Annotated in this window: 46 protein-coding genes and 1 pseudogene (2 of these 47 running past the window's edge); 16 read left to right on the top strand and 31 right to left on the bottom strand. The window is 70.1% G+C overall.

Annotation, left to right across the window (positions count from 1 at the left end):
• Positions 1 to 2,109, top strand: partial view of a S8 family serine peptidase gene (locus tag AC5YDA_RS05900; protein WP_496192887.1) — the 3' portion only. It extends 102 nt beyond the left edge of the window; 2,109 of the gene's 2,211 nt are visible here — the last part of the coding sequence; the start codon falls outside the window, past its left edge; its stop codon occupies positions 2,107 to 2,109.
• Between the two features lie 96 nt (positions 2,110 to 2,205).
• Entirely contained in the window at positions 2,206 to 2,619 is a 414-nt protein-coding gene (locus AC5YDA_RS05895) for an SRPBCC family protein (protein WP_496192886.1), read from the top strand.
• Between the two features lie 157 nt (positions 2,620 to 2,776).
• Here the strand turns inward: AC5YDA_RS05895 and dnaB are convergent, their stop codons facing one another.
• Positions 2,777 to 4,063 carry a replicative DNA helicase gene (gene dnaB / locus AC5YDA_RS05890; RefSeq protein ID WP_496192909.1) on the bottom strand — a complete coding sequence of 429 codons (1,287 nt, stop codon included), beginning with the start codon at positions 4,061 to 4,063 and terminating at the stop codon, positions 2,777 to 2,779.
• Positions 4,064 to 4,597: 534 nt separating this feature from the next.
• On the opposite strand from dnaB, the gene AC5YDA_RS05885 reads away from it, so the two are divergent.
• From AC5YDA_RS05885 to AC5YDA_RS05875, 3 genes are all read left to right on the top strand, one after another.
• Complete coding sequence (locus AC5YDA_RS05885; RefSeq protein ID WP_496192885.1) at positions 4,598 to 4,984, top strand: metal-sensitive transcriptional regulator; 387 nt, start codon at positions 4,598 to 4,600, stop codon at positions 4,982 to 4,984.
• Positions 4,985 to 5,011: 27 nt separating this feature from the next.
• Complete coding sequence (locus tag AC5YDA_RS05880) at positions 5,012 to 5,344, top strand: heavy-metal-associated domain-containing protein (protein WP_496192884.1); 333 nt, start codon at positions 5,012 to 5,014, stop codon at positions 5,342 to 5,344.
• A gap of 169 nt (positions 5,345 to 5,513) precedes the next feature.
• Complete coding sequence (locus tag AC5YDA_RS05875) at positions 5,514 to 7,718, top strand: heavy metal translocating P-type ATPase (protein ID WP_496192883.1); 2,205 nt, start codon at positions 5,514 to 5,516, stop codon at positions 7,716 to 7,718.
• A gap of 66 nt (positions 7,719 to 7,784) precedes the next feature.
• Here AC5YDA_RS05875 and AC5YDA_RS05870 read toward each other — a convergent pair whose 3' ends face one another.
• From AC5YDA_RS05870 to AC5YDA_RS05835, 8 genes and pseudogenes are all read right to left on the bottom strand, one after another.
• Positions 7,785 to 8,468, bottom strand: coding sequence for a hypothetical protein (locus AC5YDA_RS05870; RefSeq protein ID WP_496192882.1), 684 nt, complete (start codon positions 8,466 to 8,468; stop codon positions 7,785 to 7,787).
• 102 nt (positions 8,469 to 8,570) lie between these two features.
• Positions 8,571 to 8,957 (bottom strand): YchJ family protein, encoded by a 387-nt coding sequence (locus tag AC5YDA_RS05865; RefSeq protein WP_496192881.1) that lies wholly within the window; start codon positions 8,955 to 8,957, stop codon positions 8,571 to 8,573.
• Positions 8,950 to 10,317 carry a glycosyltransferase gene (locus AC5YDA_RS05860; RefSeq protein ID WP_496192880.1) on the bottom strand — a complete coding sequence of 456 codons (1,368 nt, stop codon included), beginning with the start codon at positions 10,315 to 10,317 and terminating at the stop codon, positions 8,950 to 8,952. Before AC5YDA_RS05860 ends, AC5YDA_RS05865 begins: the two co-directional genes overlap by 8 nt.
• Before the next feature lie 35 nt (positions 10,318 to 10,352).
• On the bottom strand, positions 10,353 to 11,363 hold the full coding sequence (locus tag AC5YDA_RS05855; RefSeq protein WP_496192879.1) for a dihydroorotate dehydrogenase-like protein: 1,011 nt from the start codon (positions 11,361 to 11,363) through the stop codon (positions 10,353 to 10,355).
• A 5-nt stretch (positions 11,364 to 11,368) separates the two neighbouring features.
• Positions 11,369 to 14,935, bottom strand: coding sequence for a pyruvate:ferredoxin (flavodoxin) oxidoreductase (gene nifJ / locus AC5YDA_RS05850; RefSeq protein WP_496192878.1), 3,567 nt, complete (start codon positions 14,933 to 14,935; stop codon positions 11,369 to 11,371).
• A gap of 32 nt (positions 14,936 to 14,967) precedes the next feature.
• Positions 14,968 to 16,663: pseudogene (locus AC5YDA_RS05845) on the bottom strand (NAD(P)-binding protein).
• Positions 16,664 to 16,710: 47 nt separating this feature from the next.
• Positions 16,711 to 17,256, bottom strand: a complete 546-nt coding sequence (locus AC5YDA_RS05840; protein ID WP_496192877.1) for a GNAT family N-acetyltransferase — start codon at positions 17,254 to 17,256, stop codon at positions 16,711 to 16,713.
• Positions 17,257 to 17,267: 11 nt separating this feature from the next.
• Positions 17,268 to 17,561, bottom strand: a complete 294-nt coding sequence (locus tag AC5YDA_RS05835) for a thiamine-binding protein (RefSeq protein WP_496192876.1) — start codon at positions 17,559 to 17,561, stop codon at positions 17,268 to 17,270.
• A gap of 248 nt (positions 17,562 to 17,809) precedes the next feature.
• Here AC5YDA_RS05835 and AC5YDA_RS05830 point away from each other — a divergent pair, with 248 nt between their 5' ends.
• Positions 17,810 to 19,279 carry an MFS transporter gene (locus tag AC5YDA_RS05830; protein ID WP_496192875.1) on the top strand — a complete coding sequence of 490 codons (1,470 nt, stop codon included), beginning with the start codon at positions 17,810 to 17,812 and terminating at the stop codon, positions 19,277 to 19,279.
• 57 nt (positions 19,280 to 19,336) lie between these two features.
• On the opposite strand, the gene AC5YDA_RS05825 is transcribed toward AC5YDA_RS05830, so the two are convergent.
• The 5 genes from AC5YDA_RS05825 to AC5YDA_RS05805 form a co-directional block, all read right to left on the bottom strand.
• Positions 19,337 to 19,849 carry a DUF4112 domain-containing protein gene (locus AC5YDA_RS05825; protein ID WP_496192874.1) on the bottom strand — a complete coding sequence of 171 codons (513 nt, stop codon included), beginning with the start codon at positions 19,847 to 19,849 and terminating at the stop codon, positions 19,337 to 19,339.
• 201 nt (positions 19,850 to 20,050) lie between these two features.
• The gene (gene cydC / locus AC5YDA_RS05820; protein WP_496192873.1) at positions 20,051 to 21,628 is read right to left on the bottom strand and encodes a thiol reductant ABC exporter subunit CydC; all 1,578 of its coding nucleotides are present in this window, start codon (positions 21,626 to 21,628) and stop codon (positions 20,051 to 20,053) included.
• Positions 21,625 to 23,238, bottom strand: coding sequence for a thiol reductant ABC exporter subunit CydD (gene cydD / locus AC5YDA_RS05815; RefSeq protein WP_496192908.1), 1,614 nt, complete (start codon positions 23,236 to 23,238; stop codon positions 21,625 to 21,627). Before cydD ends, cydC begins: the two co-directional genes overlap by 4 nt.
• Before the next feature lie 222 nt (positions 23,239 to 23,460).
• Positions 23,461 to 24,522, bottom strand: a complete 1,062-nt coding sequence (gene cydB, locus AC5YDA_RS05810) for a cytochrome d ubiquinol oxidase subunit II (protein WP_496192907.1) — start codon at positions 24,520 to 24,522, stop codon at positions 23,461 to 23,463.
• Between the two features lie 20 nt (positions 24,523 to 24,542).
• Positions 24,543 to 26,063 carry a cytochrome ubiquinol oxidase subunit I gene (locus AC5YDA_RS05805; protein WP_496192872.1) on the bottom strand — a complete coding sequence of 507 codons (1,521 nt, stop codon included), beginning with the start codon at positions 26,061 to 26,063 and terminating at the stop codon, positions 24,543 to 24,545.
• A gap of 57 nt (positions 26,064 to 26,120) precedes the next feature.
• Between AC5YDA_RS05805 and AC5YDA_RS05800 the strand changes: the two genes are divergently transcribed.
• Genes AC5YDA_RS05800 through AC5YDA_RS05790 form a run of 3 tightly spaced genes read left to right on the top strand, consistent with a single transcriptional unit; the run spans position 26,121 to position 29,485 of the window.
• Positions 26,121 to 26,450 (top strand): BlaI/MecI/CopY family transcriptional regulator, encoded by a 330-nt coding sequence (locus AC5YDA_RS05800; RefSeq protein ID WP_496192871.1) that lies wholly within the window; start codon positions 26,121 to 26,123, stop codon positions 26,448 to 26,450.
• 51 nt (positions 26,451 to 26,501) lie between these two features.
• Complete coding sequence (locus AC5YDA_RS05795; protein WP_496192870.1) at positions 26,502 to 27,233, top strand: VIT1/CCC1 transporter family protein; 732 nt, start codon at positions 26,502 to 26,504, stop codon at positions 27,231 to 27,233.
• A gap of 38 nt (positions 27,234 to 27,271) precedes the next feature.
• Positions 27,272 to 29,485, top strand: coding sequence for a glycoside hydrolase family 3 C-terminal domain-containing protein (locus AC5YDA_RS05790; protein WP_496192869.1), 2,214 nt, complete (start codon positions 27,272 to 27,274; stop codon positions 29,483 to 29,485).
• Positions 29,486 to 29,516: 31 nt separating this feature from the next.
• On the opposite strand, the gene AC5YDA_RS05785 is transcribed toward AC5YDA_RS05790, so the two are convergent.
• The 4 genes from AC5YDA_RS05785 to AC5YDA_RS05770 form a co-directional block, all read right to left on the bottom strand.
• Positions 29,517 to 31,532: an ABC transporter ATP-binding protein gene (locus AC5YDA_RS05785; RefSeq protein ID WP_496192868.1), complete on the bottom strand. Its 2,016-nt coding sequence runs from the start codon at positions 31,530 to 31,532 to the stop codon at positions 29,517 to 29,519.
• Positions 31,529 to 33,262, bottom strand: coding sequence for an ABC transporter ATP-binding protein (locus AC5YDA_RS05780; protein ID WP_496192867.1), 1,734 nt, complete (start codon positions 33,260 to 33,262; stop codon positions 31,529 to 31,531). Before AC5YDA_RS05780 ends, AC5YDA_RS05785 begins: the two co-directional genes overlap by 4 nt.
• On the bottom strand, positions 33,262 to 33,900 hold the full coding sequence (locus tag AC5YDA_RS05775; RefSeq protein WP_496192866.1) for a TetR/AcrR family transcriptional regulator: 639 nt from the start codon (positions 33,898 to 33,900) through the stop codon (positions 33,262 to 33,264). Before AC5YDA_RS05775 ends, AC5YDA_RS05780 begins: the two co-directional genes overlap by 1 nt.
• A gap of 89 nt (positions 33,901 to 33,989) precedes the next feature.
• A complete protein-coding gene (locus tag AC5YDA_RS05770) occupies positions 33,990 to 34,979 on the bottom strand; it encodes an AEC family transporter (RefSeq protein WP_496192865.1) in 990 nt (329 codons plus the stop codon).
• A 118-nt stretch (positions 34,980 to 35,097) separates the two neighbouring features.
• Between AC5YDA_RS05770 and AC5YDA_RS05765 the strand changes: the two genes are divergently transcribed.
• From AC5YDA_RS05765 to AC5YDA_RS05755, 3 genes are read left to right on the top strand one after another with little or no spacing between them, the layout of a single operon-like run.
• Positions 35,098 to 36,042 carry a diacylglycerol/lipid kinase family protein gene (locus AC5YDA_RS05765; RefSeq protein ID WP_496192864.1) on the top strand — a complete coding sequence of 315 codons (945 nt, stop codon included), beginning with the start codon at positions 35,098 to 35,100 and terminating at the stop codon, positions 36,040 to 36,042.
• A gap of 60 nt (positions 36,043 to 36,102) precedes the next feature.
• Positions 36,103 to 37,587, top strand: a complete 1,485-nt coding sequence (locus tag AC5YDA_RS05760; RefSeq protein ID WP_496192863.1) for an AlkA N-terminal domain-containing protein — start codon at positions 36,103 to 36,105, stop codon at positions 37,585 to 37,587.
• Positions 37,584 to 38,087: a methylated-DNA--[protein]-cysteine S-methyltransferase gene (locus AC5YDA_RS05755; protein WP_496192862.1), complete on the top strand. Its 504-nt coding sequence runs from the start codon at positions 37,584 to 37,586 to the stop codon at positions 38,085 to 38,087. The genes AC5YDA_RS05760 and AC5YDA_RS05755 overlap by 4 nt, the downstream gene beginning before the upstream one ends.
• On the opposite strand, the gene AC5YDA_RS05750 is transcribed toward AC5YDA_RS05755, so the two are convergent.
• Positions 38,053 to 39,048, bottom strand: coding sequence for a LacI family DNA-binding transcriptional regulator (locus AC5YDA_RS05750; RefSeq protein ID WP_496192861.1), 996 nt, complete (start codon positions 39,046 to 39,048; stop codon positions 38,053 to 38,055). The two genes, AC5YDA_RS05755 and AC5YDA_RS05750, sit on opposite strands and share 35 nt — an antisense overlap.
• A 255-nt stretch (positions 39,049 to 39,303) precedes the next feature.
• Here AC5YDA_RS05750 and AC5YDA_RS05745 point away from each other — a divergent pair, with 255 nt between their 5' ends.
• The 3 genes from AC5YDA_RS05745 to AC5YDA_RS05735 all read left to right on the top strand — a co-directional run bounded on the left by AC5YDA_RS05745 (position 39,304) and on the right by AC5YDA_RS05735 (position 43,189).
• Entirely contained in the window at positions 39,304 to 40,545 is a 1,242-nt protein-coding gene (locus AC5YDA_RS05745) for a sugar ABC transporter substrate-binding protein (RefSeq protein ID WP_496192860.1), read from the top strand.
• A 137-nt stretch (positions 40,546 to 40,682) separates the two neighbouring features.
• Entirely contained in the window at positions 40,683 to 42,290 is a 1,608-nt protein-coding gene (locus AC5YDA_RS05740; RefSeq protein WP_496190056.1) for an ABC transporter permease subunit, read from the top strand.
• Positions 42,290 to 43,189, top strand: coding sequence for a sugar ABC transporter permease (locus tag AC5YDA_RS05735; RefSeq protein ID WP_496190055.1), 900 nt, complete (start codon positions 42,290 to 42,292; stop codon positions 43,187 to 43,189). The genes AC5YDA_RS05740 and AC5YDA_RS05735 overlap by 1 nt, the downstream gene beginning before the upstream one ends.
• Before the next feature lie 22 nt (positions 43,190 to 43,211).
• Here AC5YDA_RS05735 and AC5YDA_RS05730 read toward each other — a convergent pair whose 3' ends face one another.
• Both AC5YDA_RS05730 and AC5YDA_RS05725 read right to left on the bottom strand, forming a co-directional pair.
• Positions 43,212 to 44,588, bottom strand: coding sequence for a glucose-6-phosphate dehydrogenase (locus AC5YDA_RS05730; RefSeq protein WP_496190054.1), 1,377 nt, complete (start codon positions 44,586 to 44,588; stop codon positions 43,212 to 43,214).
• An 89-nt stretch (positions 44,589 to 44,677) separates the two neighbouring features.
• On the bottom strand, positions 44,678 to 45,670 hold the full coding sequence (locus AC5YDA_RS05725; RefSeq protein ID WP_496190053.1) for an LCP family protein: 993 nt from the start codon (positions 45,668 to 45,670) through the stop codon (positions 44,678 to 44,680).
• Between the two features lie 166 nt (positions 45,671 to 45,836).
• Between AC5YDA_RS05725 and lysS the strand changes: the two genes are divergently transcribed.
• A complete protein-coding gene (gene lysS, locus AC5YDA_RS05720; protein WP_496190058.1) occupies positions 45,837 to 47,303 on the top strand; it encodes a lysine--tRNA ligase in 1,467 nt (488 codons plus the stop codon).
• Between the two features lie 190 nt (positions 47,304 to 47,493).
• Here the strand turns inward: lysS and AC5YDA_RS05715 are convergent, their stop codons facing one another.
• The 10 genes from AC5YDA_RS05715 to treZ all read right to left on the bottom strand — a co-directional run.
• Positions 47,494 to 48,141: an aminodeoxychorismate/anthranilate synthase component II gene (locus AC5YDA_RS05715; protein WP_496190052.1), complete on the bottom strand. Its 648-nt coding sequence runs from the start codon at positions 48,139 to 48,141 to the stop codon at positions 47,494 to 47,496.
• A 96-nt stretch (positions 48,142 to 48,237) separates the two neighbouring features.
• On the bottom strand, positions 48,238 to 48,996 hold the full coding sequence (locus AC5YDA_RS05710; RefSeq protein ID WP_496190051.1) for a DUF881 domain-containing protein: 759 nt from the start codon (positions 48,994 to 48,996) through the stop codon (positions 48,238 to 48,240).
• 26 nt (positions 48,997 to 49,022) lie between these two features.
• Positions 49,023 to 49,328, bottom strand: coding sequence for a cell division protein CrgA (locus tag AC5YDA_RS05705; protein ID WP_496190050.1), 306 nt, complete (start codon positions 49,326 to 49,328; stop codon positions 49,023 to 49,025).
• A gap of 70 nt (positions 49,329 to 49,398) precedes the next feature.
• Complete coding sequence (gene pknB / locus AC5YDA_RS05700; protein WP_496190049.1) at positions 49,399 to 51,252, bottom strand: Stk1 family PASTA domain-containing Ser/Thr kinase; 1,854 nt, start codon at positions 51,250 to 51,252, stop codon at positions 49,399 to 49,401.
• Positions 51,253 to 51,349: 97 nt separating this feature from the next.
• Complete coding sequence (locus AC5YDA_RS05695; protein ID WP_496190048.1) at positions 51,350 to 52,786, bottom strand: peptidoglycan D,D-transpeptidase FtsI family protein; 1,437 nt, start codon at positions 52,784 to 52,786, stop codon at positions 51,350 to 51,352.
• Positions 52,783 to 54,318, bottom strand: coding sequence for an FtsW/RodA/SpoVE family cell cycle protein (locus tag AC5YDA_RS05690; RefSeq protein WP_496190047.1), 1,536 nt, complete (start codon positions 54,316 to 54,318; stop codon positions 52,783 to 52,785). Before AC5YDA_RS05690 ends, AC5YDA_RS05695 begins: the two co-directional genes overlap by 4 nt.
• Position 54,319: 1 nt before the next feature.
• Entirely contained in the window at positions 54,320 to 55,786 is a 1,467-nt protein-coding gene (locus tag AC5YDA_RS05685; protein ID WP_496190046.1) for a PP2C family protein-serine/threonine phosphatase, read from the bottom strand.
• A gap of 4 nt (positions 55,787 to 55,790) precedes the next feature.
• Positions 55,791 to 56,252: an FHA domain-containing protein FhaB/FipA gene (locus AC5YDA_RS05680; RefSeq protein ID WP_496190045.1), complete on the bottom strand. Its 462-nt coding sequence runs from the start codon at positions 56,250 to 56,252 to the stop codon at positions 55,791 to 55,793.
• Entirely contained in the window at positions 56,245 to 56,952 is a 708-nt protein-coding gene (locus AC5YDA_RS05675) for an FHA domain-containing protein (protein WP_496190044.1), read from the bottom strand. The genes AC5YDA_RS05680 and AC5YDA_RS05675 overlap by 8 nt, the downstream gene beginning before the upstream one ends.
• A gap of 119 nt (positions 56,953 to 57,071) precedes the next feature.
• Positions 57,072 to 57,671, bottom strand: partial view of a malto-oligosyltrehalose trehalohydrolase gene (gene treZ, locus AC5YDA_RS05670; protein WP_496190043.1) — the final stretch only. It continues 1,209 nt past the right edge of the window; 600 of the gene's 1,809 nt are visible here — the last part of the coding sequence; its start codon lies off the right edge, out of view; it ends in the stop codon at positions 57,072 to 57,074.

Below are 57,671 nucleotides of genomic sequence, written 5' to 3'. Positions count from 1 at the left end.
CCCTCGACGGATGCTGCGGCGTCCGTCGGAGTGGACAACAGCAGCGCCATCGTCCGGCTCTCGGCCGAACCCCTCGCCACCTCGACCAAGGCCGTCCGCAAGAACGGCAAGGTCGACCTGACGGACCCGGCGACGCGCAGCGCCAAGGCCGACCTCGCGCAGCAGCGCAACGCCCTGCGGGCCTGGCTGCGACGGAACGCGCCCCAGGCCAAGATCACGGGTGAGTACGACTTCGCCCTCAACGCGGTCGCCATCCGTCTGAACGGCACCAGCCTCGAGACGCTGCGCAGGGCACCGGGCGTCGTGTCTGCCTCCTACCAGGGCACCTACACGCCCACCGCCGCCGATCCCGACCTGGCCCTCATCAACGGCCTCCAGGGCTGGGCGGCGTCCGGGGCCACCAGCGTGCAGGGGGCTCCGTCCACGTGGGCCGGGTACGGCATCAAGGTCGGCATCGTCGACACCGGCATCGATGCCCAGCACCCGTGCTTCTCCGACGCCCTGTACCCGAAGGCGGACCAGTCGGGAGACACCCGCTTCACCAACAACAAGGTGATCGTCGCGAGGGTCTTCAACAACAAGATCCAGCAGGGCAAGTACACCGCCGAGGCGCTGCAGGACCACGGCACGCACGTCGCGGGCACGGTCGCCTGCAACCTGGAGACGCCGGCCACCGTGGGTGGCGCGGAGATCCCCTACGCGCCGAGCGGGGTCGCCCCGGGGGCGTTGCTGGGCAACTACAACGTGTTCCCCGGCACTGTGCAGAGCGCGCGGTCCGAGGACATCGCCAACGCCCTCGAGGCTGCGGCGGAGGACGGCATGGACGTCATCAACATGTCGCTGGGCGGCGGCGCCAGCGGCATCCAGGACCTGCTGACGATGGCGGTCGACAACCTCGACCGCGCGGGCATCGTCGTCGCGGTCTCGGCCGGCAACGAGGGCCCCGGCCCCCGGACCGGTGGTTCGCCCGGCACGGCCGAGCGAGCCCTGACCGCGGGCGCCTCCTCGGTGGGTCACTACGTCGGCATCCCGATCTCCAGCGGCGGTACGCAGGTCTCCGTCGGCGCCATCGGCGACTTCGCGACCCCCACCACCGACATCACGGCTCCTCTGGGCGTCGTGCTCGACGGGACGAACCTGTCGACCGCCTGCGCGGCACTCCCGGCAGGATCGCTGGTCGACCAGATCGCGCTGATCTCGCGCGGCGGGTGCACCTTCGGTCAGAAGATCCTGGCGGCCGAAAAGGCGGGCGCGATCGCCGTCGTCGTGGTGAACATTGCCCCTGGTGACCCCTCGGCCATGGGCGGTGATGGGGTGAACAACCCGACCATCCCCGCCGTGATGGCGCCGCTGGCCGATCGCGCTGCGCTGATGTCGCTGGACGGAGCGACCGTGACGCTCGGTGCGCAGAAGGCGTACACGCGGACGGACAACGACAACGTCCTGATGTCCTTCTCGTCGTGGGGGCCCACCGACGTCGACTTCCGGGTGAAGCCCGACGTGGTCGCCCCGGGCGGGAACGTCCTGTCGTCGATTCCGATGGCAAACTGTGATGCCACGGTCGACACGCATGGGTGCTGGGCGTTCTTCTCCGGCACGTCGATGGCCGCCCCGCACCTCGCGGGCATGGCGGCCGTCGTCCAGGCCGCGCACCCGATGTGGGACGCCTGGCAGGTCCGCTCGGCCATCATCAACACGGCGGACGTGGACGGTGTGAAGACCTTCACCAAGGAGGGGGAGAAAGTCGTGTTGCTGGACGTGCAGCGGGTCGGCAACGGCCTCGCGCAGCTGGACGACGCCGTCGGCGCAACCCTTCTCCTGGACCGGCCCAGCATCTCCTTCGGCGCGGTGCCGACGGGAGCGGGCAAGACGCTCACCCAGTCGTTCCAGGTGACGAACGTCTCGGACGGGACCGTCGCGCTGGACCTGACGGTGAAGGGTGACACCGCGTTCACGGCATCTGCCACCGACACCGACCTCGCCCCTGACGAGTCCACGACGGTGACCGTGACGCTCACCCTGCCGCGCGGCTCCAAGGCCGGGAACGTCCAGGCCCACCTGGTCCTCGACGCGAACACCCACCTGGTCCTGTACGCCTTCGCCAAGTGACCGCCTGACGCACGAAGTTCGGCCCCCGACCGCGTTCACCGGACGGGGGCCGTTCGGCGTCGCTAGGCTCGGCCGGACAGGACGAGAGGGAACGCCATGTGGAGCAGCCGCCACCACGAGGAGTCCTCCGCGACGCCGGCCGAGGTGTGGGACCTCCTCGCCGCCGTGCACGCGGGGGAGCGCACGGTCGAGGGTCATGAGGCCTACCGGGCCGAGGGCCCGCTGGGCGTGGGCTCGGTGGTCCGGGCCGTACAGGGCTCCTTCATCGGGCCTGAGATGGCCGTCATCGAGTTCGACCCCGGTCGCCGGTACGCGCACGAGTTCACGCTGCGCCGCTACACCGTGCAGCTGGGGTACACGGTCGAGGCGCTCGAGGAGGGCGGGACCCGCCTCGTCCGGACGATCGGCATCACCGGTCCCTACGCAGACCTGGCCACGGCGGGCCTGGGACGGGAACTGGCGGCGGTCTACTCGCCGCAGGTGAAGGCGCTGCTGGCCGCCTTGGGGTGAGCCCCCTGTCGGTCGCGGCCTGAGAGAACGTGGGCATGGGCGTGGCCGGAAGGTTGCGGAGGCGGATGCCCCCACGGGGGTGCCGGCTGTGCGGTGGCTCGAGTTCCCTTTTCATATCCTGGCCAGCAGCGCGTGACGGAAACGGGGGCGAAGGGCGTCAGCGCTGCATGTCGACGAACCGGCTCAGCGCTCCCTGGAACGCCACCGGCAGGGTGTCGGTGGCGCCGTTGCGGTGCTTGGCGACGATGAAGTCGGCCTCACCGGCGCGCGGGGACTGCTTGTCGTAGGCGTCTTCCCGATGCAGCAGGATGACCATGTCGGCGTCCTGCTCCAGCGAACCCGACTCACGCAGGTCGGACAGCATCGGCTTCTTGTCCTGTCGCGTCTCGGGCCCACGGTTGAGCTGCGACAGCGCGACGACGGGAACCTCGAGCTCCTTGGCGAGCAGCTTGATCTGCCGGGAGAACTCCGACACCTCCAGCTGACGGGATTCGACCTTCTTGCCCGACGTCATCAGCTGCATGTAGTCGATGATGATCAGCTTCAGGTCGTTGCGCTGCTTCAGGCGGCGCGCCTTGGCGCGGATCTCCATCATCGTCAGGTTGGGGGAGTCGTCGATGAACAGCGGCGCCCGCGACACCTGGGCCGTCTTGTTCGAGATGCGCTGCCAGTACTCCTCGGTCATGTCGCCCTTGCGGATCGCGTTGAGCGGCACGCCGGACTCGGCGGACATGAGGCGCATCACGATCTCGGACTTGGTCATCTCCAGGCTGAAGAAGACCGAGCACAGGCCGTGGCGGATGGACGCCGCTCGCGCGAAGTCCAGCCCCAGCGTGGACTTACCCATACCCGGACGGGCGGCGATGATGATCATCTGGCCCGGGTGGAGGCCGTTGGTCAGGTGGTCCAGGTCGATGAAGCCGGTCGGGACGCCGGCCATCTGCCCGTGCTGGGTGAGCGCCTCGATCTCGTCGAGGGTGAGCTCCACCAGCTCCGACAGCGGCTGGTAATCCTCCTTCGTCCGGTTCTCGGCGACCTCGTAGATGGTCTGCTGGGCCCGGTCGACGATGGCCGTGACATCACCCTCGGCCTGATAGCCCATCTGGGAGATCTTCATCGAGGCGTCGACGAGCCGGCGCAGGACCGCCTTGTCGCGCACGATCTCGGCGTAGTACGTGGCGTTCGCCGTGACCGACACGGAGCTGAGCAGCTCGTGCAGGTAGATGTGGCCACCGACCTGGGCGATCTGGCCCTTCTTGCTCAGGCTGTCGGCGACGGTGATGGCGTCGACGGGCTCACCGGCACCGTACAGATCCATGATCGCGTCGTAGATGTACTCGTGCGCCGGACGGTAGAAGTCGCGCCCCTTGAGCACCTCCGTGACCTCGCCGATCGCATCCTTGCTCAGCAGCATCGCGCCCAGCACGCTCTGCTCGGCGGCCAGATCCTGCGGCGGGGTGCGATCGGCGTAGCCGTTCTGACGTTCGAAGGGAACGACGTTGTCCGACCACTGGCCCCGCTGCTCTGACACCGCGCCTCCTCTTCGTCCCGGACGACCTGAACACCACTCAAGCACCGGCGTCCGACACTTTCCTGGCTCCGGCGGTTCTAGGGACGGTAGACCCCTGGTGCTCCGTCCCACAAACGAGTCCTCGGCCCCGTCTGTGGACAAGATGTGGACGACTGTGGACGCACGGCGCCCGGCCTGTGCACGACACGCCGTAGGGGATGGGGATGCGCAAGAACTTCTGGCTCCAACACTGTTCCTACTAGGGGGGACGGTCGAATTTCCTGGGGATGGACAAAAATTTTCGCCTGGTGGGACGAGGGGGCCGCGGCCTTGGCCCGAGCTCCTTCCTGAGGAGTGGGGGGTTCGGCCATGCACCGGTTGTCCACAGGTTAGGCTTGCAGTTCGAGAGGCTCGTATCCGGTTGGGAATCGTACCCCCGGGGGGTATCATGCTGACTGTAGGAGGAACATGAGCGAGCACAAGACGCACGTCGTGCCGATCGACATGAAGGTCGTCGCCGAGGCGCCGGGCGGGAGTTGTGGCTGCCACGGCGACGTCGTCGACGGTGACCACCTGCACGGCTACATCACGGCGAAGGACAACTACCAGCGCCGCCTGCGCCGTATCGAGGGCCAGGCCCGCGGGCTCCAGCGCATGGTCGACGAGGAGAAGTACTGCATCGACATCCTGACGCAGATCTCCGCGATGACGAAGGCCCTGCAGTCGGTCGCTCTCGAACTCCTCGAGGACCACATGGCCCACTGCGTGGTCGCCGCCGCCCGCGAGGGCGGTCCGGCCGCCGAAGAGAAGATCCAGGAGGCGTCCGAGGCCATCGCACGTCTCGTCCGCAGCTGAAACACATCAGGTACAAGGAGAAACACCATGGTTGACCTCTCGATCAAGGACGCCAGCGCCGTCGCCTCCGGCGGGGGTTGTGGCTGCGGCGGTTGTGGCTGCGGCGGCGGCGCCCAGGCCACCCCGGCCCAGCAGCCCCAGGCGGACGCCGGCGCCACCGTCGCCGAGTACACGGTCTCGGGCATGACCTGCGGCCACTGCGTCTCGGCCGTCACTGCGGAGGTCTCCGCGATCCCCGGCGTCACCGACGTCGAGGTCGACCTGGAGTCCGGTTCCCTGAAGGTCGCCTCCGACGCGCCGGTCGACTTCGACCGCATCGTCGAGGCCGTTGCCGAGGCCGGGGACTACACCGTCGCCTGACGCCTCACCGGCTCGTGTGTGGCATCTCCGGGTGTCGGCTCCCACGCCAGACGTGGAACGCCGCATCCGGGGATGTCCCACCAACAACCTGAAACTCTTCCGCCAGGACCGGTCCGTCCTCGGGTCCGCCCGACCACACACCGGTCCTCCGCACCAAGGAGACAAACCCGTGGCCACGACCACACCCGTCCTCGGCGACCGCCGGGAATCCCTCGAGCTCGACATCGACGGCATGACCTGCGCGAGTTGCGCTGCCCGCATCGAGAAGAAGCTCAACAAGGTCGACGGCGTCATCGCGTCCGTCAACTACGCCACCGAGAGGGCCAAGATTCTCGCCCCGACGGGCGTCACCGTCGCCGACCTGATCAAGGTCGTCGAGAACACCGGCTACGGAGCCAGGGAACCGGACCCGGCCGCCCCCGAGGTGGATCGCGCCACCGGGCTGCGCCGCGACCTCGTCATCGCCGCCGTGCTGTCGGTTCCCGTGGTCGCGATCGCGACGATCCCGGCCCTGCAGTTCCCGGGCTGGACGTGGGCCTCGCTCCTCCTGACGATCCCGATCTACTTCTGGGCCGGGCGCCGCTTCCATCGCTCCGCGTGGGTCAACCTCAAGCACGGCGCCACCACCATGGACACCCTCATCTCGATGGGGACCTCCGCCGCCTTCTGGTACTCCGTGTGGGCGCTGTTCAACACCCACGCCGGAAACCTGGACTACACGCACGCCTTCGAGTTCACGATCGGGCGCAGCGACGGGGCAGCCGTCTACTTCGAGGCCGCCGCCGCGATCACGACCTTCCTGCTGGCCGGGCGCTACTTCGAGGCGACCGCCAAGACCCAGAGCTCCGAAGCCCTGCGTGCGCTGCTCACCATGGGGGCGTCCGAGGCGACCCGGCTCAAGGACGGCCGCGAGGAGCGCGTCCCGATCGACTTCCTGAAGCTGGACGACGAGTTCGTCGTCCGCCCCGGCGAGAAGATCGCCACGGACGGCGTCATCGTCTCCGGCACGTCGGCCATCGACGAGTCCATGGTCACGGGGGAGTCCGTCCCGGTGGACAAGGTCCCCGGCGACAAGGTGCTCGGCGCCACCGTGAACGCGAACGGGCGCCTCGTCGTCCGAGCGACCGCGCTCGGCGGGGACACCGAACTGGCCCGCATGGCCCGCATGGTCGAGGAGGCCCAGACCCGCAAGGCGCCCGTCCAAGCGCTGGCGGACAAGATCTCGGGCATCTTCGTCCCGATCGTCCTGATGATCGCGCTGCTGACCTTCGTCGGCTGGCTGCTCGCCGGTGAGCCGGTTCTGTTCGCGGCGACCGCCGCGGTGGCCGTGCTCATCATCGCGTGCCCCTGCGCGCTGGGTCTGGCCACCCCGACGGCCCTGCTCGTCGGCACCGGACGCGGGGCGAGGATGGGGGCCATCATCGCCGGCCCCGACGTCCTGGAGCGCGCCCGCAAGGTGACGTCCATCGCCCTGGACAAGACCGGCACCATCACCCGGGGGGACCTGCGCGTCGTCGGGGTCCACCCCGGGGCCGGGATCGACGAGGCCGAACTGCTGCGCCTCGCGGGCACGGCCGAGTCCGGCTCCGAGCACCCGCTGGCGAAGGCGATCGTCGCCGCGGGCACCGTCGGGCCGCTCGAGCACTTCGAGAACATCCCGGGTGAGGGCGTCCGGGCGGTCGTGAACGGCGTTGCCGTGGCGGTCAGCCGTCCGGACGCCGTGGCCGACGTGCCAGGGGACCTGTCCGCGGTGGTCGACGAGGCCCAGCGCCGCGGGGAGACCCCGGTGGTCGTCCTGCGTGAGGGGACCGCGCTGGGCGTCATCTCCCTGGCCGACACCATCAAGGACAGTTCCGCCCGGGCGATCGACCGCTTCAAGGCACTGGGGCTCACCCCGGTGCTCCTGACCGGCGACAACGTGCGTGCTGCCCGTTCCGTGGCCGACCAGGTGGGGATCGATGAGGTGCGCGCGGACGTCCGGCCGGAGGGCAAGGTCGAGGTCATCGGTGAGCTGCAGGCCCACGGGCAGACCGCCATGGTCGGCGACGGCGTCAACGACGCGGCCGCGCTCGCGGCGTCTGACCTGGGCATTGCGATGGGGTCCGGCACGGACGCGGCCAAGGAGGCCGCCGGCATCACCCTCATGCGCAGCGACCTGATGCTGGCCGTCGACGCGATCCGCCTGTCGCGCGCCACCCTCCGGACGATCCGGATCAACCTGTTCTGGGCCTTCGCCTACAACGTGGCCGCGATCCCGCTGGCCGCCCTGGGCATGCTGACCCCGATGATCGCAGGCGCCGCGATGGCGTTCAGTTCGGTCTTCGTGGTCGCGAACTCGCTGCTCCTGGGAAGGTTCAAGGCCGAGTCGGCCTGAGCACACGCGAGTCGGCACATGATGGAGTGAACCCAGCACCCGACTGCGGGTAACAAGTTCACTCTGTCAGTGCCGGCCCTGCCGTGTCGGGGATGCGTCCCGGGCTGGCGCGTCATCAGGGCGCCCGAGCACGAACTGACGTGCCGGGTGGATCGAGTAGTCGGCCATGTGGTCGAACACACCGCGCAGTGCGATGCGTTCGGGGTCGCGGTAGTACGCGTGTTGAGCCCGGGGAAAGTCCTCCCAGGTGCCGGCGAAGTCGAACGCCCAGGAGAACAGGTCGGCGGGCTCGTCGGAGACGGCGAACAGGCACCGGAACCCGTACGCCTCCCGCACCGCCACGACGCGCCGCCAGATCGCCAGGAACGCCGGCCACCCGCCGACGATCGAGTAGCGTCGCATGATCGCGATGCGTCCCTCGATGGACGTCGGTGTCGCATGGGTCAGTACTTCGACGCGGACCGGCCGGGTGAGCACGTTGCGGAACACGTGCGGCACCGCCTCGTCCGACACCGCCGGCACGGCGGCCAACGCCGTGGCCGCGGAGTCCGGGTGCGACGCCAGGAGCGTGACCTTGGGCTCGGCGTCGGTCTCGACGAACAAGCGATGCAGTGCGAACCCGGCTTGCGACCAGGACCCGGCGAACGACGGCCACAACGCGAGCCAGGCGTGGAGATGGCGCGGCGTCACGCTGAACCGGTGGAGCAGCATCGTCCCGGACGGGGCAGCGATGGAGATCAGATCGGACACGGGCCCTTCGTACCACGAATGGCTCCCCGGCCTCGGGCGGGACAGGGGAGCATGCGCGGTGGGAGGCGCCGTGAGCACTCAGCCGCCCACGATCTGCCTGACTCAGTGGTGGATGGTGCCGTTCACGTACACCCACCGTCCGTCCAGCAGGGCGAAGCGCGAGGTCTCGCGCAGGACGCCGGAGCGGCGTCCGGACTCCCACGAGGCGGCGAACCGGACGGTGCCGTCGTCCTCCCACGCCGAACCCCTGTCCGTCGCCTCGATGACCAGACCCGTCCAGGTCATCGAGGGGTCCAGGTCGATCGAGTGGGGGCGGGTCGATGGGTGCCAGGTCTGGAGCAGGTGGTCCTCCAGCCCGAGCGCGAACGCGGAGTAGCGCGAGCGCATGAGTTGCACAGCGGTGGCGGCGATGCGGCGTCCGTCGTGGAGCGCCCCACAGCACGCGGGGTAGGGCTTGCCCGTGCCGCAGGGGCAGGCGTCCTCAGCCATCGGAGGGCGGGATCGCCTTCATGGACTCGGGGACGGTCTCGCCGGCGGCCAGCGCGCGGTAGAGGTCCAGGATTGCCGCCGACTGGTTCGCGATCGTCCACCAACCGGCCATCTCGCGGGAACGGGCCTGTGCGGCCGCCTTGAACTCGGGGTCGGCCAGCCGGTGCAGCATCATCACGATCTGGCGCGCCAGGGACTCGGGTGTGGGGCGGGCGATGGCCCCGTTGACCCCCTCGTCCAACACCAGTCGAAGCTCGTGGTCGACCGACACGATGGGGAGCCCGGCGTGGGCGGCCTCGTGCAGCACGAGGGCCTGGGTGTCGGTCAGCGACGGGAAAGCGAACACGTCCGCCGACGCGTAGTACGGGCCGAGTTCCTCGCGCGGCACCTGGCCGACCAGGGTGACGCCGCCGCGGGCGCGTGCCCGCCGCAGGCGGGGCTCGAGGGCGGGTGCGGCGTGCCAGTCGCCGACGATCATCAGCTCGGCTTCGGGGATCTCCTCCCGCACCCACTCGAACGCCTCGAGGAGCAGCGTGATGTTCTTCTCCGCCGCGATGCGTCCCACGTACAGGATGCGCGGGCCGGTCGCGGGGGGCAGCGGCTCGCCCGGGGGCAACGCGTCCGCCCCGTTCGGGATGACCCGGATACGGGACCTGGGTGCCAGTTCACGGACGCGGGTGGCGGTCTTGTCCGACGGCGTGGTGACCAGGTCGGCCGCCTGCAGCATGTCGCGGGCGGCGTTGAGCAGGTTGCGTCGGGACATGCCGCGCTTCCAGAACTTCACGCTCATCCAGCGGCGCATGTCCCGCAGGGTGGGGCGCTTCATGCCCTGTGCGGACACCTTGATCAGGCGGTAGTACGCGTCGAGGAACGGGGTCAGGACGGCGTAGTGGTCCGCATAGGCCTCGAAGTCGGTGTGCCACGTGACCAGGAGCGGACGCTCGATCCGGTCGGCGGCCCAGACGCCGAGCATGCCGACCGTGCCGAGCCCGTTCACGTGGATCACGTCCGGGGGGTCGGCGGCGAAGGCGTCCAGCGCCGCCTCGAAACCGCGCCCGTCCGCCACGGCCATCGGCAGGCCCGGCAGCTTGATCGACTTGAGCCGCACCTCGGTGCGCCCGGGCTTGTCGCGGTGCGGGTTGGGGCCATCGCAGGCCGGAGCCACGACCTGGACCTCGCAGCCCGCCTTCAGCAACTCGCCTTCGAGGAACTGGACGGCGTACAGGAGACCCGAGTGCCCGGGGCCGTACATGTCGGTGAACAGTGCGACGCGCAGGGGGCGCGGCGCAGCGGCACCGGCGACGGGGGCCGCCTCCACGATCGGTGTGGCACCCGGGTCGGCGATCGGCGTCTCGTCCATCGGTGCGAGTCTAGGACAACAAGTCCCCCTTTGGCTCACAAGGACCCGTAGCGAGCCTTCGCGTGCTGGATCGCCGAGACGTAGCCGCCGCGCCGGACGGCCGCGCCGTCCCAGGCCTGCGGGACGGCCAGCAGGCCGCGCACCTGGGCCAGGGAGTCGAACTCCTTGCGGACCATCCACGACTGCAGGCCGCCGACGAGCTCGCGGGTGTAGGACCGTCCGCGCCGGATGAGCGCCGCCGTGGTCATCACGACATCCGCACCGGCCAGCAGGTACTTCACCACGTCGTCGGGCGACTCCACGCCGGTCGTCCCCGCCAGCGAGGCGGTGGTGTGGTTGCGCAGCGAGGCGATCCAGGTGCGGGGGAGACGTCCCTCATGCGCCGTCGACAGCTCGAACTCCGCATCCGTGGTCAAGGTCTCGGTGTCGATGTCGGGGTTGAGGAACCGGTTGAACAGCACCAGTCCGGACGCCCCGGCCTCGACCAACTGCAGGGCCACGTGGCCCACCGAACTGAAGTACGGCGACAACTTCACCGACACCGGGATCGGCACCGCCTCCGCGACGGCGGACACGATCTCCAGGTGGCGTCGGACGACGACGTCGCCCGACGGGCTCACATCACCGGGGACCATGTAGATGTTCAGCTCGATGGCCGCCGCCCCGGCGTCCGCCAACTCGCGGGCGAACTCGACCCACCCGCCCAGGTCGGCGCCGTTCAGCGACGCGATGATCGGGACGTCCACCGCCCGGACCGAACGCTCGAGCAGCGACAGGTACGAGTAGGCGGCCGACCTGGTCGTGATCGGCGTGGTCGGGAAGTAGTCCAGCGCCTCGGCGAACGAGTTCGACTGGGCCTCGATCAGCTGCTGGTCGCGCGTGGTCTCGGCGCGCAACTGCTCCTCGAACAGGGAGTGCAGCACGATGGCCGCCGCCCCGCCCTCGGCCAGCGCCTCCACGCCGCCCACCGTCTGTGAGAGGGGGCCCGCCGAGGCGACCACCGGGTGGGCCAACTCCAGCCCGAGGTACTGCGTGGTGAGGTCCATGCTGGTCACTCCTTGGCGTCGGCGGCGAACTCGGCCGCGGTCCTGGTCGACATCTGCTCGTAGTCCCGCCACCGGCGATCGACCTGCTGCTGGCCCATCTCGAGCATGTGCTCGGCCGTCTCAGGATCCGTGGAGGTGAGCATACGGAAACGCAGTTCGTTCTCGTGGTACTTCCGCAGCGGGAACCGGGGGCGCGGGGAGTCCAGGAGGAACGGGTTCTTGCCCTGCATCCGCAGGACGGGGTTGAAGCGCATGAGCGGCCAGTGGCCCGAGTTGACCGCCAGGTACTGCTGGTCGAGGCCCTTCTGCATGTCGATGCCGTGGGCGATGCAGTGGCTGTAGGCCAGGATCAGCGACGGGCCGTCGTACGCCTCCGCCTCGCGGAACGCCTTCAACGTCTGCTGCGGGTCCGCGCCCATCGCCACGCGGGCGACGTACACGTTGCCGTACGCGATCGCCTGCAGGGCGAGGTCCTTGCTGATGGTCTCCTTCCCGCCGGAGGCGAACTTCGCCACCGCGCCCATCGGCGTCGCCTTGGAAGCCTGGCCGCCCGTGTTGGAGTACACCTCGGTGTCCAGCACCAGCACGTTGACGTTGCGGCCGGACGCGAGCACGTGGTCGAGGCCGCCCGATCCGATGTCGTAGGCCCACCCGTCGCCGCCGACGATCCACACCGACCGGCGCATCAGGTGGTCGGCGACGGAGCGGAGGTCGGCCGCCCTCGGGCCCTCCATGCCCTCCAGCCCGTGCTTGAGTTCCTCGATGGCCCGGAACTGCGCCGACAGATCGGACTCGTACAGCTGGTCGTTGTCGAGGAGCCCGTCGATCAGCCCGTCGTCATCGATCTCCGCACGCATCTCCTCCAGCCGCGTGCGGGCGAGGCGGGTCTGCAGGTCGGCGGCCAGGCGCAGGCCGAGGCCGAACTCGGCGTTGTCCTCGAACAGCGAGTTGGACCAGGCCGGGCCGCGCCCGTACTTGTTCCGCGCCCACGGCGTGGTCGGCAGGTTGCCGCCGTAGATGGACGAGCAGCCGGTCGCGTTCGCGATGGAGGCGCGCCCGCCGAACAGCTGGCTCAGCAGCTTCAGGTACGGCGTCTCGCCGCAGCCCGTGCAGGCACCCGAGAACTCGAACAGCGGCTCGAGGAACTGGACGCCACGCACCGTGCCGAAGTCGACCCGGCTGCGGAGGTTGACGTCGATGGACTCGAAGAAGGCCACGTTCTCCTTCTCCTCGGTGCGGTCGAGCACCGGGGCCAGATTGATCGCCTTGCGCCCGCCCCCGTCCGTGACGCTCACCGGGCAGGCCTCGACGCACAGTCCGCAGCCGGTGCAGTCCTCGGCGTAGACCTGCAGCGTGTACTTGGCCCCGGGCAGGCCGGCGGCGTTCAGGTCGGCCGACTGGAAGGATGCCGGAGCCCCCGCCAGGGCGGTGTCCGGGTAGTACCTGGCGCGCAGGACCGCGTGCGGGCAGACGAACGCGCAGTTGCCGCACTGGATGCACGCCTGGTCGTCCCAGACGGCGATGATGTCGGAGATGTTCCGCTTCTCGAACTTCGTCGTGCCCGAGGGGTAGGTGCCATCGACCGGCAGCGCCGAGACGGGCAGCTGGTCGCCCTCGTCCAGCAGCATGCGGGCGGTGACGTCGCGGACGAACTCCGGGGCGTGGTCGGGGACCGCCTTCAGCATGCCGACGTCAGAGGCCGGGGCGTCCGGGACCTCGACGCGGTGCAGGTGCGCCACCGCGGTGTCGACCGCGGCCTCGTTCTTGGCGACGATGTCGGCGCCGCGGCGCCCGTACGTCTTGCGGATCGACCGCTTGACCTCCTCGATCGCCTGCTCGCGCGGCAGGACGTCCGAGATGGCGAAGAAGCACGTCTGCAGGACGGTGTTCGTCCGGTTGCCCATGCCCGCGGCGCGGGCCACGGCGTTGGCGTCGATCGTCCACAGCTGGCAGTCGAGCTCGATGAGCCTCTCCTGCATCCGACGGGGGAGCCGCCCGAAGAGCTCTTGGGTCGGGTAGGGGGCGTTCACCAGCACGACGGTGCCCCGGCGGGCGTAGCGCAGCACGTCCACGCGTTCGAGGATCGACCAGTGGTGGATGCCGATGAAGCCGGCGGCGTTCACCAGGTAGGGGGCCGTGATCGGTCGGGGCCCGAAGCGGAGGTGCGAGACCGTCCTGGAGCCGGACTTCTTCGAGTCGTAGACGAAGTAGCCCTGCGCGAACGTGCCCTCGTCGCCGCCCAGGATCTTGATCGTGTTCTTGTTGGCGCCGACGGTGCCGTCCGAACCGATGCCGTAGAACACGGCGCGCAGCGTCTCGGGGGACTCCACGTCGAGGTCGGCGGGGTAGTCGATGCTCGTCAGCGAGACGTCGTCGGTGATGCCGACGGTGAAGCGCGGGCGCGGGCCGGCCTTGGCCAGCTCGTCGAAGACGCCCACCACCATGCCGGGGGTGAACTCCTTGCTGGACAGGCCGTAGCGGCCGCCGATGACGCGCGGCAGCGTCGCACGGCGTCCGGACGCCACGGCCTCGGCCAGCGCGCTGGTCACGTCCAGGAACAGCGGCTCGCCGCCGGACCCCGGCTCCTTGGTGCGGTCCATGACGGCGATGCGCGTGGCCGACGGGGGGATCGCGGCGAGCACCTGTTCGACGGGGAACGGCCGGTAGAGGCGCAGGTGGACGACGCCGACCTTCTCGCCACGCTCGACCAGGTGGTCGACCGCTTGGATGGCCGTCTGGGCCCCCGACCCCATGATGACGGCGATGCGTTCGGCGTCCGGGGCGCCGTGGTACTCCACCAGCTGGTAGGCGCGGCCGGTCAGCTCGGCGAACTCGTCCATGGCCGCCTGCACGATGCCGGGCACCTTCTCGTAGAAGGGGTTCACCGTCTCGCGGGACTGGAAGTAGGTGTCCGGGTTCTGGGCGGTGCCCCGGATGTAGGGGTGCTCGGGGCTGAGGGCCCGCCCGCGGTGCTGGAGGATCAGCTCGGCGGGCACGTAGGCGCGCAGGTCGTCGTCACTGAGCATGTCGAGCGTGTTCAGTTCGTGGCTGGTGCGGAAGCCGTCGAAGAAGTGGATGAACGGCACCCGGCTGCGCAGCGTCGAGAGCTGGGCGATGGCGGCCATGTCGTGGGCCTCCTGGACCGACGCCGAGCCCAGCAGGGCGAAGCCGGTCTGGCGGACGGCCATGACGTCCTGGTGGTCGCCGAAGATGCTGAGCCCCTGGGCGGCGATCGAGCGGGCCGCCACGTGGAACACCGTCGAGGTCAGCTCGCCGGCGATCTTGTACATGTTCGGGATCATCAGGAGGAGTCCCTGGCTGGCGGTGAACGTCGTGCTCATCGCGCCGCCCTGGAGCGCACCGTGCAGTGCTCCGGCGGCACCGCCCTCGGACTGCATCTCGATCACGGTCGGCAGGACGCCGAAGACGTTCTTCCTCCCCTTGGCCGACCATTCGTCGGCCAGCTCGGCCATGGTCGAGGACGGGGTGATCGGGTAGATGGAGCACAGTTCGTTGAGTCGGTAGGCGACGGATGCAGCGGCTTCGTTGCCGTCGATGATGGCCTTCGTCATGGTGTCGTTCTTCCTCTGGTCGACGTAGGAGCTCAGCGCTCGGGGATCATCTCGATGGCGTGGACCGGGCACTGCTCGTAGCAGCTGCCGCAGCCGGTGCACTTGGTGTAGTCGTACCGGTAGCGCAGGCCCTTGCCGAGCTTGATCACGGCGTCCTCGGGACAGGCGCCGACGCAGCCGTCGCACTCGATGCAGTTGCCGCAGGACAGGCAGCGCCACGCCTCGGTGCGCGCCTCCTCGTCGCTCAGGCCGCCGACGATCTCGTCGAAGTTCAGGCGCTGCGCGACGTCCAGCTCGGGCTGGGTCGTGGCGCGGTCGTCGCCCCAGTACCACGGGTGGAGCTTGTCGAAGGTGGCCAGTGCGTTCTTCGGGGTGTCCACGGGCGGGCGACTCGCGAGCCAGCGGTCGATGACCCGGGCGGCTCTCTTGCCGTGGCCCACGCCCACCGTCACGGTGCGGTCCGACGGGACCGCGTCGCCGCCGGCGAAGATGCCGGGCACGTCGGTCATCAGGGTCTGCGGGTCGACCCGAAGGGTGTCGCCGTCGAACCGCATGCCCGGGATCTTCTTGAGGAACCCGGAGTCGGCCTCCTGCCCCAGGGCGAGGATGACGGTGTCGGCCTCGAGGGTCTCGAAGCGTCCGGTGCCGACGGCCTTGCCGTTCTCGTCCAGCTCCATGATCTCGACGCGCATCTTGCCCTCGTCGACCCGGCTGATGGTGCGGAGCCAATTCATCTTGACGCCCTCGCGGATGGCCTCCTCGCGCTCCTCCGTGTGGGCCGGCATCTGCTCGGCCGTGCGGCGGTAGACGACGATGGACTCCTCGGCGCCCAGGCGCTGGGCGACGCGGGCCGCGTCCATGGCGGTGTTGCCGCCGCCGTAGACGGCGACGCGGCGTCCGATCACGGGACGCTCCCCGGAGGCGACGTCGCGCAGGAAGCGCACGGCGTCGACGATGCGGCCGGCGTCCATGGTCGGGATGTCGACGCGCTTGGAGATGTGGGCGCCGATGGCGACGAAGACGGCGTCGAAGTTGCCCTGGACCTGCTCGGCGAGCAGGTCGGTGACGGTGTGGTTCTGCACGAACGCCACGCCGAGCGCGCGGATCCGGTCGATCTCGGCGTCGAGGACGTCGCGCGGGAGCCGGTACTCCGGGATGCCGTAGCGCATCATGCCGCCGGGCAGGTCGGAGGAGTCGTGCACCTCGACCTCGTGGCCGACCATCGCGAGGTGGTGGGCCGCGGACAGGCCGGACGGACCGGAGCCGATGACGAGGACGCGGCGTCCGGACCTGTGCGCCGGGGCGGCGAACTGCCAGCCGTTCTCGATGGCGAGGTCGCCCAGGTAGCGCTCGACCGAGTGGATGCTGACCGCACCGTCCAGCTCGACGCGGTTGCACGCCGTCTCGCACGGGTGGTAGCAGACCCGTCCGTGGATCGCGGGGAACGGGTTGTTCTTGGTGAGCTCGCGCCAGGCGCCCAGGTCGTCCCTGGCCTTGACCAGCCGCAGCCACTCCTGGATGTTCTCGCCCGCCGGGCAGGCGTTGTTGCAGGGGGGAAGGAGGTCGACGTAGATCGGCATCCGGACCCGTGTCGGGCCCACCCGCCCGGTGGAAGCGCCCAGGTCGGGCAGGTGCGTCAGGTTGGTTCGGGGCGCAGACTGCTCCATTGGTCATCCTCCGGTCATGGGTGTTGGCCCCAACACTACCCCTCGTAGTAGACCCGTGCATCGCGCGCCCGCTGGATTGGGTCGAGAGCCCGGGGGCGGTGGGGACGATCAGTGGGCCGGGCGGACCATCCGGATCATCTCCATGTCGCCCCAGTTCGGGCCGGAGCGTCCACCGAACCCGTCGGTGGTGAACCCGTGGCGCCGGTAGAAGCGGACGGCGGAGTCGTTGCCGGCGATCACCCAGAGGTAGGCCGCGCGCCCGCCCGGCAGCGCCGCCTCCATCAGGCGTTGCCCGAGGCGTGCGCCGCGAAGGTGGGGCATGACGTACAGCGTGTCCAGGCACCATTCGGCGCCTGAGGGGCGCCAGGCGTCGCCGAAGAGGTCGTGCTCCCACGCGCGCACGCCCCTGAAGGCGGCCGAGAGCCCCGCCACGGCGCCCCGTTCGGTGCGGGCCACCCAGTGGGTGGCCTCCGGTTCCCGCCCGGACGCCCGGGCCGCGGCCACGGCGTCCACCTCGTCGTGCAGGTCGGCCCGGCGGCGGTCGAAACTTCCCCACAGGGCTGACGCGTGCCCGCGGTCGGCCATGTGGGCGTAACTGACGTGCTGGAGCGCGATGTGGGCTCGGACGACATCCTCCACATCGTCGTGGCCCACCGGGGCGATCCTCACAGGTGGCGCTCCAGGCGCTCGACCTTGGCGTCCAACTCGTCCGTGTGGCTGGGGCGGATGTCGGCCTTGAGGACGAGGGAGACCCGGGGGGCGAAGGCGCCCACGGCCTCGCTGGCGCGGCGGACGACGTCGAAGCACTCGTCCCACGTGCCCTCGATGGTGGTGAACATGGCGTCTGTGCGGTTCGGCAGGCCAGACTCGCGGACGATGCGGACCGCGGCGGCGACCGCCTCGGCGACCGAGTCGCCGCTCGAGCCGCCCATGGGGGCGACGGAGAACGCAACAAGCATGAGGTCATCGTAGGCCGGAACGAGTGGCCATTTGTTGCATGCGAACTGTCCGTGCCGCGCGAAGCGATGCCGTCCGTGCCGGCCTGCGGATTGTCAACTCGTGGCAACAATCGTGTTCATCGGACTTTGGCCGGAGCGCCGGGTGATACTTCTGCCACCGAGGATAGTCGTCCAGTACACGAAACACGTGAACAGAAGTGGACAGCTCGGTGATGGCCCGGTTTTCATGGAAGAAAGGTTCTTGGCCAATGCCTGACAGCACTTACCGTCCGGAGGGCGACCCGCTGGGCGGTTCGACCCAGGTACCCGGGTCCGACGACATGGCGGCGATCACCCCCGTTGGGGTGACGATCGTCGCGGGTGACGAAGACGACGACGAGCGCGACTTCATCCCGCCCAAGGGTCGCCTCGGCGGTACCATCGCGCTGGGCGTCTCCCAGTCCATCGACAACTCCGAGGGTGGCGTCTCCAAGACGTTCTTCCCGCAGATCATGAACGCGTTCGGCCTGTCCGACGCCGAACTCGGTCTGCTGAACGCCCTCGGCAACGCCGCCCGCATGATCTTCGGCCCCGTGTGGGCCATGGCGGCCGACCGCTTCGGCCGCAAGCTCATCCTCTTCGTCGTGACCGGCCTCTGGGGCGTCTGGACCATCGGCGCCGCTTTCGCGCAGTCCTGGACCATGCTGCTGGTCCTCTACTCGATCTCGCTGATCGGCACCGTGGCGTCCGAGCCGATCCTCAACGGCCTCCTCGGCTCCCTGTACAAGCGCTCCGAACGCGGCAAGGCGTTCGGTACGGTCCGCGCGACCGCGTCCGCGCTGGGCTTCATCATGACCCCCGCGCTCGGCCAGTTCGGTGGTGACCCCAACGGTTGGCGTTACGCCTTCATCGCGCTGGGTATCCTGTCGGTCGTCTCCGGCTTCCTGATCCTGGTCTTCGTCCACGAGCCCAAGAAGGTGGCCGCCGAGGACGCCGCGGAGCTCAAGTCCGAGGCCGGCATGTTCAAGCTTTCGGACGCGGCCAAGCTGTTCAAGATCCCGACCGTCAGCCTGATCGCCCCGATGCTGCTGCTGGTCACCTCGCTGGTGCTCTTCGGCTTCATGGGCCAGGTGTGGGCCCGCGACATGGGCTTCGGTGTCAAGAACAGCTCCTACCTCTACACCGTCTTCCAGATCGGTGCCATGCTCTCCGCGCTGCTCGGTGGCTTCCTCGCCGACGCCTTCGTCAAGAAGTTCGGCCACAAGGGCCGGATCATGCTCTTCCAGCTCTACGCGGTGCTGTTCGGTGCGATCATCGCCATCACCATGTACTTCTACAAGGCGTGGACGCCGGGCATCAAGTCCGGCAACGGCCAGGAGGTCCTGCAGGACCCGAGCCTCGTCTACTACGTGCTGGTGTTCCTCATGGGCCTGATCTTCTCGATCGGCTTCTCGGGCTGCGTGCTGCCGATGGTGTCCTCCGTGGTGCCCAAGCAGCTGGCCGCCACCTCGTTCGCCCTGCTGTTCTCCCTGATCCAGGGCGGCATCAACGTGGTCTACGCCCTCGTGCTGGGCGGCGTGGCCAAGGCCGTGGGCAACCTGCCGCTGACCATCCTCCTGCTGGTCTCGCTCCCGTACTTCGTCAACGCGCTCTACTGGTTCGTCTTCTACAAGTCGTACCCGAAGGACGTCGAGCGCCAGGCCGAGCGCACCGCGCTCATCGACCAGGGCAAGTTCTGACACACCCGCCCCTGTTGCATGCGTGCCGGGAGCGTTCGCGTCGCGCCGAGCACCGGCTCAGCCGATGAGTGTGCCCACGCCTGCGACGAGGCCCCACACCAAGAGCCCCACGAGCAGCAACGACCCCAGGACGAAGCCGACGACCGTGGCGGTGGCCAGGCCGAGGTAGCCCCTCACGCCGACGTCGACATGGTGTCCCTGTGCGACGGCCTTCTCGAGCAGGCGGTAGTTCTTGCGGTTGGCGCGGTGCAGGACGTCGGCCGCGTCGCCCACCACGGGGACGAGCCCCAACCCCGTGTCGACCAGCAGGTTCACACCCATCCGCACCAGCGTCGGGATCGGGACCCGCTGGCGCACGGCGTCCACCATGATGGCGCTGGACAGCCCGGTGCCGATGAGGTCCCCCACGCCGGGGATCAGCCCCACCACGGCGTCCGCCCCGATGCCGATGTTCGTTCCCGGAATCCTCACCAGGTCGTCGCTGAACCGCGCCAACGTGCGGCTCATCGCGATGTCGGGGTAGGTGAGGGGAGAATGTGGGCGTTGGGGCTCGGACAAGGGCTTCTTCACCCCTTCAGGCTAGGCGGCCCGCTCGCCGCCCGCCTCGGGCCCATCCCTTGTCGCGCCCTGACCCTTTCTGGTCCGCCCGGCCCGTCCGGGCGCGGGCCGACGGCTCTCGGCGTGGCGTGCACCGCCGCAGGCCCGGATGACCTTGGATGGACGTGACCGGGGCTCGTATGAGGCGCCCCGGTCCGCACGTCTCGGCGCCGGTCAGGCGCCCGGCACCGTGAGGCGGACCACGCGGTCGCAGCGGGCGACGACATCCGGGTCGTGGGTGATCACGAGCAGCGGCTTGTCGGATGCCAGGGCCCACAGGTCGTCGAGCAGGGCAGCCGCGGTCTCGGCGTCGAGGTGTTCGGTGGGCTCGTCGAGGATGAGCACCTGCGCGTCACCCACCAGCAGCCGCGACAGCCCCAGCCGGCGCTGCTCGCCCCCCGACAGCGCGGTCCCCATCTCCCCGACCGGGCGCTGGGGGTCGACGTCCAGCCGGGCGCGGGCGAGCGCCCCGGAGAGGTCATCGTCCGTCGCATCACGGTTGCCGATGCGGACGTTCTCGGCGACCGTCGTGGAGAACACGTGGGTGTCCTGGCTGAGGTAGCCGAGTTTCCCGTTGATCTCCACCCGGCCGGCCACCGGCGGGATGAGCCCCAGCGCGGTCGCCGCGAGCGTGGTCTTCCCGACGCCGGAGGGGCCGACGAGGGCCACCCGCTCCCCGGGTCCGACGGCCAGGTTCAGGCCGGACGCCAGCGTGGCACCCCCCGGCCAACCGATCGCCAGGTCACGGACCGCCAGGCGCGGGGCGTCGACCGGTTCGGACGCCGGGAGTTCCCCCACGCCCACGGGCGGCTCGGACAACACCTCCCGGACGCGGCCCAGCGCGACGGTGGCGCGCGTCCACGTCTGGGCGGCCTTGGTGAAGTCGGTGAAGACCTCGTGCAGCGCGAGGGGGACGAGGGCCAGCACCGCCAGCATCGTGTGGTCGAGCGTGCCCGTGCGCACGGCGTCCGCGCCGAACCACAGGCTCGTCATGACCGCACCGCCGGCGGCCAGCGCCTGCACGGCCGTGGCGAGCCCCCGCGTCCAGGCCGCCCGGGCGTCGATGGTCGCCAGCCGTGCGTCGGCCTCGGCGAGCCGCTCGAGGGCGGCGGCGTCGGCCTCATGGGCGACGAGGTCCGGCGCCGTCCGGGCGAGTTCGTGCACGACAGTGGCCAGCTCCCCCCGCGCGGGTACGGAGGCGGCGTCCGCGCGGACCGAGAGGCGCGCGGCCAGCCAAGGGGCGCCCACACCGGCGAGCAGCGCGCTGAGGAGCAGCGCCACCGCGGCGGGCCACGAGAACACGCCGAGGACCACGGTCGTGGCGAGGATCACGAACACCCCCGACGCGAACGGCAGGAACACCCGGACGACCAGGTCGAGCACGGCATCCACGTCGGCGACGACGCGGCTGAGCAGGTCGCCGCGGCGGCGTCCGAGCAGGGTGGTGCGGGCCAGCGTCCGGTAGGTCTCCAGCCGCAGGGCCGACTGCAGGCGCAGGCCGACCTCGTGGCCGACCAGGCGCTCGAGGTACCGGAACACGCCGCGGGAGATGCCGAACGCGCGCACCAGGACGGCGGCGGCGGTGAGATACATGACCGGTGGGTGCTCTGCGGCGCGCGACAGCAGCCAACCGGAGACGCCCATCAGGGCCACCGACGAGAGGGACGCCAGCGCCGCGAGCACGACGGCCAGCGCGATACGCGCCCAGCCGGACGGGGTGGACGTCAGGAGTCGGACGAGGAGGACGCTCATGCGGTCCCCCCGATCACGACCACGCGATCCGCCCGGGCGAGGACGGCCGGACGGTGCGAGACCACGATCGCGGTGACCCCCGTGGCGCGGATGCTGGCCAGGAGGGTTTCCTCGGCCTCGGTGTCCAGCCCGGCTGTGGGCTCGTCGAGCAGCATGAGCTCGGCCCCGGCGTCGATGCGGACGAGGGCTCGCGCGGTCGCGACGCGGCGGCGCTCGCCGGACGAGAGCCCCTCGCCGTCGTCACCGACGGGGCGGTTCGGATCCATGCCGGGGGCACCGGCACGGGCGAGGGCGTCCACGATGGCCGCTTCGGTGGCGTCCGGGTCGCCGAGGCGGACGTTGTCGCCGACGGTGCCCGCGAGCATGCCGGGGTTCTGCCCGACGTGGGCGGTGCGCCGGCGTCCCGGCGTCTGGATGGTTCCCACGGTGGGGGTGAGGAACCCGATGAGGGCGTTCAGGACGGTGGTCTTGCCCCCACCGGAGGGGCCGGTGAGCACGACGATCTCCCCGGGGAACACCGCGAACGAGACGTCCGCCACGGCGGGGCCGCCGGCCCCCGGGTAGGTGTGACCCATACCGGCCACGCGGACGAGGGGGTCGCGTGCCGGTGCGCCGACACTCACATCGGTCACATCTGGGCGCGTGATTTTCCGGCTCTCCGGTGGCAAGTCTGAGTGTCGGGCCCCCGTGCGGCCCTCGGCCACCTCGATCACCTCGAACGCCTGCTGCGCGGCGGCCATGCCATCCGCGGCGTCGTGGTAGTGGGCGCCCACCTGGCGGACGGGCAGGAACGCCTCGGGGGCGAGGATCAGGACGAACAGCGCGGTCGCGAGATCGAGGTCGTGGTGGACGACCCGGAAGCCGACGGTGACGGCGATGACGGCGACCGACAGGGTCGCCAGGAGTTCCAGCACCAGCGCCGAGAGGAAGGAGACGCGAAGGGTGCCCATGGTCTCCGTGCGGTGGGCGCTCTCGGACTTCTCCAGCCCCTTCGCCTGGGCCTTGGCGCGCCCGAACACCTGCAGGGTCGGGAGCCCGGCGACAAGGTCGGCGAAGTGCCTGGCCAGGCGCTGCTGCGTGCTCCAGCGGCGGGCGGTGCGGGCCTCGGTCGTCCAGCCCACGAGGATCATGAAGATCGGGATCAAGGGCAGCGTGAGGGCCACGATGATCGCCGAGGTGAGGTCGGCCGCCAGGATGGCCACGCCGACGATGACGGGCACCGTCACGGCGAGCAGCAGCTGGGGCAGGTACTTGGAGTAGAAACCGTCGAGGGGGTCCAGGCCCTGGGTGACGAGGTTCACCAGCCCGGCGGCGGAGGTGCGGTCGTCCAAGGGGGAGGCGAGCCGGGCCGCCATGACGTCGCGGCGCAGGCGTGACTTGACCTTCACCGCCGCGCGGTGGGCCAGCAGCGTGTTGAGCCACGAGAGCAGGGCCTTGCCGCCGAAGATCGCGGCGAGGGCACCGAGGAACGGACGAAGGTCGGGCCACTGGCCGGTGCCCGGGACGGGGGAGGTGTAGTCCAGGCCCGGGGCGGCATCGAAGACGGCCGTGATCCCGCGGGAGAGGACCCATGCCTGGGCGACGGTCAGTCCGGCGGTGAGGCAGCCGATGAGGACGCCACCGACGATGTATCCGGCCGTGGCCGTCCCGCGCCGGAGCAGACGGGGGTCGATCGGGCCGCGCGTCGGCGTCCGCTTTGCCACATTCGGGCCCGTTTGCCACGGGGGTTCTGGTGGCAAGTCTGAGTGTCGGGCAACCCCGGACGCAACGACAGGGACGGCGCCCCGGTGGGCGCCGTCCCTGTCGCGATCGGGATTCTGCACGGGCCCAGACTAGGCGGCGGCGACCACCACATCGTCGGGGATGTTCTTCGTGCTGATCCGCTTGCGGAAGATCCAGACCGTCCAGCCCTGGTAGGCCAGCACGATCGGCACGAACACCACCGCGGCACCCGTCATGATCGTCAGGGTGAGGTCGGTGGACGCCGCGGTGACGCGGTCCAGCGGGACCGTCGCGCCGGAGTTGTCGAAGCCCAGGGTCGGCCACATGCGGACGAAGATCCAGACGGCGACGAGCAGGATGGACACGGTGGTGGCGGTGAACGCCCAGCCGTCACGTCCGGCACGGATGGCCAGCCACGAGCCGATCAGGCCCGCCGCGGCCACCAGGGCGAGGCCCCACCCCAGCACACCGATGCCGTACGCGAGGTTGGCCCACACCAGGTAGACGGCCCCGCCGATGATCGCCACGAGACCGACCTTGGTGGAGAACGCCTCGGCCCTCTCGTGGACGGTGCCCTTGGTCTTCAGGGCCAGGAAGTTGGCCCCGTGGAACAGGAACAGCACCACGAGCACCACCCCGCCCAGCAGGGCGAACGGGCTGAAGAGGCTCCAGAAGCCGCCCGTCATGACGTGCAGGTGGTTGGAGCCATCGGCCAGGGCCACCGGCATGCCGATGATGAAGTTGGCGAACCCGACGCCGAACACCAGCGAGACGATGAACGAACCGGTGGCCGCCATCCAGTCGAAGGCGTTGCGCCAGCGGGCGTCCGGGTGCTTGGCGCGGTACTCGAAGGACACGCCCCGGATGATCAGGCCGAAGAGGATGAGGAAGAACGGGATGTAGAGGCCCGAGAACAGCGTCGCGTACCAGCCGGGGAAGGCCGCGAAGGTGGCGCCACCTGCGGTCAGCAGCCAGACCTCGTTGCCGTCCCAGAGCGGGCCGACGGTGTTCACGATGACGCGGCGTTCCTTCTCGGTCCTGCCCAGGAACGGGATGAGCATGCCGACGCCGTAGTCGAATCCTTCGAGGATGAGGTATCCGATCCACAGGACGGCGATCAGCAGGTACCAGACGACCTGGAGGGTGCTGGCTTCAGCGGCGAGGGGGAGCAGCATGTCTGTTCAACTCCTTCTCAGTACGCGAAGGAGAGGACGTCGTCCTCACCCTTGATCTCGACGGGGGGCACCTCGGCGGGCAGGCCGAGCTTGACGTACTTGATCATGAGGCCGACCTCGACCACGGCGAGGGCGCCGTAGATGAGCGTGTAACCGACCAAGCTGGCGAACACGGTTCCGGCCCCGACGCCGGGCGACACCGCGGACGCCGTGGGCAGGACCCCGGCGACGATCCACGGCTGGCGGCCCATCTCGGTGAAGATCCAGCCGGCACTGTTGCCGAACAGGGGCGCGAGGACGACCGCCAGCATCAGGAAGTTCCACCAGTCCGACGGCTTGGGCAACCCACCCCTGCGGAGCAGGAAGAGGGAGAGCGCGCCGATGGCGATGGCGATGAAGCCCAGCGTCATCATGATGCGGAACGTCCAGTAGCTGACCGGGATGTTCGGCGTGAACTCCGTGATGCCGACCGCCCGGAGCTTGTCGGCGTAGGCGGCCTGCAGGGCGTTCCTCTCGCCGTCGGCCGGCAGGTTGAACTCGGCGTTGGCCAGGCGTTCGGTGTAGGTCGCCCGGAGGTTGTTGATGCCGGGGATCTCGGCGTAGGGGTCGCCCTTGGCCAGGATGCCGAGGACGCCGGGGACGTGGATCTCGAACACCGGTGCGGTGCCGTCGAGGGTTCCGATGGTCAGGAGGGAGAAGGGGGCCATCTCGCCGTTGCCGCCCGCGGTCTCGTACAGCGCCTCGGCGGCGGCCATCTTCATCGGCTGCACCTGGTACATGACCTTGCCCTGGAAGTCGCCGGAGAGGATCGTGGCGGCACCCGAGGCGAGCAGGACCCAGGCCGCGAACTTGGCCGACCAGCGGAAGGCGCCGAGGTCGGCGTCCTCCTGCGCGGACCGATCGGCCCTGTTCAGGCGGGCGAGGTGCCAGCCGGAAACGGCGAGCACGAAGCCGGACGCCGTCATGTAGGCGGCGGCGAGCGTGTGGGGGAGGGTGGCGAGGAAGACGGGGTTGGAGAACAGCGCGAGGAAGTCGTTCATCTCCGCGCGGTCGGTGATGGGGTTGTAGATGGCACCCTGCGGGTTCTGCATGAAGCTGTTGGCCGCGAGGATGAAGACCGCCGACAGCATGGTGCCGATGGCGGCGAGCCAGATGGCCATGAGGTGGAGCTTCTTGGGCAGCTTGTCCCACCCGAAGATCCACAGTCCGAGGAAGGTCGACTCGAGGAAGAAGGCGAGGAGGGCCTCCAGGGCGAGGGGTGCCCCGAAGATGTCACCGACGAAGCGGGAGTACTCGGACCAGTTCATCCCGAACTGGAACTCCTGCACGATGCCGGTCACGACACCCATGGCGAAGTTGATGAGGAACAACTTTCCGAAGAACTTGGTGAGGCGGAGGAACTTGTCCTCGCCTGTGCGGTACCAGACGGTCTGCATGACGGCGACCATCAGCGACAGTGCGATGGTCACGGGCACGAAGAAGTAGTGGTAGACCGTTGTGATGCCAAACTGCCAGCGGGCGATCGTTTCCGGACTCATGCCCGGGAATGTACTACTTGGTGTCGTAGTCGGCCAGTTTGTGGTTACCATGGGCGCATGCCAATCCTCGGTGACCTCGAACATGCGGTGATGGACGTGTTGTGGACGCGTCGTGCACCCACGACTGTTCGTGACGTCCACGAGGAGTTGGCCCAGGGCCGCGAGATCGCGTACACCACTGTCATGACCGTCCTGGACCGCTTGGCCAAGAAGAGCGTCGTCGCGCGCCAGCTCGACGGGCGGGCCTGGCTCTACCGGCCCGCGCGCTCGCGCCTGGATCTCTACGTCACCACGGTGAACGAGGCGCTCGAAGGCCTGGCGGAGGAGGAGCGCGCGGAGGTCCTGCGGCGCGTCGCCGACACGGCCGTCACGGTCGCCGCCGAGTAGGCCAGCCTGTCCTTGCTTGCCGGACTCGGATCGGCAACTCAGAATCGGAGCATGACGAAGGCACCGGTCGACCGCGACCTCATCCACGCGACCCATGAGTCGGGTGATTCGCACGCGATCATGCTCAACAAGCTGCGCGCGGGTGTCCTCGGAGCGAACGACGGCATCGTCTCGGTCGCGGGCATGGTCATGGGTGTGGCCGGCGCCACGACGGACTCGTTCGCGATCCTCGTCGCCGGCGTCGCCGGCCTGAGCGCGGGCGCGCTGTCCATGGCCGTCGGCGAGTTCGTGTCGGTGAGCGCCCAGCGCGACAGCGAGCGCGCGCTGCTCGAGAAGGAGGTCTGGGAGCTCGAGAACCTCCCCGAGCAGGAGCTGGCCGAGCTGGCAGGCCTCTACGAGGCGAAGGGGCTCACGCCCGACCTGGCACGCCAGGTCGCCACGCAACTCACGGACCACAACGCGCTGGCCGCCCACGCGGAGGTGGAGCTCGGGATCGACCCCAACGAGCTGGTCAACCCCTGGCACGCCGCCTGGACCTCGATGTTCGCCTTCGTCCTGGGGGCCCTGATCCCGCTGCTGGCGATGGTGCTCACCCCACCGGACATCCGCGTGTGGGCCACGGTCGCGGCCGTCATCGGATCCCTGGTCTTCACCGGGGTGTTCAGCGCCAGGGTCGGCCGTGCCCCCACCCTGCCCGCAGTCGTGCGCGTGGTGGCCGGTGGGATCGCGGCCATGGGGATCACGTACGCCATCGGCGCGCTGGTGGGGGTGGGCATCGGCTGATCCATGCCTCCGGATGCCTCGTCGTGCGACGATGAGGCATGGGCTTCCTTGTCGACGACGTGATCTCGCAGGCCACCACGGAGGAACTCGCCAAGCTCGTCTGTGGCGACGGCAGCTGGCACACCAGCGGGCTGGAACGGCTCGGCGTCCCGCGCGTCAGCGTGGCGGACGGTCCCCACGGGCTCCGCGTGGAGGAGTCGGCCCTCCTCGGGGAGTCCCGGCCCGCGACGTGCTTCCCGACGGCGGTCGGGTTGGCGTCCTCGTGGAACCCGGGGCTGCTGAAGAGGGTCGGCGCCGCGCTGGGGCGGGAAGCGGCCGCGCTGGGGGTCGACGTCGTCCTCGGCCCGGGCATCAACATCAAGCGTTCCCCGTTGTGCGGACGCAACTTCGAGTACTTCAGCGAGGATCCCCACGTGGCCGGGACGCTGGCGTCGGCCCTGGTCTACGGGCTGCAGTCCGAAGGGGTGGGCGCGTGCGTGAAGCACTTCGCGGCCAACAACCAGGAGACCGACCGGATGCGTGTCGACGCCCGGGTCACCGAGCGGGCCCTGCGCGAGATCTACCTGCCCGCCTTCGAGAAGGTCGTCACGTCCGCGCACCCGTGGACCGTGATGTGCGCCTACAACCGTCTCAACGGGACGCTGGTCTCCGAGGACCCGTGGCTGCTCACCGACGTGCTCCGCGGTGAATGGGGCCATGACGGCGTCGTGATCAGCGACTGGGGTGCGGTCGTGGACCGCGTCGCGTCCCTGGTCGCGGGGCTCGACCTGGAGATGCCCCACGAGCTCGGCAACTCCGACGTCGACATCGTCGCCGCGGTCGAGGCGGGCCGGCTGGACCGCGAGGTGCTCGAACGGGCGGCAGCCCGCGTCCTCGCGCTCACCCAGCGGGCCACGGACGCCGTGCGTTCGGGCTCCGGGGTGGACGCAGCCGCCCATCACCAGCTGGCCCGGGAGGCGGCACACGAGTCGATGGTGCTGCTGGCCGACAACGGTGTCCTTCCGCTCGGGGCGGGTGTCAGGGTCGCCCTCGTCGGCGAGTTCGCCCGGACGCCGCGCTTCCAGGGGGGCGGGTCCTCCCGGGTGAACGCGACGCGCGTCGAGCGCCTCGTCGACACCCTGGCCGCGCACCGCGAGGTCACGTTCGCGCCCGGCTTCCTGCTGTCCGGTGACCTCGACGACGCGCTCGCCGACGAGGCCGTCGCCGCGGCCGAGGCGTCCGATGTCGTGGTGCTGTGCCTGGGCCTGCCGGACGCCGAGGAGACCGAGGGCGTCGACCGCACGCACCTGCGACTGCCCGACGTGCAGCTCGCCCTGCTGGCCGAACTGGCCGAGGTGGGCAGGCCCATCGTGGTGGTCCTCTCCAACGGGGCGGCGGTCGAGGTCGCGCCGTGGGTCGACCAGTGCGACGCGCTCCTGGAGGGATGGCTGGGCGGACAAGCGGGGGCGCTCGCCCTGGCCGACGTCCTCGTGGGCGACGCCGAGCCGTCCGGACGCCTCACCGAGACCCTCGCCGTCCGGCTCGCCGACCACCCTTCGGCGCTGATGTTCCCCGGCGAGTCCGGTCACGTCACCTATGGCGAGGGCGTCTTCGTCGGCTACCGCGGCTTCGACGCGGCCGACCGGGAGGTGTCCTTCCCGTTCGGGTACGGGCTGGGCTACACCACGTTCTCCTACGACCACCTGGCGGTGGAGGTGCTCGGGACGCCGGCGTCCGGGAACCTCCGGGTCGCCGCTCGGGTGACGATCACCAACACAGGCGACCGGGCGGGGAGCGAGGTCGTCCAGGTGTACGTGGGCAACGCGCCGGCGTCCGTGCCGCGCCCCCCGCGTGAGCTGCGCGGCCATGCCAAGGTTCGGCTGGAGCCGGGGGAGTCGCGGACGATCACCGTGCCGCTCGACTCCCGGGCGTTCTCGTTCTGGTCCGAGGTCCACGGCCGGTGGGTCATCGAGTCCGGGCTGTTCACCATCGAGGTCGGCCCGCACTCGCGCCACCTGCCGCTGGTGCGGGAGTTGCGCCTGGACGTCCCCGGGCTCCGGGTTCCGCTGCACGCCGAGTCCACGATCGAGGAGTGGATGGCGGACGAGGAGGCCTGGGCGGCCCTGCAGGAGCGCCTCCCGGCCGGGTTCACGCTCCCCCCCGAGGTGCTCGCCGTCGTCGGCGGCCAGCCGCTGCGCCGCTTCGCGAAGTTCCCCGGCGTCCCGATGTCCGCCGCCGACGTGGACGCCGTCCTGACCACCCACGGGGGCTGAGGGGCGGCTCCCACGTCGGCGGGCGGCGTCCTCAGGCGGCGGCGTCCTCGTCGGCAGCCCCGGAGAACTGCGACTGGTAGAGGGCGTGGTAGGTGCCGCGCGCGGCGAGCAACTGATCGTGCGACCCCTTCTCGACGATGCGGCCCTCCTCCATGACGAGGATCACGTCGGCGTCCCGGATCGTGGAGAGCCGGTGGGCGATGACGAACGAGGTCCGGTCCGTGCGCAACGCGGACATGGCCCGCTGGAGCAGCAACTCGGTGCGGGTGTCGACCGAGGAGGTCGCCTCGTCCAGGATCAGGAGTGACGGATCGGCCAGGAAGGCGCGCGCGATCGTGATCAGCTGCTTCTCGCCGGCCGACACGTTCGAGCCCTCCTCGTCGATCACCGTGTCGTAGCCGTCCGGCAGCGTGTGCACGAAGCGATCGACGTAGGTGGCGGTCGCCGCTGCGACGATCTCCTCCTGCGTGGCGCCCGGGCGACCATAGGCGATGTTGTCCCGGATGGTCCCGCCGAACAGCCAGGTGTCCTGCAGCACCATGCCGATCCGGGAACGGAGTTCGGCCCGCGGCACCGCTGCGATGTCGACGCCGTCGAGCGTGATGCGCCCGCCGTCCAACTCGTAGAACCGCATGAGCAGGTTGACCAGGGTCGTCTTGCCGGCGCCGGTGGGTCCCACGATCGCGACGGTGGAGCCGGGTTCGGCGGTGAGCGACAGGTCCGTGATGAGCGCCTTGTCGGGGGAGTAGGAGAAGGCCACGTCCTCGAAGGCCACCCGGCCGCGCAGCGGCTGCGGCAGGGAACCGGCGGCGTCCGGGACCTGCTCGTCGGCGTCCAGCACCTGGAAGACGCGCTCGGCCGAGGCCACGCCCGACTGCAGCAGGTTCGCCATGGAGGCGACCTGGGTGATCGGCTGGGTGAACATCCGCGAGTACTGGATGAACGCCTGCACGTCGCCCAGGCTCATCTGGCCCGACGCGACCCGGAGGCCGCCCACGACGGCGATGGCGACGTAGGACAGGTTCCCGATGAAGAACATCACCGGCATCATCAGGCCGGAGATGAACTGGGCGCCGAACGCCGCCTCGTAGAGCTTGGTGTTGTCGCGGGCGAAGTCGGCCTGCACCTCCCGGGAGCGGTTGAACACCTTGACCAGCGCGTGGCCGGTGTAGGCCTCCTCGATCTGGGCGTTCAGGTCGCCGGTGGACTTCCACATCGCGGCGAACCGGCCCTGGGACCGCTTGCCGATCGTCATGGCGGCGCCCATCGAGACCGGCACCGCGACGATCGCGATGATCGCCAGCACCGGGGAGACCCAGAACATCATGAACAGCACGCCGACGAGCGTCAGCAGGTTGCTCAGCAGCTGCGACAGGGTCTGTTGCAGGGACGTCGCGATGTTGTCGATGTCGTTCGTGACGCGGGACAGCAGCTCGCCGCGCGGCTGGCGGTCGAAGTGGCTCAGCGGCAGGCGGTCGAGCTTGGCCTGCACCTGCTCGCGCATCCGGTACACCGACCGTTGCACGACGTTGTTGAGGAGCCACCCCGAGGCCCACATCAGGACGCCGCCGATGACGGCGAGCGTGAGCGCCACGGTGCCGACCCGCGCCACCGCCTCCCAGTCGACCCCCACGCCCGGAGTGACCCGCATGCCCGTCAGCATGTCGGCGAAGGTGTTCTCGCCGCGGGCGCGCAGCCCGGCCACGACCTGCTCCAGCGAAGCGCCCGTCGGCAGCCTCTTGCCGAGCAGGCCGGAGAACAACAGGTTCGTCATCTCGCCGAGGATCTTCGGCTGGATCACGTTCGCCCCCACCGAGACGGCGGTCAGGGCGACCACCACCAGGATCAGCGGGCGCTCCGGGCGCAGCATGGTGAGCAGGCGGCGCAGGGACGGGCCGAAGTTGATCGCCTTCTCGGTGGGGCCGCTGGCCATCGGGCCATGGCCGCGCACCTGCGGTCCGTGCTTGGGACGCTCGGGAGCGTCGGTGACCCTGTGGGGCGCCTTCGAAACGCTCCGCTCGGCGGCCATCGGGGGGTTCGAGCTCATGCTGCCTCCTCGGCCTGGAACTGGGACTCGACGATCTCGGCGTAGGTCGGGCTGGTGACGAGCAGGTGCTCGTGGGTCCCCATCGCCTCGATGCGTCCCTCGTCGAGGACGATGATCTGGTCGGCGCCGGCGATGGTCGCCACGCGCTGGCCGACGATGATGACGGCGGCGTCCCGCGTCTCACCGGCCAGGGCGGCCCGGAGGCGGGCGTCCGTGGCGACGTCGAGCGCGGAGAACGAGTCGTCGAAGATGTAGACGTCCGGCCTGGCCACCAGGGCACGCGCGATCGAGAGCCGCTGGCGCTGGCCACCGGAGACGTTGGTGCCCCCCTGGGCGATCGCGGCGTCCAGTTGGCCGGGCATGCGCTCCACGAAGGCGCGCGCCTGCGCCACCTCCAGGGCGTGCCACAGCTCCTCGTCGGTGGCGTCCGGCTTGCCGTAGCGCAGGTTGGACGCCACGGTCCCGGTGAAGAGGTACGGACGTTGCGGCACCAGCCCGATGGATCCCCACAGCACCTCGGGATCGAGATCCCGGACGTCGACGCCGTCGACGAGCACGCGCCCACCGGTCGCGTCGAACAGGCGCGGGATCAGACTGACCAGCGTCGACTTGCCCGAGCCGGTCGACCCGATGAAGGCGAGCGTGCGGCCCGGTGTGGCGGTGAAGGTGATGCCCTCCAGGACCGGCTCCTCGGCGCCGGGGTAGGCGAAGGAGACGTCCTCGAAGCGGACCTCGCCCCGGGCGGTGGTCTCGGTGACGGGATTGGCCGGCGGAACCACGGAGGAGCGCGTCTGCAGCAACTCCTGGATGCGCACGGCGCACACCTGGGCGCGCGGCGCGATCATCAGCATCATCGTCGACATCATCACGCTCATCAGGATCATGGTGAGGTACTGCAGGAACGCCGTGAGCTGGCCGATCTGCATCTCGCCGGCGTCCACGCGGAGGCCGCCGAACCACATGACGCCCACCGACGACGCGGCCATCACCAACTGGACCACGGGGAAGAACGTGAGCATGCGGCGCCCGACGCGCAGGGAGGTGGTGGTCAGCTCGCGGTTGGCGTCGTTGAAGCGGACGCTCTCGTAGGGCTCGCGCACGAAGGCGCGGATGACGCGCAGGCCGGAGATCTGCTCGCGCAGCACCCGGTTGAGGGTGTCGATGCGGCTCTGCATCTGCCGGAACAGCGGCAGCGCCTGGAGCAGGATCGCGGTGATGATGGTGCCCATCACGACCACGGCGACGGCGATCAGCCAGGACAGGCCGACGTCCTCGCGCAGGGCCATGAAGATGCCGCCGACCATCATGATGGGCGCCTGGACGATCATGAAGGCCGTCATCATGACGAGCGTCTGGACCTGCTGCACGTCGTTGGTGGTGCGGGTGATCAGGGACGGCGCCCCGAAGTTGTTCACCTCACGGGTCGAGAACGACAGCACGCGCCCGAAGATCGCCGCGCGCAGGTCGCGCCCGAAGCCCATCGCGGTGCGGGCGCCGAAGTAGATGGCCGAGACCTGGCCGCTGATCTGGACGAGCGAGACGCCGAGCATGATCGCGCCGAGGTGCCAGATCGTGGCGGTGTCGCCCTTGGCGACGCCCTCGTCGATGATCCGGGCGTTCAGGGTGGGGAGGTGGAGGCTGGCGGCGGTCGCCGCCAACTGCAGGAGGATGACGAGGGTGATGTGGCCCCAGTAGGGCTTCAGGTACTCGCGCAGGGTGCGGAGGAGCATCAGGCGTCCTTCTGGATTCCGTGGAGGATGAGGTCGGCCAAGGCCTCGCCGTCGGTGAGCGCCGGGTCGCCGGCGAACGTGTGTCCCGCCCCGAAGGTCAGGGCGATGAGGGCGGTGGCGGCCACGCGTGGGGTGGTGCGCAATGCGTCCGCGTGGGGGGCCAGGGCGGACGCCACGGTCTCGACCACGGCCTCGTGCAGGGCGCGGGGATCCGGGCGCCGGCAGGTGCTGGACGCCTCGGGCCCCACCGGACCGCCGGGCCGCTCGTGGGCGTGGCCGTGGAAGGAGAACCGGCCGGATCCCTGTTCGTGCAGGAGCGCGATGACGGTCCGGACGTCGTTGATGCGGACGGACAGTGCCCGGCCGATGTGCGCCACGGTGGTCGCCAGGTCGGCGTCGGGCGGCAGGGTGGCGAGGCCGTCGGCGAGCCCGTCGCGGCTCAACACCTGGGTGGCGCAGGCGTGGAGGATGTCCTCCTTGGAGTCGAAGACGCGGAAGATCGTGCCCTCGGCGACGCCGGCCGCCTCGGCGATCTGCCGCGTGGAGACGCCGGAGCCGTGCTCCAGCAACAGGGGGATCGTGGCCTCGATCAGGGCGCTGCGGCGCTCGTCGGGCGGCATGGGGCGTGCTCTGCTCACGTCGATCCAGAATAAGTGAGTGAGCACTCACTCACAAGTGCGGTGCGTCGACGGCCGGAGCTCTCCTCCCCGGGTAGGCGGGGTCGGGCTCAGAGCCAGCCGGCGAGTTTGAGCAGTCCCATCCACAGGCTGATCGTGACGAACGACACGACCGTGCCGCCCATCGTGGACACCGTGGCCCAGTCCTCCTCGCCGTGGCGGGCGGCGAAGGCGGGCACGATGGAGAACGTGGGCAGTGCCGCGGTGATGACCGCCGCGGCCTTGAGGTCGGTCGACATCGGCGGCAGCCCGATGGCCTCGAACGTGAGCACCAGTCCCCACGCGAGGGCCGGCATCGCCAGCAGCTTGCCGACGAGCGAGAACGCCACCTCGCTGAGCAGGCCGCCGATCCTCAACCCGACGAGCAGCCCGCCGATCGCGAACAGGGCAACGCCAGAGGAGGCCTGGGCGAGGAGTCGGACGGACCGGTCCAGTGCCTCCGGCAGCGTCACGCCCAGCCCGTTCAGGACCAGGGCGGCGATGATCGCGAGCACCATCGGCTGGCTGAGGACCGACCGCAGTGAGCGGCCGAGGGTGCGCAGGGCGGTCGAGTCGGTGCCGGTGTGCGCGGCTCTCTCCGCCAGGAACAACACCAACGGGATGATGAGGACGTTGTCGACGATCATGTCCATGCCCACGGCGACGCCGGCCACGTCGGGAAGGGCGATGAGGAAGATCGCCATCCCGATGAAGCCGTTGTTGGTGCCGCCCATCGCCATGCTCAGGTAGGGGGCCCGGACGGCCGGCGCCCTGCGGACGGCCACCCAGGCGTGGGCGAGGCCGAACATCGCGAGGGCCGCCACGGCATACGTCAACAGGTAGGCGGGGTTGAAGATCTCGGTGAAGCTGCGCCCGAAGACGTTGACGAACACGAGCAGCGGCAGGGCGATCTTCACGACGAACCGGTTGAGGATGGCCATGTCGGCGCGCTGGAACATCCCGAACCGGGTGCACAGGAAGCCGACACCCACCACCAGGAAGATCGGGACCGTCGCTGAAAGGACGTCCACCATCGCGCCCCACCCCCTCCCGGTGTGCACGGCGCACACCAACGTGCGGCGTTCGCCGCCCTCGCGACGCTATCCGCGGGCGCGCCGCGGGGCCACTTGGTGCTGCCGGTTGCCCCGGTATCGGGATGGGTGCCACTAGGCTCGCGCCATGAGTCAGCCCGGCAAGGTCGCGATCGTCGTCAACCCGGCCAAGTTCGACGACCTCGACGAAGTGAAGCGCCGCGTGGCGGCCATCGCCGGCGAGGAGGGCTGGCCGGCGCCCGCCTGGTACGAGACCACGGCCGAGGATCCCGGCGTCAGCCAGGCGATCCAAGCCGTTCGGGAGGGGGCGACCATCGTCTGCTCGCTGGGCGGTGACGGCACCGTCCGCTCGGTCGCGCAGGGCCTCCTCGAGGAGCGGCCACCCGACGACCTCGCCGAGATCCCGCTCGGCCTGCTTCCCGCCGGGACCGGCAACCTCCTCGCCCGCAACCTCGGACTCCCGCTGGAACTGGACGCCGCGCTCCGCATCGCCCTGACGGGCCACACCCGCTGCATCGATGTGGGACACGTCTCGTTCGACGAGGGCGACGTCGACGTGTTCCTCGTGGCGGCCGGGGTGGGGCTGGACGCCGAGGTCATGGCCAACGTCGACGAGGACGTCAAGAAGAAGGTCGGCTGGTTGGCCTACGTCCTCTCCGCCGTGAAGCCCCTGGCCGGGAAGGGGTTCCGGGTCAACGTGTCCGCTGACGGTCGGCGTGTCCGGAGCCAGCACGCCCGCAGCGTCATGGTGGGGAACTGTGGGGAGCTCACCGCCGGCGCCCAACTCATGCCGGACGCCCGGGTCGACGACGGCCTGCTCGATGCCCTGGTCGTGGCCCCCCGCGGACTGCTCGGCTGGGGTGCCGTGCTGGCCGACCTCGCGACCCGGCACCGGTTCGGCCACCCGGCCATGGAGCGCGTCCAGGCGAGGGGGGTCGAGGTGCGGGTCGACCACCCCATCGAGGGAGAACTCGACGGGGATGCCGTCGGTCCCGTCCGCACGATGAGGTGCGAGGTCCACTCCGTGGCCCTGCCCGTGCGGGTCGCCGGGCCCGACGAAGGTTGGCACTGAGCGCGCTGCCATGTCGTATTCCTGCTAGACCGCGCCCGCGGCGTCCGTCACGATGGACGCATGGTGCCTGACCGGGAGACCTGCCTCGCCGCCGTCGCGAGCCGCGACGCGCGGTTCGACGGCAGCTTCTTCACGGGGGTGTCCAGCACCGGCATCTACTGCCGCCCCTCCTGCCCCGCCCGGACGCCGGCGCCCCACCGCATGACGTTCCACCCCAGCGCAGCGGCCGCGCAGGCCGCCGGCTTCCGGGCCTGCAAGCGCTGCCGGCCGGACGCCGTCCCCGGCTCGCCCGAGTGGGACGGCCGTGCGGACGTGACCGCGCGCGCGATGCGACTGATCGGGGACGGTGTCGTCGACCGCGAGGGCGTCGACGGACTCGCCTCGCGGTTGGGCTACTCCGCGCGGCAGGTGCAGCGCCTCACCCTGGCCGAACTGGGCGCCGGGCCGATCGCGTTGGCCCGGGCGCAGCGCGCCCACACCGCCCGGATCCTGCTCGTCACCACCGCGCTCCCGGTCACGGAGGTCGCGTTCGCCGCCGGGTTCTCCTCGATCCGCTCGTTCAACGACACGATCGCCCAGACCTTCGCGATGACGCCGTCGCGGCTCCGCGCGGGCGGTCCCCGGGGGGCGGCCCCCGCCCGCGGGGCCGGTGGTGGTCCGCTGCAGGAGATCTCCCTCCGCCTCGCATTCCGGCGGCCGTTCGACCCCTCGAACGTGTTCGGCCACCTCGCCGCCACGGCGATCCCCGGCGTGGAGGAGTGGCGGGGCGGCGCCTACCGGCGGACGATGCGCCTGCCCCACGGTCACGGCATCGCCGAACTCGTCCCCCGGGCCGACCACATCGCCGCCACGCTGCGCCTGACGGACCTGCGTGACCTGACCCCGGCGATCGCCCGGTGCCGGCGCCTGCTCGACCTGGACTCCGACCCGGTCGCGGTGGACGGCGCCCTGGCCGATGATCCGAGGCTCGCGCCCCTGGTCGCCCGGGCTCCCGGCCGGCGGGTCCCGCGCACGGTCGATCCCGACGAGTTCGCGATCCGCGCCGTCCTCGGCCAGCAGGTGTCCACGAGCGCGGCGCGAACCCATGGCGCCCGCCTCGTCCGTGCCCACGGCGTCCGGATCGACGACCCGGCGGGGGGCCTGACGCACCTGTTCCCGCCGCCCGCGGCGCTCGTGGACCTCGGGCCGGAGGCGTTCGCGGGGCCGGCGACCCGCCGCGCGACGCTCACGACGCTGGCCCGCGCGCTGGCGTCCGGTCAGGTGGACCTGTCGCCCGGAGCCGACCGCGGCGAGGCCCGCGCGGCACTGGGCCGGCTGCCCGGGGTCGGCCCATGGACCGTGGAGATCGTCGCCATGCGGTCCCTGGGTGAACCGGACGCGTTCCCGGGCCGCGACCTCGGCGTCCTCAGGGCCGCGGAGCGGTTGGGCATCACCGACCTCGAGGCGGCGTCGCGACGCTGGCGTCCCTGGCGGGCGTACGCGACGCAGCACCTGTGGGCCGTCCTCGACCACCCGATCAACCATGTCCCGCAGGAGAATCCATGAAGCACCGCATCATCGACTCGCCCATCGGCCCCCTGACCCTGGTGGTCGACGACGAGGGTGTCCTGTGCGCGCTGTACACCGACGGCCAGAAGCACTTCCCCGGGCCGGAGGCGCTCGGTGAGCGTGACGACACCATCGCGCCGGAGGCTGTCGCCCAGGTGGGGGAGTACTTCGCCGGCCGACGCACCGACTTCGACGTCGAGCTGGCCCCGCGGGGCACGCCGTTCCAGCACGCCGTGTGGGACGCGCTGGCCGCGATCCCGACGGGGGAGACGCGCACGTACGGCGAGGTGGCCGCAGACCTGGGCAGGCCCGGGGCGTCCCGTGCGGTCGGGGCGGCGACGGGGCGCAACCCGATCAGCATCATCGTGCCCTGTCATCGACTCGTCGGGGCGGCGGGGTCGCTGACCGGGTACGCCGGTGGCATCGATCGCAAGCGCTGGCTCCTGGCCTTCGAGCGGAGCCTCAGGCCGGAGACGGGCCGGTCGACCGGCGAATGATCAGGTCGGGGTGGAACATCACCTCGGTCGGATCGGGCGCAGTGCCGTCGCTGATCGCGCGCAGCAGCGCCGAGACGGCCGCCTCGGCGATCGGCCGGACGGGCTGGCGGACGGTCGTCAGGCCGGGATCGGTGAACGCCATCAGCGGGGAATCGTCGAAACCGACCACCGACAGATCCTCGGGGACGGACAGGCCGCGCCCCCGTGCCTCCCGGATCACGCCGAGGGCCATCAGGTCCGAGCCGCAGACGACGGCGGTGTGGCCCGACTCGATGAGCCGTCCGGCCGCGACCTGGCCGCCCTCCGCGGTGAACGTGGTCATCTCGATGCTCTCGGGGCCGAAGCCGAGTGCCTCGAACGCAGCGACCTTGCGGCGGGCCGGTGTGAAGCGCTCGTTGCCCACGGCCAGGCCGATGCGCGTGTGCCCGAGGGTGCGGAGGTGGGCGACCGACGCCGCCACGGCCTCGGCGTCCGAGCACGAGTAGAAGCCCGCGGCCAACTCGGTCGTCGGCGCGTTGATGAACACCACGGGGATGCCGTGCCTGATCACCTTCTGGTAGGGCTCCAGCGACAGGGTGTTGTTGGCCGGGATGCCGCTCACCGACACGATGCCGGCCAGTTCGGTGTCGACCAGCGCGGCCAGGTGCTGGTCCTCGCTCATGCCGGTCGGGCCGGCGGGGCACACGAACGTGCGGACGCCGGCGGAGTACAGCAGCGAGTCGAGGATCTCGGCGAAGGCGGCGAACGAGGGGTTGGACAATTCGGGCAGCATGATCGCCACGGGGGCCGGACGCCGTTGGCCCGGCTTCTCCAGGACGTAGCCGAGCGCCGCCGCCGCCGCGTGGACCGCGTCGCGGGTGTCGGCGCGTACGCCGGGCTTGCCGTTCAGGACGCGCGACACCGTCGCCGTCGAGACCCCCGCCGCTTCGGCCAGATCGGCCAGGCGTGCCTTGGTGGTCATGGTTCTCCTCCCCCTCCAGCGTCGGAAGGTGGCCAGCGTACTGCAAGACTTGCAGAACTTTTGCAAGCTGGTCATTGGTACAAATAACCAAGTCGCGCGGCCTCTCTCGGTGACAACTGTGGCGCACGGCCCCGTAAATGTCACGCGACTTCATGAATTCGTTACGTAAGTGGCTATGAAACTTGCAGAGAGGTGGGCTACCGTGGGTGTCAACCGAGGGGCAGGCACGGGAGCCGCCTCATGAAGGAGAAACCAATGCGCAAGAGCATCGTCTCGGTGCTGGCCGCTGGCGTGGCACTCAGCCTGGCCGCCTGTGGTGGCACCGGCTCGACCCCGGCCGCCGCTCCGTCCAGCGCCGCCGCCACCACCGCCGCCGCGGCCCCCGCCGACGCCGGCACCCTGACCATCTGGACCGACGAGACCCGCGTCGACGCCTTCAAGGAGCTCGGCGCCGAGTTCAAGAAGGAGTCCGGTGTGACCCTGGACGTCGTCCAGAAGCCGACGGCCGACGTCAAGACCGACTTCATCTCCCAGGCCCCGACCGGCCAGGGCCCCGACCTGATCGTCGGCGCGCACGACTGGACGGGTGACCTCGTCAAGAACGGCGTCATCGCGCCGGTCGAGCTCGGTGACAAGGTCGACGGCCTCTCCGACGTCGCGAAGGCGGCCTTCATGAACGGTGGCCAGCTGTACGGCGTCCCCTACGCCATCGAGAACATCGCGCTCGTCCGCAACAACGCGATCGTGAAGGACACCCCGGCGACCTTCGACGACCTGGTCAAGCAGGCCAAGGGCACCGGCAAGGAGTTCCCCGTCCTGATCCAGCAGGGTGAGAACGGCGACGCCTACCACCTCTACCCGCTCCAGACCTCCTTCGGCGCCCCGGTCTTCAAGTCCGACGCCGCCGGCGAGTACTCGAACGAGCTGGGCATGGCGGGCGCCGAGGGTGAGGCCTTCGCGACCTACCTGAAGAAGCTGGCCGGCGAGGGCGTCCTGAACGCCTCCATCGGTGGCGACCAGGCCAAGCAGGCCTTCACCGACGGCAAGAGCCCGTACATGATCACCGGCCCGTGGAACACCGCGGAGTGGACGAAGGCCGGCATGGACATCTCCGTGCTCCCCGTTCCCTCGGCCGGTGGCAAGCCGTCGGCTCCGTTCCTCGGCGTCCAGGGCGTCTACCTCTCGGCGAAGTCCCAGAACGCGCTGCTCGCGAACCAGTTCCTCGACTACGTCGCCTCCGACGACGCCCAGGCCAAGCTCTTCGAGCTCGGCGGTCGTACCCCGGCCTCGACCAAGGCCGCCGCAGGCATCGACGACAAGATCCTCGCCGGCTTCGCCGAGGCGGGCAAGGACGGCCAGCCGATGCCGGCCATCCCGGAGATGGCCGAGGTGTGGGCCTTCTGGGGCTCGACCGAGGTCTCCATCATCAGCGGCAAGGCCGCTGACCCGGTCGCTGCCTGGAAGCGGATGAACGAGAACATCAAGTCGAAGTTCTGATCCTCCCCTGACGGACACCCAGTCCGTCACCGACAACCGGGGTTGCGCGGGGCGGCTCGCCCCGCGCAACCCCTCTTCGGTCCGCGCCCCGAACCGACGACACCCCGCGCAACGAAGCGACCAGAAGGGGTCACCCCTTGAGCACGCAGCTGCAGGCCCCCGGCACGAAGCCGACGGTCCCTCCCCAGAAGCCCTCGACGGGGCTGTCGCACGCGCGCGACTTCACGCGCCCCGGCTTCTACGTGAAGCTCGTCCTCATGGCCCTGGTCAACGCCTTCGGCCTGTACGGCATCATGGCGTCCTGGGCGCAGCGCGAGTGGTTCATCCTCGCGTTCCTGGCGGCCACGCTGGTGGTGGCCGACTACGTCTACTTCTCCCGGCGGGCGATCCCGGTCAAGTACCTGATGCCCGGTCTGGCGTTCCTGCTGGTGTACCAGGTCTACGTGATGGGCTCGACGGCCTACGTCGCCTTCACGAACTACGGCGACGGCCACAACGACACCAAGGAACCGGCGATCACCCAGATCCTGCGGACCTCCGACCGCCGCGTCGAGGGGACACCGACCCTGCCGGTCACCATCATCGACCGCAACGGTGAGCTGGGCTTCGCCGTGGTCGTGGACGGCCGGGCCAAGGTCGGCACCGCCACCGATCCGCTGGCCGACGCCCCGGGCGCCGTCGTGCAGGGCACGCGCGTCACCGAGGTGCCCGGCGCGACCGTGCTGCAGCCCGCCGAGATCCGCGGTCGTCAGGCGGACGTGCTCGCGCTGCGGGTCAACGTCACCGACGACCCGACCGACGGCTGGCTGCGCACCGACAACGGCGCCATGGCCTACACCGCCAAGTCGGCGCTCGCCTACGACAGGGGCGCAGACACCTTCACCGACACCGGGGGCAAGGTGTACAGGGCCGATCCCCGGCAGGGCGTCTTCGTCGCCGAGGACGGCTCGCAGCTCACCCCCGGCTGGCGCGTGTTCGTCGGCACGGAGAACTTCACGAAGATGTTCACCGACAGCCGCCTCTCGGGCCCGTTCCTGTCCATCCTGGTGTGGACCTTCGTGTTCGCGATCGCGTCGGTGCTGACCACCTTCGCGCTCGGCCTCTTCCTGGCCGTGGTCTTCAACGACGAGCGGGTGAAGGGGAGGACCCTCTACCGGGCGTTGTTCATCCTTCCGTACGCGTTCCCGGGCTTCCTGGCGGCGCTGGTCTGGAAGGGCATGCTCAACAAGGACTTCGGCATCATCAACCAGACCCTGCTGGGCGGGATACCGGTCGAGTGGCTCACCGACGGCACGATGGCGAAGCTCTCGATCCTCATGGTGAACCTCTGGCTGGGCTTCCCCTACATGTTCCTGATCTGCACCGGGGCCCTGCAGTCGATCCCGGGTGAACTGACCGAGGCCGCCGTGATGGACGGCGCGGGCCCGATCCGCCGGTTCTGGTCGATCACGCTGCCGCTGCTGATGGTGTCGGTGGCGCCGCTGCTGATCGCGTCCTTCGCGTTCAACTTCAACAACTTCTCCCTGATCTACATGCTCACCGGCGGCGGGCCCAACTACCCCGGCGCGCCAGTGCTGATCGGTGAGACGGACATCCTGATCTCCATGGTGTACGCCGTGGCGTTCGAGTCGGGTGTCAAGCAGTACGGCCTGGCGAGCGCGATGTCGATCCTGATCTTCCTGATCGTCGGCTTCCTCTCGTGGCTCGGCTTCCGCCAGACCCGCAAGCTCGAGGAGATCATGTGATGACCACGCAGACGAAGATGAAGCTCGAGAACGCCAACAAGCCGCGGGTCCGCGGCGTCCGGTGGTGGGCCGAGGTCGGCTGGAAGCACTTCCTGGCCCTGCTCGTGATCGCGTTCTGCCTGTTCCCGATCCTCTACATCCTGTCCGCCTCGCTGAACCCGGGCGGCACCCTGACCGGCTCGAACCAGCTGTTCTCGAAGGTCTCCCTCACCAACTACGTGAGGCTGTTCACGGACACGCGGTTCCCCAACTGGATGCTGCACTCCTTCATCGTCTCGACGGCCACGGCCGTCGGCACGGTCCTGATGGGGGCGTCCGCGGCGTACGCGTTCAGCCGGTTCCGGTTCAAGGGACGCCGCGGCGGCCTGACCGCGTTGCTGATCGTCCAGATGTTCCCGCAGATGCTCGCGTTCGTCGCCATCTTCCTGCTGCTCCTGACGCTGCGGGAGATCTACCCCTTCCTCGGCCTGGAGTCGCTGTTCGGCCTCATCGCCGTGTACCTGGGCGGGGCGCTGGGTGCGAACACGTTCCTGATGTACGGCTTCTTCAACACGATCCCGGCGGAGCTGGACGAGGCGGCCAAGATCGACGGCGCCACCCACGCCCAGATCTTCTGGGGCATCATCATGCGGCTGGTGACGCCGATCCTCGCCGTGGTGGGCCTGCTCTCGTTCGTCAGCACCTACGGCGAGTTCATCCTCGCCAAGCTCGTCCTGGCCCGTCCCGAGAACTACACCCTGGCCGTCGGCCTGTACGTGTGGGCCTCCGACGAGCGCAACGCGCCCTGGTCGCTGTTCGCGGCGGCAGCCGTGATCGCCGCCATCCCGATCATCCTGCTGTTCATGTACCTGCAGAAGTACATCGTCGCCGGCCTCACGGCCGGTGGCGTGAAGGGCTGACGGGGCGGGTCCGTCGCAGCCGTCAGTTCCACTTCGTCGGGCCGTAGGACCCGGCGGGGTACTCGTCCAGCGGAACCGTGCCGTCCGACCACGACTCGAACACCGGGGTGAGGATGCGCCAGCACTCCTCGGCGATGTCGCCGCGCACGGACAGCAGGGGGTCGCCGGTCAGGATGCCGTCCAGGATCTCGCCGTAGGGCCGGACGGGGGACTCCGAGAGCTGCGCGGACAGCGTGGTCTGCTCGAAGTCCCACCGGTTGCCCTCCGCATTGGTCGAGATCGACAGGGAGATGGTCTCCGGGGCGATGCCGATGACCAGGAGGTTGGGGGAGGAGAGGTTGCGGAAGCCCTTCGGCTGGTAGGCGAGCGGCTTGAACTTGACCACGATGCCGCGGAACCCGTCCCCGAGCGCCTTGCCGCTGCGGAGCCGGAACGGGACCCCGGCCCAACGGGCGTTGCAGATCTGCAGGGTCAGCTCGGCCAGCGTCTCCGTCTCGCGGCTGGCGTCGACGCCCTCCTCGGCGACGTAGTCGGGCACCTCGCGTCCGTCGACCGAGCCGGCGGTGTAGCGCGCCCGGCGGGACGCCACCTCACCCTCGCCCTCCCACAGCCGCGTGGCACGCAGGGTGTGGACGATCAGGTCACGCAGTTCCAGGGCGTCGATCGTGGAGGGCTCTTCCATCGCGAACATGGCCATGACCAGCATCAGGTGGGACTGGATCATGTCCTTCAGCGCGCCGGCCGTGTCGTAATAGCCCGCGCGGCCCTCGAGGGCGAGGTGCTCGTCGGTGATGACCTCGACCCGTTCGATGTTCTCGGCGTTCCACACCGGCTCGAAGATGCGGTTGCCGAAACGCAGGCCGAGCAGGTTGAGGACCGTCGCCTTGCCCAGGTAGTGGTCGACGCGGAAGATCCGCTCCTCGGGGACCAAGGTGGTCAGCTGCGCGTTGAACGCGCGTGCCGACTCGAGGCTGGAGCCGAAGGGCTTCTCGATGGCCAGGCGCAACCCGGCCGGCAGCTCGAACGTCGACAGGGCCTGGCACGCCTTCTGGCTGATCGCCGGCGGCAGCGCGAAGTACAGGACGATCGGACGCCCCTCCTCCTCGAGCTCGGACAGGAAGGCGCGCATCTCGGCCGCGCTGGTCACGTCGAGCTGGTGGAACGTCGTCTCGGACGCCATGCGCTCCGCCTGGGCGTTCTTGCAGCCACCCTGGGCGAGGGCGTCCTTGACACGCTCGCGCCACTGCTCGTCGGTCAGCCGGTCGTACGCGGCCCCGACCAGGCGCACATCGATGTCGGGCCGGGCGCGCAGGAGCGTGCCCAGACCGGGCAGGAGCAGCCGGTGCGTCAGGTCGCCGGAAGCTCCGAGGATGACGAGGGTCGCAGGTGTCTCGGACATGCAGGGCTCCTTGGTCGTCGTGCGTGCAGTCAAACCCTAGTCGGGTGCTCGGAACGGCGGAGGGGTCGACCACCGCGGATCCTCGGGCCTCAGCGCCGCCACGGGTCGCCGGCGTACTGGGCGGCGTACGCGCGGACGTCCCCGGACGCCAGCGCCGCGGCCAACTGGGCTGACTTGGCCCGGTCGACGAGGGTGACCGACTGGCCACCCCGGCTGCCGAATCCCGCCACGGGGACCATGAGGCTCGTCGTGGAGTCGACGTCGAGCCGCGCGGCCAGGGGTGCGAGCGCCACGGCCGCCTCCGGGGAGAGGGCCCCGGTGAACCGGACGTGCTGGGCCAGGGCCCGGGCCACCCCGAGAAGCCCGGCGGGGTCGGACGCGGCGAGGTCGCGCAGGCGGCGTCCGGCACCGAGCATGATCGCGCGATGGCGCGCGGTTCGGTCGAGGTCACCGCGGGGGAGCTCCTTGCGCTGCCGGGCGTAGACGAGCCAGTCCTCGGGGGACAGGCTGATCGGACCCGCGGGGAAGTGCGAGACGCGGCCGTTGTTCGGGTCGACGAACGTCGAGGCGATGGTGTTCTGGACGGTGAACGGGCCGAGCGACCGAATGACGGCGTCGTACCCGGCGAACCCGGTGAGTGCCGTGGCGTGGATGGGCAGGCCCCCGAGCAGGGCCGAGACCGTCCGCGTCAGCTTCTCCACGTCACCGCCGTAGCCGGAGTTGATCTTGCCCTCGGACCTGCCGTCGATCGGCACCCACGAGTCGCGGGGGACCGAGACGAGCGCCAAGTGGGAGCGGTCCGCGGAGAGCTGCGCGAGCATGATGAGGTCGGGGCGCCCCCGGGCCGGGTCCTCCCATGTGTCCGTGCCCAGCAGGAGGGCGTTGAACGGCCCCGGCGGGAGCGGGTCCACCGGGGTGGGGGACGGCGTCGCGGTGGGCGTGCGTTCGGCGGGAGTGGGCGCAGGCGGTGGGGCGGGTGCGCTGAGGGACGGGGAAGGCGGACCCTCGTTCGCGCACCCCACCAGGACCCATGCGCTGAGGCCGAGGGCCCCGGACAATGCTGTGCGGCGGGTGATCGACACGCTGCCAGCGTAGGTCGTCCGTCACCCGGTCCGGGGCGGACGCCGAAGGTCCCGCCTCGCGGCAACCGACTCGGGGGAGCGGGACGGTTCTCGATAGGGTGTCCGGGTGAGTGATTCCCAGCAGCCTGCGGCGTCCGCCGCGCCCCAGCCGTCCGTCTCCGAGCAGGTGCAGGTGCGCCTGGCCAAGCGCGAGCGACTGCTGGCCGAGGGGCGTCAGCCGTACCCCGTCGAGGTGCCGCGCACGCACTCGCTGAGTGCGGTCCGCGCGGAGTGGGGCCACCTGGCCGCCGGCGAGGAGACCGACGTCGTCGTCAGCGTCGCCGGACGCATCATGTTCCAGCGCAACACCGGGAAGCTGTGCTTCGCCACGCTGGCCGACCAGTTCGGCCAGGACGCCGACGGTGAGCGCCTCCAGGTGATGCTGAGCCTGGCCGAGGTCGGCCAGGACTCCCTGGACGCCTGGAAGGCCGACACGGACCTCGGTGACTTCGTGTCCGTGACGGGTCGCGTCATCGCGTCCAAGCGCGGTGAGCTGTCGATCATGGCGACGGACTGGACGCTGGCGTCCAAGGCGTTGCGTCCGATGCCGACCCTGCACAAGGACCTCTCCGAGGAGGCCCGCGTCCGCCAGCGCTACGCCGACATGGTGGTGCGCGACGAGGCACGCGCGATGGTCCGGACGCGCGCGGCGATCACGCGCAGCATCCGCGAGACGCTCCACCGGCTGGGCTTCATCGAGGTCGAGACGCCGACCCTGCAGCTCATCCACGGTGGTGCCGCGGCGCGTCCGTTCGCGACGCACCTGAACGCGTTCGACATCGACATGACGATGCGCATCGCGCTGGAGCTCTACCTCAAGCGCGCCATGGTCGGCGGTACCGACAAGGTCTACGAGATGGGCCGGATCTTCCGCAACGAGGGCATCGACTCCACGCACAGCGCCGAGTTCACGATGCTCGAGGCCTACCAGGCCTGGACGGACCAGTCCGGCATCGCCGCCGTGCAGAAGCAGGTCATCCTGGACGCGGCGGACGCCGTGGGCTCCCGTCAGATCGAGACCGAGGCCGGCGTCATCGACCTCGACGGTGAGTGGCGCTGGCTGCCCGTCCTCGACGGGCTCTCGGACGCGGCCGGCGAGGAGATCACCCTCGAGACCCCCGTGGCGCACCTGCGCTCCCTGGCTGACCGGCACGAGGTCGACTACAACCCCGCCTGGGGCTCGGACAAGCTGATCGTCGAACTGTTCGGCGAGATCGTCGAGAAGTCCCTGCTCCAGCCGACGTTCGTCTGCGACTACCCCGCGATCGCCCAGCCCCTGGCGCGCCCGCACCGGACCAAGCCCGGCCTGATCGAGGCGTGGGACCTCGTCATCGGCGGCATGGAGCGCGGCACCGGCTTCTCGGAACTGATCGACCCGGTCATCCAGCGGGAGCGGTTCACCGAGCAGTCACTGCTGGCGGCCAAGGGAGATCCCGAGGCGATGCAGCTGGACGAGGACTTCCTCAACGCGCTCGAGTTCGGGGCTCCGCCGATGGGCGGCCTCGGCATGGGCGTGGACCGTCTGGTGATGTTGTTCACCAACCGGGGCATCCGCGAGACGATCCTCTTCCCGCTGCTGAAGCCCCAATCCTGACCCGCTGCCCCGAGGGCCTGCATGGGTCGCGCCGAGGGCCTGCATGGAACGCGCCGAGGGCTTGGGCTGCGGTGACTGTTCCGCCACGCATCGGTTTGTCACACTTGGGCAGGTTTGCCACGTGCTCAGACGTGGCAAACCTGAGTGTCGGCTCCCCGACCCGACGCCGATGTGGCAAAGCTGAGTGTCGTCAGGCCTCAGGCGTCGCTGAAACCGCCATCAGGGGAGCCAGCCCGGCGGCACGGGCCCGGGCCTCGGTGTCGCCGCACGCCGCGAGCCAGTTGGCGAGCATCTGGTAGCCACCCTCGGTGAGCACGGACTCCGGATGGAACTGGACGCACTCGACGGGTAGGGTCCGGTGCCGGACGGCCATGATCACGCCCGAGTCCGTCGTCGCCGACACCTCGAGTGCATCCGGGACGGTGTCCGGCTCGATCGCGAGCGAGTGGTACCGGGTCGCCGTGAACGGGTTGGGCAGGCCCTCGAACACGCCGCGTCCGTCGTGGTGGACGATCGAGGTCTTGCCGTGCAGCAGCTCGGGCGCACGATCGACGACGCCCCCGTAGGCCACGGCGATCGACTGCAGGCCCAGGCACACCCCGAAGATCGGGACGTGGCCGGCCTGTTCGCGTACCACCTGGATGCTCACGCCCGCGCCCTCCGGAGTCCCGGGGCCGGGGGAGATCAGGATGCCGTCGTAGGCGTCCGCCCAACCCTCGCTCGCGAACCGCTCGTCGTCGTTGCGCCACACGTCGACCTCGGCGCCGATCTGGGCGAGGTAGCTGACGATGTTCCACACGAAGGAGTCGTAGTTGTCGACGACGAGGATCCGGGTCATGGACTCATTGTCGCCGATCGGGAAAACGCCGGCTCTCGGCGCCCAAACCGCCGCCGGCTCCTGACGCGAACAGGGGGGATCCAGGCGGGAGTCGGCTCACCGCGGGACGATCGCGTGGGTGAACTCCGCGGGGCCGGCGTAGGGCGGCATCTCCACCCGCGCCCGGCGGGACACCTCGTAGCCGAGGCGATAGGCGTCCACGTACTGGCGGTACAGGCGGAGGTACTCGTTCGTGCGCAGGCTCTGCTCCAGCCGGGGGACGTCACCGATCGCGGTGATCCGGTACGGCGGCGCGTACGGGACGCCGTGCAGCACGACGGTGTTGCCCACGCACTTGATGCCCGTGCGGGACGACACTCGCTGCCCCTGGATCGTCATCGCCTCGGCGCCGCCCTCCCACAGGGCGTTCACGACGGCCTGGATGTCCTGCTGGTGCACGACCAGCAGGTCGGCATCGACGCCCGCCGGCTGGACGGACGCCGGTGCGTCGGTCAGCACGACCGTCAGGGCAGGGCCGGTCACCGCGCTCGAGTCGGCCCGCTCGGCCGCCGCCGTCAGGTCGGACGCCGCGGGCCCGCCCCCTTCAGTGGTGCGCTCGCGGGTGAGGGCGTCCACCTCGGCCCGGAGTTTCGCGGCGGTACGGGCGAGCTGGTCGGCACGGTCGGCCTCCGCCTGCACGAGCGCAGCGAGCTCGGTCGTGCGCGCGGGGCGGAGGTCGTTGCCCCGCGACGCCAGGGCGCTCGTGGCCATCATGAAGCCTGCGAGCACGCACACCACCACGGTGGCCACCCTGAGCGGTCCCCGCGTCTCGCGGGCCCTGTCCCGGGCCCGGCGCAACCTCTCAGCGGTGTCCATGGGTGGTGTCCATCAGTGGCCGGAGCCTACTTCCAGAGCGTTGCCACGCCGAAGGAGGCACCCATGGCGACCATGGCGATCAGCAGGTTCCAGTTGCCGATGTCGCTCATCCCCGGGACGTAGACGCTGGTCGCGGCGGTCAGGTACCACACGACCAGCCACAGCACGCCCACCAGCATCAGGGTCACGAACGTCGGGACGACCCAGCCCCGGCTGTCGGCGAGGCCCGCCTTCCCGAGGCGGTTCCTCTCGGCCCGCTCCTCGGCGACGGCGGCCTTGCGAGCCGACTTCTTCTTGACGTCGGCCTGCTTGCGGCTCTTGGATTCCGGCACTTCTTCCACTCCTGCTGCTCGGGACGGGGCCAGCTTAACCGCCGGCCGTCGGGTGTCGTTCAACGTCTGGTCAGGGGGTCGCCGTGGGAATCGGGGACGCCGGGGGCGTGGTCTCGGGTTCAGGCGACGGGGAGGCCGGAGGCGCGGTCGTCGGATCCGGGGTGGGGGTCGGCTTGGGTGCGAGGAACACGGTGATCCGCGCCGTCCGATCGACCAGCGACAACGCCTGCGGGTCGGTGCGCAGCACCGAGGTGCCGTCGGCGGGCTCGAAGGTGAGGTTCGTGAACCCGTACTTCGCGGCCTCCGCGACGGCCTGCTCGCGCGTCATGCCCAACATCGACGGCAGCCGGCTCTTGCCGGTCGCCACCGTCAGCGTGATCACCTGGCTCGCCGGGATCTTCTCCCCTTGGTCCGGGGTGACCTTGATGACGGTTCCCTGGACGGTGTCCTTGTCCTCGTCGTTGGCCTCGACCGCCCGCCCGGTGAGCCCGGCCGCGGTGAGGACCTTCAGGGCATCCTCCTGCTTCATCCCCAGCAACCCGCTCGGGACGGTGACCATCTTCGGGCCCGCGTTCAGGACGAGCAGGACCTCGCTGCCCTCGTTCACCGTCGTGCCCGGGAGGGGGTCGGTGCGCAGGACCCGGCCGATGGACGTGGCGTCCTGGGTCTCCTCGGAGGTGATCCGTGGCTTGAGGTTGGCCTCCTGGAGGAGTGCCACAGCCTGGGCCTCGGTCGCGTTGATCAGCGTGGCGGGGATCACCACCTGCTTGACCTCGGGCTCCCGGTTGCGGAGCATCAGCTGCCAGGCGGCGACCAGGCCGATCAGCAGCAGGGCCACGACGGCGAGGGTCCACCCCAGGCCGGCCCTGGTCTGCTTCTGGTGCGTGACCGGGGCCATGGTCGCCGTTCCGGCGCCGGCCATCGTGCCCGCACCGCCCAGGGTCTGGTCGGCCGTCACCTCGGTGGGGGTGGTCGCAGCCGTGCCGGTGGGGAGCACGGCGGTCGCCGCGGCAGCGGAAGCCGGGGGCAGGGCCACCAGCGGGGGCACGGGTGGGGGGAGCGTCGCGTTCACGCGCTGCCCGCCCAGGATGCGGTTGACGTCATCGCGCATCTCACCGGCGGTGGCGTAGCGGTCGTCGGGGTCCTTGGCGAGGGCCTTGAGAACGACGGCGTCCATGGGCGCCGTGATCTCGGGGTCGACCTGCGACGGCGGCACGGGGTGCTCACGGACGTGCTGGTACGCCACCGAGACCGGCGAGTCGCCCTGGAACGGTGGCTTGCCGACCAGCAGCTCGTACATCAGGCAGCCGGTGGAGTAGATGTCGGAGCGGGTGTCCACGGTCTCGCCGCGTGCCTGCTCGGGGGACAGGTACTGGGCGGTGCCGATCACCGCGGCGGTCTGGGTCATGGTGGACGACGTGTCGGCGACGGCGCGGGCGATGCCGAAGTCCATCACCTTGACCATCCCGGTCGAGGTCATCATCACGTTGGCCGGCTTGATGTCGCGGTGGATGATGCCGGCCTTGTGGCTGTAGGCCAGCGCCTCCAGGACGCCGGCGGTGAACTCCAGCGCCCGCTGGGGCAGGATCTTGCGGCCGTCGCGCAGGATGTCGCGCAGCGTCCGGCCCTCGACGAGTTCCATGACGATGAAGGGGACGGCGGTCTCCGACTGGGGGTCGATCTCCTCGCCGGTGTCGTAGACGGACACGATGTTCGGGTGGTTCAGTCCGGCAGCCGCTTGGGCCTCCCGCCGGAAGCGCGCCTGGAACGTCGGGTCGCTGGCCAGGTCGATGCGCAGCTCCTTGACGGCGACGTCCCGGCCGAGGCGCAGGTCACGAGCCTTGCTGACGAGGGCCATTCCCCCTCGGCCGATGACGCGGCCGATCTCGTAGCGGCCACCCAGAATCCTGGGTTGGTCGTTCATGTTGCCCTCCCTGGTGTGCCGGCCCGGTTCTGGGGAACCCGAATCCTGCGCGTGCCCGTCGGGGCCAGGGTTGGCCCTGCGGGGATGTGCTCATCGGTCATCGCACCGCCTCGATCACCTGCTGGGCGACGGGTGCCGCGTAGCGACCGCCCGAGACCTCCGACCCGTCCACCCCAGCGTCCTGGACGAACACAGCGACGGCGACCTTCGGGTCCTGGGCGAATGCGACGAACCAGGCGTACGGTACCCGGGTCGACCCACTGCCGGCCGACGCGGTGACCGCGGTGCCCGTCTTGCCACCGACCCGGAGACCCGGGATCCGTGCCCGACGTCCTGTCCCGTTCTCCACCACGCTCACCATCATGTCCTGAAGGGACTGGGCGTTCGTGGTCGACATGGCGGTCGACAGCGGACGGGGTGCATGGGTGCGGATCACGTTCAGGTCGGCGCCGCGGACCTGGCTGACCACGTACGGCTCCATGACGACACCGTTGTTGGCGATGCCGGCCACGACCATCGCCATCTGCAGCGGCGAGGCGGCCACGTCGAAGCCGCCGATGGAGCTCAGCATGACCTGGGCCCGGTCAAGCGTGGTGGGGAAGCGCGACGGGACCCCGTAGAGGTCCGCCAGGACGGGCTGCCCGAAGCCGAACTTCTCGGCCTGGCGGCGCAGGGCGTCGGCGCCGAGTTGGTCGCCGAGCAGCGCGTAGGCGGTGTTGCACGAGACCTGGAGGGCCTGGCGCAGGGAGATCTGCTCGCCGCCACAGTCGTAGGTCATCTGGAACGTCGAGCCGGGGAGCGTGAGGGTGGACGGCGAGGCCACGGTCGTGTCCGGGGTCATCCCCGACTCGAGCGCGGCGGCGCTCACGACCAGCTTGAACGTCGACCCGGGCGGGTAGATCTCGCGGACGGCGCGGTTGGTCAGCGGCCTGGCGGGGTTGTCGTTGAGCTGCGTCCAAGCCTGCTGGGTCGCGTTCAGGTCGTGCGAGGCCAGGGCGTTCGGATCGAACGTGGGGGAGGTGACCAGCGCGAGCACGGCGCCGGTGGTGTAGTCGAGCGCGACCACGGCGCCGGGTCGGTTGCCGAGCGCGCGGGCAGCGGCCTGCTGGGCGCGCGCGTCCAGGGTCGTCTGGAGGCTGGCGCCCTTGGGGCGCTTGCCGGAGGCGGCGTCCACGATGTTCTGCAGGGCCTGGACGTCGGCCGTCCCGGCGAGCTCGCTGGAGAAGCTGCGTTCCAGTCCCGCGCCTCCGTACAGGAAGGAGTAGTAGCCGGTGACCCCCGCGTACAGCTGACCCGGGTCGTAGGTGCGCTGGAACTGGTAACGGTCGTCGACCGCGGCGGAGGTGACGATCGGCGTGTTGCCGACGAGGATGTCGCCCCGGTCGGTGCCGAACTCGGCGTCCCGGACGCGCCGGTTCGCGGGATCGGACGCCAGCGATTCGGTCCGGAACAGGTAGCTGAAGGAGGCGTTCACCATCAGCGCCAGGAACATGAGCATCACGACGACGGCGACGCGCCGGATCGGGCCGTTCACGATTCCTCCCCCGGCTTCGATGTGGAGGACTCCGGGGAGTCCGGCACGGGGGCCGCTCCGGAGCCGCCGAACTGCAAGGGATCGGGACGCGGTGCGTCCATCGCAGCCGGCAACCCGGTGCGGGCACCCACGGTGGGCAGGGTCTGGGTGGCCTCCGCCGACAACGACACGTACTCGCCCGAACCGCCGTGCTCGACCACGGGGCGACGGACCTGGTGGGTGATCGTCAGCATCAGCCCCAGCAGGAGGAAGTTCGACAGCAGCGAACTACCACCCTGGGAGACGAACGGTGTCGTCAGGCCGGTGAGCGGGAGCAGGCGTGTGACGCCGCCGATGATGGTGAAGACCTGCAGGGCGAACACGAAGGCCAGACCCGTGGCGAGCAGCTTGCCGAAGCCCTCCCCTGCACCGAGAGCTGCGCGCAGCAGCCGGGCGACGATGACGCCGAACAGGAGGATCACCGCCACGAGCCCGTAGAGCCCGAGCTCCTCACCGAGGGCGGCGGCGATGAAGTCGTTCTTGGCCAGCGGCGTGAGGTAGGGACGCCCGTCGCCCCACCCCGTCCCGAACAGCCCGCCCCAGGCGAACCCGAACTGGGCGCTGATGACCTGCAGGTTGCGGTCATAGTCGGTGAACGGGTTGAGCCAGGACTCGAAGCGGGTCTGCACGTGGCCGAAGGCGTGGTAGCCGCCCACTCCCAGCACCAGGATCATCAGCACGCCCAGGATCGCCCAGCTCGGACGCTCGGTGGCCACGTACAGCATCGCCACGAACAATCCGAAGAACAGCAGGGTGGTGCCCAGGTCCTTCTGGAAGACGAGGATGACCAGCGAGAAGCCCCAGGCGATGAGGATCGGCCCGAGGTCCCGCGGGCGGGGGAAGTCGATGCCGAGGAAGCGACGTCCGGCCATGGCCAGCACGTCCTTCTTCTCCACCAGATAGGCGGCGAAGGCGATCGACAGGACGATGCGGGCCAGTTCGGCGGGTTGGAAGCTGAAGGGGCCGACCTCGATCCAGATGCGGGCACCGTGGTTCTCCTTGCCCAGCACGGGGAGGAGGGGGGCGAGCAGCAGCAGGAAGCCGGCCAGGAACCACAGGTAGGTGTAGCGCTGGAGGCGCCGGTGGTCGCGCAGCCACAGGACGACTGCGGTGAAGACCAGCACGGCCAGCACCAACCACAGCATCTGGAGTTCGGCACTGCGCTTGCCGTCGAACTGGTCCAGGCGGTGGATCATCGACAGCCCGAGACCCGTCAGGAGGAACGCCACCGGCAGGAGCAGCGGGTCGGCGTACGGCAGGCGCCACGCGGTGACGCCCCAACACACCAGGCCGAGTGCGAACCAGGCCGTGATGCCCACGAACCACGGGCCACCGAACGAGAGCGGACCGACGGTCATCAGCCAGTCGGCGGGCATGCCGTCGTTCTGGTTCAGGTTGGTCAGTACGTAACCGCTCGCACCCAGGGTGAGCGCGAAGATCATCATCAGCAAGGAGACGACGGCGCGCCGGCGATGGACCACGATCTCGGCCACGTCAGCACTCCTCGGGGGCGGTGACGGGTGTGGGTCCGGGGCTGGGAGTCTCGAGGGGGGTCGCGGTCGCTACGGGATCGAGGCCGGGAGTGGTGGCCGGCGGGCTCGGCGTGGGCAGGGCCGTCGCTCGGGCGCGGGCCTCACGCTGGGCGATGCATTCGGCAGCCTTCTCGCGCAACTCCCCGAGGGTGCGGTCGGCGGACTCACGGTCGCTGACGGGGATCCCGCCCTGCACCTTGGCCGCGTAGTAGGGGGGCAGGTCGGCGATGCGGGTCGTGTCCTTCTGCTCGAGTGTGGAGAGGTCGACGCCGAGGATGCGGTCGGGGACGCCGCGGAAGACGGCCACGTGAGCGTCCGCAGGACCGATGAAGTACTGGGTCTGGGTGTAGGAGTACCAGCCGTACGCTCCGCCGCCCAGGACGAGGACGGGCAGCAGGAGGGCCAGGACGAACTTCACCCACGTGGCCGCCCTGCGTCGGCCCGACAGGGCATACCGCTCGTCCTCGGTGAGGGTGCGCTCGAGGGCGACCTCCTCGCCCAGCGCGTCCGGTGCGAGGGCCAGCGACGCTGTGTGCTCGGCGCCGGCCGGGGCGCTCACCGTGGCTGCGGCACCGATCATCTCGCTCACGCCCACCGGCCCGTCGACCTCGACGTCGGCCAGCACGATCGTGATGTTGTCGTGCCCGCCCGCCCGATGGGCGAGGGCGACCAGCTTGGCGATGGTCTCGCCCCGGGGGAGGCCCGCGGTGGCGACGTTCGCGATGGCGGCGTCTGTCACGAGGCCGCAGAGACCGTCCGAACACACCAGCAGCCGGTCGCCCGCGTGGACGTCGAGCCAGCCGAGGTCCGGCTCGTGTTGGCTGGAGCCGTTCAGCACGCGGAGCACCAGGGAGCGGTGCGGGTGCTCGAGGGCCTCCTCCTCCGTGATGCGCCCCTCGTCGACCAGCGTCTGCACCCAACTGTGGTCGCGGGTCACCCGGTGGAGGACGCCGTCTCGCACGAGGTAGGCCCGGGAGTCACCGATGTTGACCACCGCCAGGCGGTCGTGGTCCAGCACGAAGCCGCACACGGTGGTGCCCATGCCCGCGAGTTCCGGGTCGTCCTCGACGAGTTCGACCAGCCGCTCGTTCGTCCGGGCGAGGGCGCCGGCCATGACGGTGAGGACGTCGACGAGGTCCCCCGGATCCTCGTCGTCCGCAGGCGTGGGCGCCGCGGGGTGGGTGGCTTCGGCGGTGGCGTCCGTCCTCGCGAGTCGCTCGGCGCGGGCGGCGGCGATGAGGTCCGTCAGGTTCTCGTCGGTCTTCTTCAACTCCCAGATGGCCACCGCCGAGGCGAGGTCACCCGCCGCGGCGCCGCCCATCCCGTCCGCGACCATGAGCATGTGCGGGCTGGTCCAGGCCGAGTCCTGGTTGTTGCTGCGGACCAGCCCGATCTCGGAGTGAGAGTCGTAGCCGAGGGTCAGGGCCATGGGGTCAGGCCTCCACGACCAGCAGTGTTCGGCCGATGCGGAGGGTGTCGGCCGGGGTGAACGGGGCGGGGGAGCTCAGGCGCTCATTGTTCAGGTAGGTGCCGTTGGTGGAGCCGAGGTCCTCGACGAGGTAGCCCTGTGCGGTGCGGTAGATGCGTGCATGCCGCGTCGAGACGTAGTCGTCGTCCAGGATCAACTGGCAGTCGGTGCTGCGACCGATCCTCAGGTGGTCGCCCAGCGTCATCGTCAGGCCGGCCTGCTTCCCCTTGGTGATGCGGAGCGTGGTCGGCATGCGGGCCGCAGCACGGCGTGCGCGGCGGCCCGTGGGGGCGGTCGAGGCCTGGGCCGTGGGGGAGACCCGACGGCCGAACAGGTCGGAGCGGATGACGCTGCCCGTGAGCAGGACGAAGACCCACAACAGCGCGAGGAAGGCGAACTTCAGGGCCAGGACGAGAAGTTCAGACATCGGACACCGGTGACCTCACCAGCATGCGGGTGTTGCCGAGTTCGACGCGTGACCCGTCCCGGAGGGGGGCGGACTGGACGCGTCGGCCGTCCACGACGATGCCGTTGGTCGAGCCCATGTCCTCGATGGTGACCTGGGGCTCCCGGTCCGTGCCCCGAACGCTCACGCGCGCATGGACGCGGGAGATCCCGGGGTCGTTGATGCGGACGTCGGCGTCCGTGCCCCGGCCCAGGGTGAAGCCCGGCGGGGTCAGCGGGTGCCGGATGCCGTTGACCTCCAACACGAGGCTGGCGCGGCGGATCGCGGTGGACGTCGCCGGGGTCGCCGCGGCCGCCACGGCCTGGCTCTGGACCGTGAAGCGCCCGACCGGCAGCTCCGGCTCGAGCTCGTAGGCGATGGTGACCGGCCCGTTGAACACGTACCCCGCGTTGGCCGCGTACTCGCGCAGCTGGGGGATGATGTCGGAGTTCAGGGTCCGGCTGTAGGGCACCAAGCGGTCGTAGTCGTGGCCCGACAGCCCGATGGTGAAGTCGTTGGGCACGAGCTTGCGGTCACGCGAGAGCAGGCGCGCCTCCGCGTCCAGCTCCTTCTGGAGCCGCGCTGTGATCTCCACGGGTTGGACATCACCCTTGAAGGCGCGCGCGAAGGCGCCGTTGACGACCCCTTCGAGCTTGCGCTCGAGGTTGTCGAAGACTCCCACCGGCCCTCCTTCCCCGTCTGTCATCCGCCTGCGAACCTGTCACAGCGTAGCCTGCCACCCTGTTCGCGGCGGGAGTTGCCCCATCAGGGGGGAACACTGCCCTCCCGCCACCCTCGATGCTAGGTCGTCCGCGTCCTGACGACGGCCACCGACCCTGCGGGGAGTCGGAGGCGTCCCTCGGCCAGGTGTGCGCCACCGAACGAGGCGATCATCTCACCGGTCAGATCCGGCAGGACGGCTGCCGAACGGGGTGAGGCCACGATCGTGAGCGGCCCGTGCGTGAGGGCGAACCAGTCGCCGCCATGGGCGGTCGCGACCGGGAGTCCGGGCCTCACATGTGCGCGGCGCAGCGCGATGAGGGTGCGGTACCAGCCCAGCATGGTGGCGTGTCCCGGTTCGTCGCGCTCGCTCCAGTCGAGCTTGGACGCCTCGAACGACGCCGCAGCCTGCGGATCCGGGATGGCCGCGTCCGGGCCGTAGACGTCCGCCCAGCCGTGCTGTCCGAACTCCTTCAGCCGGCCTTCGGTGATGAGCCGGCCGAGTTCTTCGTCGTGGTGGCTGAAGAACTGGAACGGGCGCCGGGTGCCCCACTCCTGTCCCTGGAACAGCATCGGTGTGAACGGGGACAGCAACAGCAGGGCGGCTCCGCCGGCGACCGCGCCGGGCGTCAGACGTGAGTCGGGGCGATCTCCCAGCCCGCGATTGCCGACCTGGTCGTG

Source organism: Propioniciclava sp. LT294 (assembly GCF_059516005.1).
This window is presented reverse-complemented; position numbering and strand designations above follow the sequence as displayed.

Bases quoted from the DNA above. Each gene is read 5' to 3' on its own strand.
- AC5YDA_RS05895 (WP_496192886.1), top strand. From the start codon at position 2,206: ATGTGGAGCAGCCGCCACCACGAGGAGTCCTCCGCGACGCCGGCCGAG.
- AC5YDA_RS05885 (WP_496192885.1), top strand. From the start codon at position 4,598: ATGAGCGAGCACAAGACGCACGTCGTGCCGATCGACATGAAGGTCGTC.
- AC5YDA_RS05880 (WP_496192884.1), top strand. From the start codon at position 5,012: ATGGTTGACCTCTCGATCAAGGACGCCAGCGCCGTCGCCTCCGGCGGG.
- AC5YDA_RS05865 (WP_496192881.1), bottom strand. From the start codon at position 8,957: ATGGCTGAGGACGCCTGCCCCTGCGGCACGGGCAAGCCCTACCCCGCG.
- AC5YDA_RS05860 (WP_496192880.1), bottom strand. From the start codon at position 10,317: ATGGACGAGACGCCGATCGCCGACCCGGGTGCCACACCGATCGTGGAG.
- AC5YDA_RS05855 (WP_496192879.1), bottom strand. From the start codon at position 11,363: ATGGACCTCACCACGCAGTACCTCGGGCTGGAGTTGGCCCACCCGGTG.
- nifJ (WP_496192878.1), bottom strand. From the start codon at position 14,935: ATGACGAAGGCCATCATCGACGGCAACGAAGCCGCTGCATCCGTCGCC.
- AC5YDA_RS05835 (WP_496192876.1), bottom strand. From the start codon at position 17,561: ATGCTTGTTGCGTTCTCCGTCGCCCCCATGGGCGGCTCGAGCGGCGAC.
- AC5YDA_RS05830 (WP_496192875.1), top strand. From the start codon at position 17,810: ATGCCTGACAGCACTTACCGTCCGGAGGGCGACCCGCTGGGCGGTTCG.
- cydC (WP_496192873.1), bottom strand. From the start codon at position 21,628: ATGAGCGTCCTCCTCGTCCGACTCCTGACGTCCACCCCGTCCGGCTGG.
- AC5YDA_RS05805 (WP_496192872.1), bottom strand. From the start codon at position 26,063: ATGAGTCCGGAAACGATCGCCCGCTGGCAGTTTGGCATCACAACGGTC.
- AC5YDA_RS05800 (WP_496192871.1), top strand. From the start codon at position 26,121: ATGCCAATCCTCGGTGACCTCGAACATGCGGTGATGGACGTGTTGTGG.
- AC5YDA_RS05795 (WP_496192870.1), top strand. From the start codon at position 26,502: ATGACGAAGGCACCGGTCGACCGCGACCTCATCCACGCGACCCATGAG.
- AC5YDA_RS05790 (WP_496192869.1), top strand. From the start codon at position 27,272: ATGGGCTTCCTTGTCGACGACGTGATCTCGCAGGCCACCACGGAGGAA.
- AC5YDA_RS05785 (WP_496192868.1), bottom strand. From the start codon at position 31,532: ATGAGCTCGAACCCCCCGATGGCCGCCGAGCGGAGCGTTTCGAAGGCG.
- AC5YDA_RS05780 (WP_496192867.1), bottom strand. From the start codon at position 33,262: ATGCTCCTCCGCACCCTGCGCGAGTACCTGAAGCCCTACTGGGGCCAC.
- AC5YDA_RS05765 (WP_496192864.1), top strand. From the start codon at position 35,098: ATGAGTCAGCCCGGCAAGGTCGCGATCGTCGTCAACCCGGCCAAGTTC.
- AC5YDA_RS05760 (WP_496192863.1), top strand. From the start codon at position 36,103: ATGGTGCCTGACCGGGAGACCTGCCTCGCCGCCGTCGCGAGCCGCGAC.
- AC5YDA_RS05755 (WP_496192862.1), top strand. From the start codon at position 37,584: ATGAAGCACCGCATCATCGACTCGCCCATCGGCCCCCTGACCCTGGTG.
- AC5YDA_RS05750 (WP_496192861.1), bottom strand. From the start codon at position 39,048: ATGACCACCAAGGCACGCCTGGCCGATCTGGCCGAAGCGGCGGGGGTC.
- AC5YDA_RS05745 (WP_496192860.1), top strand. From the start codon at position 39,304: ATGCGCAAGAGCATCGTCTCGGTGCTGGCCGCTGGCGTGGCACTCAGC.
- AC5YDA_RS05735 (WP_496190055.1), top strand. From the start codon at position 42,290: ATGACCACGCAGACGAAGATGAAGCTCGAGAACGCCAACAAGCCGCGG.
- AC5YDA_RS05730 (WP_496190054.1), bottom strand. From the start codon at position 44,588: ATGTCCGAGACACCTGCGACCCTCGTCATCCTCGGAGCTTCCGGCGAC.
- AC5YDA_RS05715 (WP_496190052.1), bottom strand. From the start codon at position 48,141: ATGACCCGGATCCTCGTCGTCGACAACTACGACTCCTTCGTGTGGAAC.
- AC5YDA_RS05710 (WP_496190051.1), bottom strand. From the start codon at position 48,996: ATGGACACCGCTGAGAGGTTGCGCCGGGCCCGGGACAGGGCCCGCGAG.
- pknB (WP_496190049.1), bottom strand. From the start codon at position 51,252: ATGAACGACCAACCCAGGATTCTGGGTGGCCGCTACGAGATCGGCCGC.
- AC5YDA_RS05685 (WP_496190046.1), bottom strand. From the start codon at position 55,786: ATGGCCCTGACCCTCGGCTACGACTCTCACTCCGAGATCGGGCTGGTC.
- AC5YDA_RS05680 (WP_496190045.1), bottom strand. From the start codon at position 56,252: ATGTCTGAACTTCTCGTCCTGGCCCTGAAGTTCGCCTTCCTCGCGCTG.